Source organism: Microbacterium dextranolyticum (assembly GCF_016907295.1).
Classification (GTDB): Bacteria; Actinomycetota; Actinomycetes; order Actinomycetales; family Microbacteriaceae; genus Microbacterium; species Microbacterium dextranolyticum.
Genome location: NZ_JAFBBR010000001.1, coordinates 1030060 through 1087730 on the forward strand (window position 1 = coordinate 1030060; position 57671 = coordinate 1087730).

A 57671-nucleotide genomic window follows, 5' to 3' on the forward strand; every position below is an offset into this window, starting at 1 on the left:
GACCTGCTCATCACCGACGAGTCGGGTCCGATCGGACTCGCGGGCGTCATGGGAGGTGGCACGACCGAGATGACGGATGCCACCCGCAACGTCCTCATCGAGGCCGCGACCTTCGACCCGATCACGATCGCCCGCACCGCGCGGCGTCACAAGCTGCCCTCCGAGGCCTCGCGCCGGTTCGAGCGCGGCGTCGACCCGCTGCTGCCGTTCGTCGCCGCGCGTCGGGTCGCCGAGCTCATGGTCGCCCTGGCCGGCGGCACGCTCGACGAGGAGCTCGGTGGCGCGCTCTACGGCGAGGTGTTCCTCGCCTCGATCGAGCTTCCGCGCGGTTTCGTGTCGCAGCTCATCGGCGTCGACTACACCGATGCCGAGATCACCGGAGCGCTCGAGACGATCGGGTGCGAGGTCTCGGACGCCGAGGACGGCTGGGAGGTCATCCCGCCGTCGTGGCGCCCCGACCTCACCGACCGGTGGACGCTCGCCGAAGAGGTGGCCCGGATCCACGGCCTCGACCGGATTCCGTCGGTTCTGCCGACCCCGCCCGCCGGGAGCGGAGGCCGGGGGCTCACCGCGCTGCAGAAGGGGCGTCGCCGCGTCGCGAACGCGCTCGCCGCGGCCGGCTTCGTGGAGACGCCGTCGTTCCCGTTCTCGACCGCCGCGGCGAACGATCTGCATGGGTCGGCCTCGGGCGATCCGCTGCCGTCGGTGAAGCTCGCCAACCCGCTCGACGGCCAGACGCCGTACCTGCGACGCTCGCTCGTCCCGGGCCTGATGCAGGTGGCGCACCGGAACCTCGCGCGTGGGTTCAGCGACCTCGCGCTGTTCGAGACCGGACTCGTCTTCGCGCCGGAAGCAGGCGTCGCCTACGGCACCACGGAGGTCCCGCCCCTCGGCCTCCGTCCGAGTGACGAGACCCTCGCAGCCCTGAACGCCGCGATCCCGCCGCAGCCCCGTCGCGTCGCGGTGCTCCTCACCGGCAACCTCAGCACGAAGGCGCCGGCACGTCCGGCCGTCGCGTTCGAGCTCGCCGATGCACTCGGCGCGGTGCAGACGATCGCCGCCGCGGCCGGCGTGCGGGTCGATGTCGCCCAGGGCGAGCGCGCGGCACTCCACCCCGGCCGCACCGGCATCGTCTCCGTGCGCGGCGTCGAGGTCGGCTACGTCGGCGAGGTCCTCCCCGGTGTGTCCGCCGAGGCCGACCTTCCCGGACGCGTGTACGTCGCCGAGCTCGACCTCGACGCCGTGCTCGCCCTCGCGGGCGACCTCGACGTCGCGGCGTCGCTGTCGGGATACCCGGCGGCCACACAGGACGTGTCGCTCCTCGTGGGCGACGACGTCGTGGCCGGCGATGTCGAAGACGCGCTCGCGGCGGGCGCCGGGGAGCTTCTCGAGTCGTTGCGACTCGTCGACGACTACCGCGGCGACGGCATCCCCGCCGGTACCAGGAGCCTGACCTTCGCGCTCCGCTTCCGGGCGTCCGATCGCACCCTGACGGCGGCCGAGGCGACCGACGCGAAGCTCGCCGGCGTGGCCGTGGCATCCGAGCGCTTCGGCGCGACGATCCGCGAGTAGTCGGCGAGGTCGCGGACGGCGGTGGGGGTGCGGAGTAGGCTCGGACAGGATGAGCGAGTCACCGCACACCCCCGCCCTCCATCTCTCCGGTCTCGTCAAGCGATTCGGCGAGAAGACCGCCGTCGCCGGGATCGATCTGGTCGTCCCGTCCGGCTCTTTCTACGGGCTCGTCGGGCCCAACGGCGCCGGCAAGACGACCACCCTGTCGATGGCCACCGGCCTGTTGCGGCCCGATGCGGGCACCGCGCGGGTGCACGGTATCGACGTCTGGGCCGACCCGGCCGGCGCGAAGGCGATCATCGGCAATCTCGCGGACGGCGTGCGACTGTTCGACCGCCTGACTGGTGAACAGCTCATCACCTACACCGCGATGATGTTCTCGCTGCCGCGCACCGAGATCGCTCCGCGCGTGCACGACCTGCTCGAGCTGATGGACCTGACGGCGGCCGCGGGCACGATCGTCGCCGACTACTCCGCCGGCATGACGAAGAAGGTCGCCCTCGCGTGCGCCCTCGTCCATGCGCCACGGCTGCTGGTCCTCGACGAGCCGTTCGAATCGGTCGACCCGGTGTCGGCGGCCAACATCGAAGACGTGCTGCGCTCGTACACCTCGTCGGGAGGCTCGGTCATCGTCTCGAGCCATTCGATGGATCTCGTCCAGCGCATGTGCGACCATGTCGCCGTCATCGCCGGCGGGCGGGTGCTCGCCGCCGGGACGGTGAATGAGGTGCGGGCGGGGGAGTCGTTGCAGGACCGCTTCGTCTCGCTCGTCGGCGGGCGTCACACCTCGGAGGGGCCGCAGTGGTTGCGACAGTCCTGAGGCTGCGCTATCGGGTGCTCGGCAACACGCTCGCGCGGCGACCGTGGCAGCTGGTCGGATTCTGCTTCGGCTTCCTCTGGGCGCTGTCGATCCTGGCGATGGTGACGGCCGCGCTGATCGCGGTCGGGGTCTCCGGCGACCTCTCGGTCTCGCGGACCGTGATCACCCTCGCGGGAGCGGCGCTCGTGCTCGGCTGGGTGGTGGGTCCCCTCGTCGTGGCGGGCATCGACACGACGGTGGATGCCACGAAGCTGGCACCCTTCCCGTTGACGACCCGCCAGGTGATGACGATCCTGGCGGCGACGGGGGCGACCGGCATCCCGGGGATCGTGACCTCGATCGCGGCGCTGGTGAGCGTCGCGGTTTGGGTGGCCTGGCCCACGGCGGCGATCGCCGCCGTGCCGTCCGCCGTGATCGGGGTAGCCACCTGCGTGCTGGCGACCCGTTTCGCGGCGGCGCTGGCCGTCGGCCTCGGCAGCGGGCGGCGCGGACGCGAGGTCATCGGGACCCTCGTCCTCGTGCTCGTCATCTTCGCGGGGCCCATCACCACCGGCATCCTCGCGACGCTCTCCGGGGCGGGGTCCATCGGTGGGCAGCTCGGCCAGGCGGCGGCGGTGCTCGGATGGACGCCTCTCGGGGCGACGTGGTCGCTGCCGGGCGAGATCGCCGCAGGCGCGTGGGGCATCGCTGCGATCAAGCTGCTGATCGCGCTGGTGACCCCGGTCGCCCTGTGGTTCGGCTGGCGCTGGTCGCTCGAGCAGTCACTGGTGTCTCCGCCGCGGCAGGCCTCCCGCACGGTCAAGCCGGGCGCGCTGGGACTGTTCGGGGTCATGCCCACCGGCGGCGTCGGGGCGACGTGGGCGCGATCGCTGACCGGCTGGCTGCGCGACCCGCGGTATCTCCGACAGCTGATCATCGCCCCGCTGTTCCCCGTGCTGTTCGCATTCACGAGCGGCACCGAGGGGGTCATGTTCGCCGCCTCGCCCGTGCTCGTCGCCTTCGTCCTGTGCGTCTCGGGCTACACCGACGTGTCCTACGACGGCACCGCGTTCGCCTCGGTCCTCTCCAGCGGCATCCGCGGGAGGGCCGACCGCTGGGGTCGGATGCTCGGCGCGGCATCCATCGGTGTGCCGCTCATGCTGATGACCGCGATCGTCACCGCGGTCATCGGAGGACATCTGGATGCCCTTCCGGCGGTCCTCGGGGCCTCCTTCGGTCTGCTGCTGGGTGGCTACGGCGTGAACGCCGTGTCGTCTGCCCTCATCGTCACGCCCGTCGCCGCGCCGGGGGACAACCCGTTCAAGAGCGTCCCCGGGCAGACGTTCGTCAGCGGGCTTCTCGTCTTCGTCGTCCTCGCCGCGTGCGGCGTCGTCGCGCTGCCCGCGGTGATCGTCGCCGGCATCTCGGTCATCAGCGGCAATGCGGCACTCGGCTGGGTCGCTCTCGCGGTCGGTCTCGGCGTCGGCGCGGGCGTCGCGGCGGGCGGCGTCGCCCTCGGCGGACGCACCCTCGAGCGCACCGGCCCGGATCTGCTGCTGCAGATCAAGGCCTTCCCCACGACGTGAGCGCAGATTCCGCCCCGTCGCGCAGCCACCGCGTGGATTTGCCGCGAAGGGGCAACCCGCGCTATCGTCACGGCATGCTCTCGGCCCTGCACACCGCCTCTGCGGCGTTCCGTGCGCGCCGTCGCCCCGCCCGTCTGGGCGACCGCCGACTGTAGGCGACCTCGCGTGCTCCCCGTGGTCCGGGTCGAGCCGTGGGAGTCGCCGTCGCCGGTCCCGGCCGCCTGCTTCGTGCGGGGCGGCTTCCCTCCCAGACAATAAGGTTGAACAATGACCTACTCGGTCGCCGTCTCCGGCGCCTCCGGCTACGCCGGGGGCGAGATCCTGCGCCTGCTCGCCGCGCACCCCGACATCGAGATCCGCACCGTCACGGCGCACTCGAATGCCGGGCAGCCCCTCATCGACCACCAGCCGCATCTGCGGTCGCTGGCCCACCTCACCCTCGAGGACACGACGCCCGAGATCCTCGCCGGGCACGACATCGTGTTCCTCGCGCTGCCGCACGGGCAGTCGGCGCAGTACACGGATGCCCTCGCCGACGTGCCGCTCGTCATCGACGCCGGCGCCGATCACCGGTTGACCTCGGCGGATGCCTGGGCGCAGTTCTACGGGGGGGCGTTCAGTGAGCCGTGGTCGTACGGCGTTCCCGAACTGCCGCTCGCGGGGGGCGCGACGCAGCGGTCGGCGCTCGCCGGCGCGACGCGCATCGCCGCGCCGGGATGCAACGCCTCGACCGTGGCACTGAGCCTCGCACCCGGTGTCGCCGCAGGAGTGATCGACGCATCCGACATCGTCACCGTCCTCGCGGTCGGCCCGTCGGGCGCCGGCAAGAGCCTGAAGACGAACCTGCTGGCATCCGAGATCCTCGGCTCCGCGAACCCGTATGCCGTCGGCGGCACGCACCGGCACATCCCCGAGATCCGGCAGTCGCTCGTCGCAGCCGGGGCGGCGGGCGAGGTGAAGATCTCGTTCACGCCCGTCCTCGTGCCGATGGCGCGGGGCATCCTCGCGACCTCGACGGCGCCCCTCGCCCCGGGCGTCACCGATGCGCAGATCCGGGATGCCTGGCAGGCGGCCTACGGCGACGAGACCTTCGTACAGCTGCTTCCCGAAGGACAGTTCCCGCGGACGGCCGACGTCCTCGGGGCGAACACGGCTCTCCTCGGGCTCGCGATCGACCGTGCGGCGAACCGCGTCGTCGTGGTCGCGGCCGTCGACAACCTCGTCAAGGGCACCGCGGGTGCCGCCATCCAGTCGATGAATATCGCCCTCGGCCTTCCCGAGGCCACGGGCCTGACCGTGAACGGAGTGGCACCGTGAGCGTCACCGCACCCGAAGGATTCCTCGCCGACGGCGTGGCGGTGGGCCTGAAGTCCACCGGCAAGCCCGACGTGGCCGTCGTCGTCAACCAGGGGCCTCTCAAGGTCGGCGCCGCCGTCTTCACGAGCAACCGCGCGAAGGCGAACCCGATCCTCTGGTCGACGCAGGTCATCCAGGACGGCGTCGTCGAGGCGATCGTGCTGAACTCGGGTGGGGCGAACTGCTTCACCGGCAGCTTCGGCTTCCAGACCACGCACCAGACGGCGGAGAAAGCGGCGGAGCTGCTCGGCGTGAGCCCGGGCGATGTGCTCGTCTGCTCGACGGGGCTCATCGGCACCGGCGACGAGACCTTCCGTGCGAAGGTGCTCGAGGGCACCGAGCAGGCGATCGCCGGGGCGACGTCCGACGGCGGCGAGGACGCGGCCCGGGCCATCATGACGACCGACACGGTGCCGAAGACGAGCACGTTCCGCGGCGACGGCTGGGTGATCGGCGCCATGGCGAAGGGCGCGGGCATGCTCGCGCCGGGCCTCGCCACGATGCTCGTCGTCATCACGACCGATGCCGTGCTCACGGCGGAGGAGGCCGACGCGCACCTGCGTGCCGCCACCCGCGTGAGCTTCGACCGGCTGGATTCCGATGGGTGCATGTCCACGAACGACCAGGTCACCCTCATGGTCAGCGGGGCGAGCGGCGTGACCCCCGAGCCCGAGGCGTTCGCCGCGGCGCTCGCCGACGTCTGCCTCGACCTCGCCGGTCAGTTGCAGGCGGATGCCGAAGGCGCGAGCCACGACATCTCGATCCGCGTCGTCGGTGCCGCCAGTGAGGACGACGCCGTCGAGGTCGGCCGCTCCGTGGCCCGCAACAACCTCTTCAAGGCCGCGATCTTCGGCAACGACCCGAACTGGGGCCGGGTGCTCGCCGCGATCGGGACCACCGAGGCATCCTTCGACCCGTACGCGGTCGACGTGAGCTTCAACGGCGTGCGGCTGTGCAGCGCGGGAGCCCCCGACCGTCCGCGCGAAGAGGTCGACCTCACGCCGCGGGCCACCGACGTGCTCATCGACCTCAAAGCGGGTGCGGCTGCGGCGACGATCCTGACCAACGACCTGACGCACGATTACGTGCACGAGAACAGCGCGTACAGCTCATGACCGGCACCGACAACGTCCAGCACACGACGCCCGAGGAGGCTGCCGAGAAGGCCGCCGTCCTCATCGAGTCGCTGCCGTGGCTGCAGCGCTTCCGCGACCAGATCGTCGTCGTGAAGTACGGCGGCAACGCGATGGTCTCCGAAGAGCTGCAGGACGCCTTCGCCGAGGACATCGCCTACCTCCGCTTCGTGGGGGTCAAGCCCGTCGTCGTCCACGGCGGCGGACCGCAGATCTCGCAGATGCTCGACCGCCTCGCGATCCCGAGCGAGTTCAAGGGCGGCTACCGGGTCACCTCCACCGAGGCGATCAGCGTCGTGCGGATGGTGCTCACCGGACAGGTGAACCCGCAGCTGGTCGCGCGCATCAACGCTTTCGGGTCGCTCGCGGTCGGCGTCTCGGGCGAGGACGCGGGTCTGTTCCGCGGGCGCCGTCGCGGTGTCGTCATCGACGGCACCGAGCACGACCTCGGTGCCGTGGGCGATGTCGTCGGGGTGGACCCGCAGCCGGTGCTCGACCAGCTCGCGGCCGGGCGCATCCCCGTCGTCTCCTCGATCGCCCCCGACGGCGATCGCCCGGGTCGCTCGCTGAACGTCAACGCGGATGCCGCGGCATCCGCCCTCGCCGTCGCGCTCGGCGCCTCGAAGCTCGTCGTCCTCACCGACGTGCCGGGGCTCTACGCCGACTGGCCCCATCGCGACTCGCTCGTCTCGCATCTGACGGCCGACGAGCTGCGCGCGATGCTGCCGCGCCTGGAATCGGGGATGATCCCCAAGATGCAGGCATGCCTCGACGCGGTCGACCAGGGCGTCGACACCGCGGCGATCATCGACGGACGCCAGCCCCACTCGGTGCTGGTGGAGATCTTCACGGAACACGGAATCGGAACAGAGGTGGTGGCGAAGTGACCGCGCCAGAAGAACAGCAGACCGGCACGACGATCTGGCAGGACGACGCAGCACGCGACCTGGTGCGCAACTCCGCGGACCGTATGGCCCTGTTCGTCCGCGGCGAGGGATCGTCGCTGTGGGATGCCGACGGGCGCCGCTACCTCGACTTCCTCGGCGGCATCGCCGTCACCTCCCTCGGACACGCGCACCCCGTCTTCGTCGACGCCGTCGCGCGTCAGGCGGCGACGCTGTCGCACGTGTCGAACTTCTTCGCGACGCCGCCGCAGCTGGCCCTCGCCGCCACGCTGAAGCGTCTCGCCGGCACCGGAGACGCGGGCCGCGTCTACTTCGGCAACTCCGGCGCAGAGGCCAACGAGGCCGCCTTCAAGCTCGCGCGTCTGCACGGCGCAGCACGCGACGGCGGCGCCGGCAAGCCTCGCATCCTCGCTCTCGAGAACGCGTTCCACGGGCGCACGATGGGTACGCTCGCCCTCACCGGCAAGCCGTACATGCAGGCCCCGTTCCTGCCGATGGTGCCGGGCGTCGAGTTCATCGACTCGACCGTCGAGGCGCTCGAAGCAGCGATCGACGACCGCGTCGCCGCGTTGTTCGTCGAGCCCATCAAGGGCGAGGCGGGCGTCGTGGACCTTCCCGAGGGCTTCCTCGTCGCCGCGCGCGAGCTGACCCGCCGCCACGGTGCGCTGCTGATCATCGACGAGATCCAGACCGGCGCGGGGCGCACGGGCGAGTGGTTCGCCTTCCAGCACGAGGGCATCGTCCCCGACGCCATCACCGTGGCCAAGGGAATCGGCGGCGGCTTCCCCATCGGCGCGCTCATCACCTTCGGAGCCGCGAGCGAGCTCTTCTACCCGGGCACCCACGGCTCGACCTTCGGTGGCAACGCCCTCGCCACGGCCACCGCCGGCGCGGTGCTCGGCGAGATCGAGCAGGCCGGTCTGGTGGAGAACGCCCGCGTCCGCGGGGCGCAGCTGCGCACCGCGATCGAGGCGATCGACTCGCCGCTGGTCGCCGGATGCCGCGGTCGCGGCCTGCTGCTGGGCATCGCCCTGAGCTCCCCGGTCGCGGGCGCCGTCGTCGCCGCCGCGCAGCAGCACGGCCTGATCGTCAACGCGGCGAACGACGCGACGATCCGCATCGCCCCTGCCCTCACGATCGGCGACGTCGAGATCGACGAGTTCGCCGACCTGTTCACCCGCGCCCTGCACACCGTCCAGGACGCACTGCTGCTCGCCGAGACCCCCACGGAGGTTCCCGCATGACCCGCCATCTGCTGCGCGACGACGACCTGACCCCCGCGGAGCAGGCCGAGATCATCGACCTCGCGATCGCCCTGAAGAAGGACCGCTGGAAGCTGAAGCCGCTCGAGGGGCCCCAGACGGTCGCGGTCATCTTCGACAAGAGCTCGACCCGCACCCGAGTGTCGTTCGCTGTGGGTATCGCCGACCTCGGCGGATCGCCGCTCATCATCTCGACCGCCAACAGCCAGCTCGGCGGCAAGGAGACGCCGTCCGACACCGCGCGGGTGCTCGAGCGTCAGGTCGCCGCGATCGTGTGGCGCACGTACGCGCAGGCGGGCCTCGAGGAAATGGCGCGCGGCACGACGGTGCCCGTCGTCAACGCGCTCAGCGACGACTTCCACCCCTGCCAGCTGCTCGCCGACCTGCTGACGATCCGTGAGCACAAGGGCGAGTTGAAGGGCCTCACGCTGACCTTCTTCGGCGACGGCACCTCCAACATGGGCCACTCGTACGTGCTCGCCGGCGTCACCGCCGGGATGCATGTGCGGATCGCGTCGCCCGTCGCGTACGCGCCGCGCGCCGACGTCGTCGCCGATGCGGAGCGGATCGCCGAGAGCACCGGCGGATCGGTGACCCTGTTCACCGATCCGGACGAGGCCGCCGTCGGCTCCGACGTCGTCGTCACCGACACGTGGGTGTCGATGGGCAAGGAGGAGGAGAAGGCGCAGCGGTTGAGCGACCTCGGCCGCTACAAGGTGACGACCGAGACGATGGCGCTCGCGGCATCCGACGCGATCTTCATCCACTGCCTGCCGGCCGACCGCGGGTATGAGGTCGACGCGGACGTCATCGACGGACCGCAGAGCGTCGTGTGGGACGAGGCGGAGAACCGCCTGCACGCCCAGAAGGCCCTGCTGGTGTGGCTGCTGCGTCAGCAGTAGACCGACCCCTCTTCAGCCCTGCACGATTGCAGGGTATCGATCTCGCGCGCGGAATCGCCGTGATCGGCATGCTCGCCGCGCACCTGGTGTACCTCGCGGAGTGGGATTGGCGAGACCCCGGCACCTGGACCGACGTCGCCAATGGGCGCTCGTCGATCCTCTTCGCGACCCTCGCCGGGGTCTCGATCGCGCTCGTGACCGGGGGAGCGTCTCGCCCCGCGCCGGGGCGAGAGCTGGGCCGCGCGCGGCGCGCGCTCGCCCTGCGTGCGCTGCTGCTGTGGCTCATCGGCCTCGTGCTGATCGCGACGCAGGTGCCGGCTTTCATCATCCTGCCCACGTACGCGGTGCTGTTCCTGCTCGCCCTCCCGCTCCTGCGCCTGCGGGCACGGACGCTGTGGATCGTCGCCGCCGGTCTCGCCGCCACGATGCCCTGGATCGAGCCGCTGCTCGACGGCCTGCCCGTGTGGCGCGGAGAGCAGGGGGCGATGCTGATGCTCGTCGCGGGATGGCACTACCCGTTCCCCGTGTGGGCGGTGTTCGTCGTCGCAGGGCTCGCCGCGGGGCGCTCCGGGCTCGGGCGGCCCCGGACGGCGTGGACGCTGCTGGCGGCGGGTGCCGCGCTCGCGGCCCTAGCCTACGGAGCGGATGCCCTCCGCACGGCCCTGCACCCGGCAGGAGGGCGGTCGTATCTCGACGCGGCGCTCGCCGCCCGCCCCCACTCCGGAGGACTCCTCGAAGTGTTCGGCGGCGGAGGCCTCGCTCTGGCCGCGATCGGTCTCTGCCTGCTCCTCTGCCGGGTCCGGCCCGTCGGGGCGGTGCTGCTGCCGCTGCGCGCGGTCGGGTCGATGCCACTCACCGCGTACGTCGGCCAGATCATCGCGTGGGTTCTCGTCGCCGCTCTCGTTCTCGGAGACGTCCGTGATCTGCAGGGGATGCGCAACCTGCAGCCGTTCTGGCCCTTCGCCGGGGCGACGATCATGTTCTGCACAGCCTGGGGTCTGCGGTGGGGGAGAGGCCCTGTGGAACGCCTGCTGGCATGGGTGACCCGATGGGTGCTGCCGCGCTGAACGCGGCGGCCGCCTCGCCGCGCGGGGCGGCGAGGGCTGGGTAGGCTGGCCGGGTGACTGATCCCTCCGCACACGGCACCAACGAGGGCGCGCTGTGGGGCGCGCGCTTCGCCTCCGGCCCGTCTCCCGAACTCGCCGCCCTTAGCCGATCGACGCACTTCGACTGGGCCCTCGCCCCGTACGACCTCGCCGGATCGCACGCGCATGCCGCTGCGCTCGCCGCCGCCGGATACCTGACGGATGCCGAGGAGGAGCGGATGCACGCGGGGCTCGACGCCCTGCTGGCCGCCTGGACCGACGGCTCGCTCGTCGCCGCCGACGGCGACGAGGACGTCCACGGTGCGCTCGAGGCCGCCCTGATCGCCGAGGTCGGTGCGGAGCTCGGCGGAAAGCTGCGCGCCGGCCGCAGCCGCAACGACCAGATCGCCACGCTCGTCCGCCTCTATCTGCTCGATCACGCGCGCATCATCGCGCGCGACCTCCTGCGTGTCATCGACGCGGTCGTCGCCCAGGCCGAAGCGCACCCCGATGCGATCATGCCGGGCCGCACGCACCTGCAGCACGCTCAGCCGATCCTGCTCGCCCACCACCTGCAGGCCCACGCCTGGCCCCTCGTGCGCGACCTCGAGCGGCTGCGCGACTGGTCGGCGCGGGCATCCGTGTCGCCCTACGGCGGCGGCGCCCTCGCCGGCGCGACCCTCGGGCTCGATCCCCAGCTCGTCGCCGACCGGCTCGGCCTCGCGGGTCCCGCGGAGAACTCCATCGACGGCACCTCCTCGCGCGACGTGGTCGCCGAGTTCGCCTTCATCGCCGCGATGATCGGCGTCGACCTCTCGCGTTTCGCGGAGGACGTGATTCTCTGGAACACGCGCGAGTTCGGCTTCCTCACGCTCGATGACGGCTACTCGACGGGCTCGAGCATCATGCCGCAGAAGAAGAACCCCGACATCGCAGAGCTCGCCCGCGGCAAGGCAGGACGCCTCATCGGCAACCTGTCGGGACTGCTCGCGACGCTCAAGGCGTTGCCGTTGGCCTACAACCGCGACCTTCAAGAGGACAAGGAGCCCGTCTTCGACTCGGTCGCGACTCTCGAAGTCGTGCTGCCCGCCTTCGCCGGGATGGTCGCCACGGCGCGCTTCCACACCGACCGGATGGCGGAGCTCGCTCCCGCCGGCTTCTCGCTCGCGACGGATGTCGCGGAGTGGCTCGTGAAGCAGGGGGTGCCGTTCCGCGACGCGCATGAGATCTCCGGGTCGCTGGTGCGCGCGTGCGAGGAGCGGGGGATCGGTCTCGAGGATGCCGACGACGCCCTGCTCGCCCAGGTGTCGCCGCACCTGGTGCCCGCGGTGCGCGATGTGCTGTCGATCGAAGGTTCGGTCGCGAGCAGGACCGGCGCCGGGGGCACCGCCGGCGTTCGTGTCGCGGAGCAGCGCGCGGCACTCATCGCCCGAGCGCAGAGCGCGGCTGCCGTCCTGCTCGACTGATCTCGCGAAAAGATAAGTCAAAGACTTCTACCGACGGATATATCAGTGTTATACTGATGTGATGACCGTCGCCGTGATCGCCGACATCGTCGGTTCGCGCGACCTGCCCGACCGGCGGGCGGCTCAGCGTGATCTCGAGGCCGCTCTCGATCGCGCGGACGACGTGATGCCGGCGTCGATCGGTCGCATCGACCCGCTGCGCGCCGTCGTCGGCGACGAACTGCAGGGCACGTTCGTCGATCTGCGCAGCGCGCTCGCCGCCACCCTGCTCCAACGGCTGTCGCTCCCGAGCGGCATCGACCTGCGATTCGGTATCGGGATCGGCGACGTCGAGTCGATCCCCTCGACCGCGGGAGTGCTCTCGGAGGGGCCCGCGTGGTGGTCCGCGCGGGCCGCGATCGAGCACGTCGAGATGCTCGCCCGACGCGAGCTTCCGCATGCGCGCACCTGGGTGCAGGCGGCGACGGGCCCGTCCGAGGTGTCTGACCTCGTGCACATCGCCAACGCCGGGTCGCTGACGCGAGAGCGTCTCATGGGGCGATGGAGCGACCGCGTGCGAAGGCTCGTCTACGGTCGCCTCACCGGAGCCACGCAGGACGACCTGGCCACGCGTGAGGGCATCAGCCAGTCGGCGGTCTCGCAGAGCCTCGCCACGGCGGGTGCGGCGACGATCATGGCGGCCTACAGTGAGCTGGTGACGGCGCCCGGCGGCTGACGACCCGTCCGCGCGGCCACGACCACCTCGTGTGGCCGTGGCGCGACGTCACACGATGAGGAGTGCGACGCTTCCCGCGACGGCACTGGCCCACAGCAGGCTCGCCAACGTGCCGACGATGAAACGTTCGCGCGCCGCCGGCGTGGCGAGCTCGGTGAACCGTCCCACGCCCTTGAGTGCGACGACGACGGCGATCGCCGCCGGGAATCCGGCGATGATCGCAAGGGCCGTCGCGATCCGCTCGAGGTACCCGATCGTCGTCCCTCCGCGGAGGATCTCCTCCTGACGTGGGGCATCCGCAGGAGTCTCGCTCATGAGCTCGACGAGGATGCCGCCCCGTGGCCCGTCGGGGGTGCGTCCGCCGTCGGCGGCGCGCAGGACCCACCGCGCGATCGGGTCGCCGCCCACCGCCGCGAGGGCGACTCCGAGCAGGGCGAGAGCCGCACCCGCGAGCGGCGGGACGCGCCAGGGCAGCACCGCCGCACCGACCAGGCACACCACGATCGGCGCCGTGGCGGTGAGGATGAGCCCGGTGCGCAGGCGCCGGCGCGCCACGAGGAGGAGGACGAGCGACGTGAGCAGCGCGAGGAGCACGACACCGGCCACGACGACCGGGATGAGCATATCGGCGTCGGCGGCGTTCACATCGCCAGTCTGGCATGCGTCGCCGACACCGCAGCCGGGGGTGCTCGGGGATCGCGCTGATAGCCTGAGGGGCGTGTCTGACTCTGCCGTTCCTGCTGCCGACAGCGCCGCCGTCCGCGCGCTGAACCCCGCGAACGACCCGACGTTCGAGAACGTCTGGGACGAGATCGTCTGGCGTGGCCTCGTCCATGTCTCGACCGATCGCGATGCCCTCCGCGAGCTGCTGGCCGCAGGCCCGATCACGTACTACTGCGGTTTCGACCCGACCGCGCCGAGCCTGCACCTGGGTCATCTCGTCCAGCTCCTGATGCTGCGACGTCTCCAGCTGGCCGGTCACTCACCGCTCGGCCTCGTGGGCGGGTCGACCGGACTCATCGGCGATCCCCGTCCGACCGCCGAGCGCACCCTGAACACCCGCGAGACCGTCGCGAACTGGGTGGACCGTCTGCGCGGACAGGTGGAGCGGTACCTGAGCTTCGACGGGGCCAACGCCGCCCGCATGGTCAACAACCTCGACTGGACCGCTCCGCTCAGCGCGATCGACTTCCTCCGCGAGATCGGCAAGCACTACCGCGTCGGCACGATGCTCAAGAAGGATGCCGTGGCGGCGCGACTGAACTCCGACGCCGGCATCAGTTACACCGAGTTCAGCTACCAGCTGTTGCAGGGCCTGGACTTCCTCGAGCTCTACCGTCAGTACGGCTGCGTTCTGCAGACCGGCGGGTCCGATCAGTGGGGCAACCTCACCAGCGGCACCGACCTCATCCATCGCGTCGAGGGGGTCAGCGTCCACGCGATCGGAACGCCCCTGATCACGAACAGCGACGGCACCAAGTTCGGCAAGAGCGAGGGCAACGCGATCTGGATCGACGCCGAGCTCACCAGCCCGTTCGCCTTCTACCAGTTCTGGCTCAACACCGACGACGCGGACGTCCTCGAGCGGCTCAAGGTCTTCACCTTCCTCACCCGCGACGAGATCGCGCACTACGGCGAGCTCGTGGAATCCGAGCCGTTCCGCCGCGCGGCGCAGAAGCGACTCGCCCTCGAGGTGTGCACGCTCGTGCACGGCGCGGCGGCGACCGAGGCTGTCGTGGCGGCATCCGATGCGCTCTTCGGCCAGGGCGACCTCGCCGCCCTCGATGCGGCGACTCTGCGCAGCGCGCTGGCGGAACTGCCGCACGCGGACGTCGAGGCCGGTTCGACCGTGCTGCAGGCGCTCGTCGACACGGGACTGGTCGCAAGCCTGTCCGAGGGACGGCGGGCGATCGCGCAGGGCGGGGTATCGCTCGACGGGGCGAAGATCGACGACGAGTCCGCGACGGTCACGGGCGCACTCCCGGGCGGCGTCTCGGTGCTCCGCCGGGGCAAGAAGACCCTCGCCGGCCTGTTCGTCGCCTCGGCACGATGATCGCCTGACCCCGAGCCCCCGCGCACCGGCCGGATGCCTCGGGGCTGAGCCGACCCGGAGGCCTGCTGTGCCGTTCACTCCCTCACATGCCGTGGTCGCCCTGCCGTTCATGCGCACGCCGCTCCTTCCGGCGGCGATCGCGGTGGGGGCGATGACTCCCGACCTGCCGCTGTTCCTGCGCGGAGGGCCGATCACCTACCAGAGCACGCACACGAACGTGCTGCTCTCGACCGTGATCGCGCTCATCCTCCTCGCCTGCTGGTACGTCCTGCTGCGGCCCGCCGTCCGCGAGCTCGCACCCGCCTGGCTGGGGCGACGCCTTCCTCCGGAGTGGGATCGTGGGGGCGTCGCGGCGTGGCGTGCGATCGGAGCGCCTCGTCGCGGGGCCCGGTCGCCCGTGTGGCGTCGTCCGCTCGTCGGGGTCGCCGTGATCACGGTCTCTCTCGCGCTGGGCGTTCTTTCCCACATCGCCTGGGATGCCTTCACGCACGAGGGTCGCTGGGGGACCGCGCTCGTCCCCGCCCTCGTGGAACCGTGGGGCCCGCTGCTCGGCATCACATGGGTGCAGCACGGGTCGAGCGCCGCGGGTCTCGTCCTCCTCGCGGTGTCCGGATCCCTCTGGCTGCGTGGTCGCCGCGCGGGGGAGCTCGACCGCATCCTGCCGTCGTGGGTGCGCATCGCATGGTGGCTCTCGCTTCCGGCGTCGCTCGTGCTCGCCTGGGGCATCGGCCTGATCGCGTACGGGCCGCTCACGCCCGCCTGGACCGTGCAGCATCTGGCCTATCGCGTCCTGCCGCCTGCCTGCGGGATCTGGGGGGCCCTGACCCTCATGCTGTGTCTGATCGTCCTCGCTCGACGCCGAGCGCTGCCGGCGCCGGCGCCCGCGACCCCCTAGGATCGCACCATGGCTGAACATGAGCCCGCACCGAAGCGGCCCATCACCCAGACGCGCATCGTGATCTGGGTCGTGGCGGGTGGCGTCGGGCTCTACATGCTGGTGTCGGGCCTCGTCGGCGCGCTCTCCGGCGGCGCCTGAACGCTCCCTGGCGCCGACACGCGCGGCGGCACGTCGCTGAGGCCGAGCACGAATCGCACGATGTCGCGCTGCGGGGCGCGCAGCACGGGTCCCCGGCCGAAGCTCCACTCCGCGTCGGATGCGGCGACCGTGTTCCCGCGCAGGGCGGCGCGGCGCGCGAAGTCCGCGCGTGTCGCACCGTAGAGCGCCACCCGCCCCCAGACGGCGTCGGGGAGATCCGGTGACGTGCCGGCAGCGTCCGCCAGCACGAGCAGTGCGCGCACGGCGGCGGTGAGTTCGCGGATGCGCGGTGGTCGCGAGGAGCCGGTCTCGCCGGTGCGCGCGAGGTCGGCGGCGGATGCCGCATCGGATGCCAGGTGCGCGGCCTGCACGAACGCCCGGACGAGTGGCCCTTCGTTCGCGTTTGCTGCGGCGATGCGTGCGGCCTCGGCGATCACGAGAGCGACGGCCGCGGCGGCGTCGGGGCCGATGCCGGCCTCGTCGCGGGCCGGAGCGGCGCTCAAGGGCAGGTATCGGGCGAAGTCCACGGGGTCAGTGTAGGGCGGATGTGATCGTCGCATGCAGTACGCTCGGCGCAACCCGGCGGGTGCGCGACAGTGCGCGAGCGGTCGATGAGGAGCACCGGGCGCGGACCCGCGGCCGATGCGGAGTGACGGTGCGATGAACGACGACGGACAGACGCGTCCCGCGAGCATTCGCGACGTCGCCCGTGCGGCGGGAGTTTCGCACCAGACGGTCTCGCGTGTGCTGAACGACCATCCCAGCATCCGCCCGGAGACGCGCGACCGGGTCCGCGCCGCGATGGCCGACCTGTCCTACAGTCGCAATTGGGCCGCGCGCGCACTGGTGACCAGTCGCACGCGGACGATCGGGATCCTGGTCGCGGCCTCGCGACAGTACGGCCCGGCGTCGGCGGTCGCCGGCATCGGCGAGGCAGCGCGCGCACGGGGCTACTGGGTGTCCACGGCCACGCTCGAGTCATCCGATCCCGCGTCGATCACCGCGGCCCTCTCGCACCTGCTCGCACAGTCGATCGAAGGCCTCGTCGTCATCGCGCCGCAGGCGCGAGTGCTGCGCGTGCTCACCGAACAGGCCATCAGCGTGCCGTACATCACGCTGCACTCCACCGACGTGCAGCCGGCCCAGGTCGTCGTGGTCGACCAGAGCGGTGGCGCACGGCTGGCGACCCGGCATCTCCTCGAGCGGGGACACCGGATGATCTACCACCTGGCGGGGCCCCAGGACTGGATCGAGGCGGAGTCGCGCATGCACGGCTTCCTCGAAGAGATGCGCGCCTGGGATGCGCCCACGACGGCCCCGATCCTGGGCGACTGGACGGCGCGGTCCGGCTACGAGATCGGACGCCGCCTAGTGCGTCGCGAGCTGACGGCGGTGTTCTCGGCCAACGACCAGATGGCACTCGGCCTGCTGCACGCGATCCGCGAGGCGGGCCTGGAATGTCCGCGCGACATCAGCATCGTCGGGTTCGACGACACGCCCGAAGCAGCGCACTTCTGGCCGCCCCTGACGACGGTCCGGTAGGACTTCGCGGAGCTCGGGCGACGGGGCGTCGAGGTCTTGCTGGGCGGACTCGAGGAGCGCGCCGCCGCGCCGATCGCTCCGGAGCTGGTGGTGCGGGACTCGACCGCCGCGGTTCTCTGAGACTTCCCCCGCCGTTACCGACTCGCAACACCGCGTTGTTGACACGATGCCGTCCCGGGGTTCATAGTGGTCCCGATGTGAACGATCACATCGGGGTAGCCACCGGCCTCGGCGAACGACAGAGGAGTCACGAGTCATGAGACCAATCCGGAGTGTGAGCGGTAACGCTCCGATGCTCCGTCGCGGGCGCACGACGGCCTCGACGTCGCCGGCGCAGGGGTCGCCGCGCCGTGATCGTGCAGAGAACGTCCGGCAGCAGGGTGCCGGTCGACCAGAGGATACGTACATCGTTTCCTGACGACGATGTCACCAAGAAAGGAAACACAGTGAAAGCGAAGAAGATGCTCGTCGCGGTCGTCGCCGCGGGCGCACTGCTGCTGGCCGGGTGCTCCGGCACGTCCAACGGAGATGCCACGGGCGGGGCAAGCGGGGGAGACGGCGGCCTGATCGGCGTCGCGATGCCGACGAAGAGCTCGGAGCGGTGGATCAACGACGGCAACGCCGTCAAGGAGCAGCTCGAGAAGGCGGGCTACACCGTCGACCTGCAGTACGCGGAAGACAAGATCCCCACGCAGGTCTCGCAGATCGAGAACATGATCACCAAGGGCGCGAAGGCCCTGATCATCGCATCCATCGACGGCACCACGCTCACGAGCGTGCTGCAGGAGGCGGCCGACAACAACATTCCCGTCATCGCCTACGACCGCCTCATCCGCGACAGCCAGAACGTCAACTACTACGCGTCCTTCGACAACTACAAGGTCGGCGTCCAGCAGGCCACGTCGGTGCTGAACGGTCTCGGACTGGTCGACCTCGAGGGCAAGAAGAAGTCGGATGCCCCGAAGGGCCCCTTCAACATCGAGCTGTTCGCCGGTTCACCCGACGACAACAACGCGACCTTCTTCTGGAAGGGTGCGGTCGACACCCTCGACCCCTACATGAAGGACGGAACGCTCGTCGTGAAGTCGGGTCAGAAGGAGTTCCAGCAGGCGGCGACGCTGCGCTGGGACGGTGAGGCCGCTCAGAGCCGCATGGAGGACATCCTCACGGCGAATTACTCGGACGGCTCGAAGGTCAACGCGGTGCTCTCGCCTTACGACGGCATCTCGCGCGGCATCATCTCGGCGCTGACGGACGCGGGCTACACCGTGGGTGCCGGCTGGCCGATCATCTCCGGGCAGGACGCTGAGCTCGACTCCGTCAAGGCGATCAACCGCGGCGAGCAGTTCGCCACGATCTTCAAGGACACGCGCAAGCTGGCCGAGGTCGCCGTCGACATGGCCACGGCGATCCTCCAGGGCAAGGAGCCCGAGGTGAACAACACGACCGACTACAACAACGGCGTGAAGGTCGTGCCGTCCTACCTGCTCGAGTCGCAGATCGTCGTGAAGGACAACATCAAGGACACGCTGGTCTCCAGCGGGTACTACACCGAAGCCGAGATCACGGGCTGATGAGACGTGTGTGCCGGTCGGGCGGGGGAGACGCCCGGCCGGCACACCGATGAGTGCGCGCAGGCGGACAAGGAGGGGCGATGGCCCAGCACATCCTCGAGATGCGAGGAATCACAAAGACGTTTCCCGGCGTCAAGGCGCTGTCGAATGTGAACTTCGCCGTCGAGAACGGCGAGATCCATGCGATCTGCGGCGAGAACGGGGCAGGCAAGTCCACGCTGATGAAAGTGCTGTCGGGGGTGTATCCCCACGGCACCTACGAAGGCGAGATCGTCTACGCCGGCGATGAGGTCCAGTTCCGCAACCTCCGCGACAGCGAGGCGCGCGGCATCGTGATCATCCACCAGGAGCTGGCGCTGAGCCCGCACCTGTCGATCGCCGAGAACATCTTCCTCAACAACGAGAGGAAGGGTCCCGCGGGTCTCATCGACTGGAATCGCACCGATCACGAGGCATCCCAGCTTCTCGCGCGCGTCGGCTTGAAAGAGAACCCGCGCCGCAAGATCAATCAGATCGGCGTCGGCAAACAGCAGCTCGTCGAGATCGCCAAGGCGCTCTCCAAGGAGGTCAAGCTGCTCATCCTCGACGAGCCGACGGCTGCGCTCAACGACGAGGACTCGGACCACCTGCTCGACCTGATCCTCAGCCTCAAGGCCGAGGGGATCACGTCGATCATCATCAGCCACAAACTGAACGAGATCCGCAAGGTCGCCGACAGCGTCACGGTCATCCGCGACGGCCGCACCATCGAGACCATCTCGAAGAGCGACGTCACCGAGGACCGCATCATCAAGGACATGGTCGGCCGTGACCTCGCCAACCGGTACCCAGACCACGAGCCGAAGATCGGCGAAGAGCTGCTCCGCGTCGAGAACTGGACCGCGCACCATCCCCAGGATTCGTCGCGCGTCGTCGTCGACGACGTCTCGATCAACGTCCGCGCCGGCGAGATCGTGGGGATCGCGGGGCTCATGGGTGCGGGTCGCACCGAGTTCGCGATGAGCCTGTTCGGCCACAGCTACGGCTCGCGCATCTCGGGACGCGTGTTCATGCGCGGCAAGGAGATCAAGACGCGCACCGTCGCGGAAGCGATCGAGAACGGACTCGCGTACGCCACGGAAGACCGCAAGACGTACGGCCTCAACCTGATCGAGGACATCAAGCGCAACATCTCGATGGCGGCGCTGCGCAAGCTCGAGAAGGCCGGCCTCGTCAACGAGAACGAGGAGTTCGCGGTCGCCGAGGAATTCCGACGGAGTATGAGCATCAAGGCGCCCGGTGTCCTGGTGAAGACGGGCAAGCTCTCCGGCGGCAACCAGCAGAAGGTCGTGCTGTCGAAGTGGATCTTCTCCGACCCCGACGTGCTCATCCTCGACGAGCCCACGCGCGGCATCGACGTCGGTGCCAAGTACGAGATCTACACCATCATCAATCGCCTGGCGGCGGCGGGGAAGGGCATCATCGTGATCTCCTCCGAGCTTCCCGAGCTGCTCGGCATCTCCGACCGCGTGTACGCGCTGTCGGAAGGTCGCATCACGGGCGAACTGCCCGTCGCCGAGGCGACGCCAGAGTCCGTCCTCAAGCTCATGACCACGGAGAAGGCCCGCTGAGGCGGGTCGACACAGGAGCCCGACATGTCACAGAATCCCACCCCCGTCACCTCCGCAGGAGAGGAAGCCGTCGGCGCGGTGATCCAGCCCGCCGACAATCGCGCGACGCGATGGCTGAGCCGCGTGCTCTCCGACCTGGGAAGCAACGGCATCTTCATCGCGCTGATCGCGGTGATCGTCCTTTTCACCATCCTCACCAACGGGGTGCTCCTGCGGCCGCAGAACATCTCCAACCTGGTGGTGCAGAACGGGTACATCCTGGTTCTCGCCATCGGCATGGTGATGGTCATCATCGCCGGACACATCGACCTCTCCGTCGGCTCGGTCGCCGCCTTCATTGGCGCTGTGTCGGGAGTGTTCGCCGTCAACTGGGGCCTGCCCTGGTGGCTGGCGATCCTTCTCTCGCTCGTGATCGGCGCACTGGTCGGCGCCTGGCAGGGCTTCTGGATCGCCTTCGTCGGCATTCCCGCCTTCATCGTAACGCTGGCGGGCATGCTCATCTTCCGCGGCCTCGCCCTGGTGGTGCTCGGCAACGCGAACATCGGCTCGTTCCCCGGCGAATACCGCGCCCTCGGCAACGGATTCGTCTCCGGGGTGCTCGGCGCGACCAACCCCGACCTGTTCACACTGCTCATCGGCGCCGCCGCCGTCGTGCTGCTGGTGGTCCAGCAGGTGCGCGTGCGTGCCGGACGCCTGAAGTACGCGCAGGACGTCGACCCGCTCGCGTGGTTCGTCGTGAAGCTCGTGCTGATCGCGGCGGGCATCGGACTGTTCACGTACGCGCTGGCGTCGTACAAGGGGATCCCGGTCACCCTCATCGTGCTCGCGGTGCTCGTCCTCGTCTACGGCATCGTGATGAACCGGTCGGTCTTCGGCCGTCACATCTACGCGATCGGCGGCAACAGGCACGCCGCCGAGCTTTCCGGTATCAAGACGCGTCGGGTCGACTTCTGGCTGTTCGTCAACATGGGGCTCCTCGCCGCGCTCGCCGGCCTCATCTTCACCGCGCGCCTCAACCTCGCCGGCCCCAAGGCCGGTGACGGCTTCGAGCTCGAGGCGATCTCCGCGGCCTTCATCGGCGGCGCGGCGGTGCAGGGAGGCGTCGGCACGATCGGCGGCGCGATCATCGGTGGTCTCATCATCGGCGTCCTGAACAACGGCATGTCGATCATGGGTATCGGCATCGAGTGGCAGCAGGCGGTCAAGGGCCTCGTGCTGCTGCTGGCCGTCGCCTTCGACGTCTACAACAAGCGCCGCTCCGGCAACTGAGCGTCACGCACGAGGACCCCGGGCCGATCGGTCCGGGGTCCTCGTGCGTGCGGGGGCGGTGAGCGATACCGAAACGTGATCTTCGGGTCGCATTTGTTGTGGACAGCGGCGTATTCGAGGGATAAAGTTACGGAGCCGTCATAATTAGACGGCACGACACAGCCGGGACGAAGAAGACCCTGGGGTCGGCGACCAGAGCAGGTCGCCGGGACCTCGCCTGTCCCTGCGCTTTCAGAGAGGAACGCAGATCACCATGCTGAAGAAGATCATGACGGGAGCGGTGGTCGCCGCTGTCGCCGTCAGCCTCGTCGCGTGTTCGTCGACGAAGTCGGGTGGGGCCGGTTCGACCGATGCCGCCGCCACCGACTGCAACGTCGGCATCGCGATGCCCACCCGCAGCCTCGAGCGATGGATCAACGACGGCGAGCAGCTCCAGAAGAAGCTCACGGATGCCGGGTGCAAGGTCGACCTGCAGTACGCGGACAACAAGACCGACCAGCAGATCAGCCAGATCCAGAACCAGCTCGCCGGCGGCGCGAAGATCCTCGTGATCGCCGCGATCGACGGGTCGACGCTCGGACCGGTGCTGGACGAGGCCAAGAAGCAGAACGCCAAGGTGATCGCGTACGACCGCCTCATCAACGGCAGCGAGAACGTGGACTACTACGCCACGTTCGACAACTACAAGGTCGGTCAGCTGCAGGGCAAGTTCCTGGAGGACAAGCTGGGTCTCGCCTCGGGTAAGGGGCCGTACAACCTCGAGCCGTTCGCCGGCAGCCCCGACGACAACAACGCGAAGTTCTTCTTCTCGGGCGCGTGGGACGTGCTGAAGCCGTACATCGACAAGGGTCAGCTCGTGGTGCCCAGCGGCAAGGCTCCCGCCAGCGACGATGCGTGGGCGAGCATCGGCATCCAGGGATGGGCTTCCGACAAGGCTCAGGCCGAGATGGACAACCGTCTGTCCTCGTTCTACGGCGGCGGCAAGAAGGTCGACGCGGTTCTGTCTCCCAACGACAGCCTCGCCATCGGCATCGAAGCCTCGCTCAAGTCCGCCGGCTACACCGCCGGTGCGGGGTACCCGATCATCACCGGACAGGACGCCGACAAGGCCAACGTCAAGGCGATCCTCGACGGGCTGCAGGCGATGACGGTCTGGAAGGACACGCGCACTCTCGGCGACCGCGTCTTCACGATGATCCAGCAGATCACCAAGGGTGAGACGGTCGAGGTCAACGACGAGAAGACGTACAACAACGGCGTCAAGGTCGTGCCCGCCTACCTGCTGACCCCCGAGGTGGTCACCAAGGACGACGTGCAGACGAAGCTCATCGACTCGGGCTTCATCAAGGCATCCGACGTCGGACTCTGATCCACTCGCGATGGGTGGGCGCGCACGGCGCCCACCCATCGCTCGATCGCGTCGCCTCGGAGCGGGCGACGGGAAGAGGCAAAAATGACCGAACCGATCCTTCGGATGTCCCACATCTCGAAGTCGTTCAACGGCATCCCCGCCCTCTCCGACGTGTCGATCGACGTGCAGCCCGGTGAGGTGCACGCGATCTGCGGCGAGAACGGCGCGGGTAAGTCGACGCTGATGAAGATCCTCTCCGGCGTCTACCCGACGGGGAGCTTCTCGGGCACGATCACGCTGGAGGGGCAGCCGGTCGCGTTCCGCTCGATCAACGACAGCGAAGCGGCCGGCGTCGTGATCATCCATCAGGAGCTCGCGCTCAGTCCATACCTCTCCATCGCCGAGAACATCTTCCTCGGCAACGAGATGGCCCGGCGCGGCGTGATCGACTGGAACCGCACGAACACCGCGGCGGCGGAGCTACTCGATCGCGTCGGCCTGCACGAGAACCCCGCGACCAAGGTCTACGAGTTGGGTGTCGGCAAGCAGCAGCTCGTCGAGATCGCGAAGGCGCTCGCCAAAGAGGTGAAGCTGCTCATCCTCGACGAGCCCACGGCCGCCCTGAACGACGACGATTCCGATCACCTGCTGAACCTCATCGATCAGCTGCGGATGCAGGGCATCACGTGCATCATCATCTCGCACAAGCTCAAAGAGGTGCTGCGCATCGCGGACAGCATCACGGTGATCCGCGACGGGCGCACGATCGAGACGATGCGCGGAACCGACGCCGACACCGACGAGGGGCACATCATCCGCGCGATGGTGGGCCGCGACCTCAACAGCCTGTTCCCGCCGCGAGAGCCTGACATCGGCGGCGAGCTGTTCCGCGTCGAGGACTGGACCGTGCACCACCCGGTGGACTCCGAGCGGGTCGTCATCGCGAACGCGAGCTTCCACGTCCGCGCCGGCGAGATCGTCGGATTCGCCGGTCTCATGGGCGCCGGACGCACCGAACTGGCCATGAGCATCTTCGGGCGGATGTACGGGACGAACATCTCCGGACGCGTCTACAAGAACGGCGAGGAGATCGACGTGAAAACGGTGGATGCCGCGATCTCCCATGGCATCGCGTACGCCACCGAGGACCGCAAGCGGTACGGGCTGAACCTCATCGGCGACATCCAGGTCAACGTCTCGGCGGCGGCGTTGTCCCGGCTCGCCCGCCTGGGGGTCGTCGACCGCTTCCGCGAGTACAAGGTGGCCGATTCGTACCGCTACAAGATGAACATCAAAGCGCCCAGCGTCGCCGCGGTGACGGGGCGCCTGTCGGGCGGCAACCAGCAGAAGGTCGTCCTGTCGAAGTGGATGTTCACCGGGCCGGATGTGCTCATCCTCGACGAGCCCACGCGCGGCATCGACGTCAGGGCGAAGTACGAGATCTACGGCATCATCAACGAGCTCGCCGCTCAGGGGAAGGCCGTCATCATCATCTCCTCGGAGCTGCCCGAGGTCATCGGACTCTCCGACCGCATCTACACCATCTCCGAAGGACGCATCACCGCCGAGGTCGAGCGGGCCGATGCCACCCAGGAAACACTCATGCGGCACATGACCGCCGGAAGGAACTGACTCATGACCACCGTGTCCACCTCGACGACCGAGCCGCCGGTGAAGCGCCGCAGCATCCTGTCGCGGATCAATTTCCGGCAGTACGGCATCCTGGCCGCGCTCGTCATCATCATCGTCCTGTTCCAGGCGCTCACCGGCGGACGTCTGCTCATGCCGGGCAACGTCAACAACCTCATCCAGCAGAACGCCTATGTGCTGATCCTCGCCATCGGCATGGTGATGGTCATCATCGCCGGCCATATCGACCTGTCGGTCGGATCCGTCGTCGCGATGGTCGGAGCCATCGCCGCGATCGCCATGAAGGACTGGGGTCTGCCGTGGTGGCTGGCGGTCGTCCTGGCGCTCGTGGTCGGCGCCGTCGTGGGAGCGTGGCAGGGACTGTGGATCGCGTTCGTCGGGATCCCCGCCTTCATCGTCACGCTGGCGGGCATGCTGCTCTTCCGCGGCCTGACCCTGGTGCTCCTCACCGGCGGCACGATCAGTGCGCTGCCCGACGAGTTCACCGCGATCGGTGCCGGGTGGCTGCCGCCGGTGTTCGGCTACCTCAACGACCTGGACGCGTTCACCCTGGGACTCGGCGCGGTCGCCAGCGTGGCGCTGGTCGCCCAGCAGCTGCGTACCCGTGCCACATTGCGGCGACTCGAGCTGCCCCGCGAAGTGGCCTGGTCGTTCTGGCTGAAGAACGGCGTGGCGGTCCTCGCGATCATGGCCACCTCGGTCATCCTCGCCGCCTACAACGGCACGCCGATCGTGCTCGTCATCCTCGCGGTGCTGGTGCTCGCCTACACGTTCGTCCTCGACCGCACCGTGTTCGGCCGGCACGTCTACGCGATGGGCGGCAACCATTTTGCCGCGATCATGAGCGGCGTGAAGACGAAGTGGGTGACCTTCTTCGTGTTCGTCAACATGGGAGTGCTCGCGGGGCTCGCCGGCGTCGTCAGCACGGCGCGCGCGGGCAGCGCGGTCGCCTCGGCGGGCCAGAACTACGAGCTCGACGCGATCGCGGCCGTCTTCATCGGCGGCGCCGCGGTGCAGGGCGGCATCGGCACGGTCGTGGGCGCGGTCATCGGTGGTCTCGTCATGGGCGTGCTGAACATGGGTCTGTCGATCCTGAGCGTGGATGCCGCGTGGCAGATGGCCATCAAGGGCATCGTGCTGCTGCTTGCGGTGGCGTTCGACATCTTCAACAAGCGCCGCAGCGGCGGAATGTGAGAGTGCTCGGCGGGCGGGGCGCGTGCCTCGCCCGCCGAGTCGTCCGGCCGGGTGAGAGGATGGCGGTGAGTCCCCATGAACCCCCCTGCCTTCGAGATCGTCGCCCCGGCGCCCCCGACGGCGGGTGCCGTCGGAGGGTTGCGGACGACCAATGACGTCGTCCGGCAACAGAACCTGTCGTCGGTGCTCTCGCTTCTGCATCTGCACGGTGCGCTCTCCCGCGCGCAGCTGGGGACGGCCACCGGGCTGAACCGCTCGACCGTCACCGGACTCGTGATGGAGCTGACCGAGCTGGGGCTCGTCCGTGAGATCCCGGGCGCGGCGAGCACAGGGCGGGTGGGGCGACCCACGCTCGACCTCGAGCCCGATCAGCGCGTCGCCGCGTTGAGTGTGCGCGTCGAGCCGCACGCGGTGACGGTGGCGCTCGTCGGACTCGGCGGCGTCGTCCACGCGCGCCTGCGCCATGACACCGCCGCCCCGCCGACGCCGCGACGCTTCGTGGAGATCGCCGCGTCGTCGATCGAAGTCATGCGCGCCGATATCGACCGTCACTACCGGGTGGTGGGAGCCGGTCTCGCCGTTCCGGGGCTCGTGAACGCGAACGGGTCGGTGCTCATCGCGCCGCCTCTCAAGTGGCATCGAGACCCGGTCGCGGCACGCCTGAGCGATGAGCTCGGGCTCACCGTCACGGCAGGGAACGATGCGAGCATCGGCGCCCTCGCCGAGTCTCGGTTCGGCGTCGGACGCGGGGTGAGCAATCTGCTCTACATCGGCGGGGCGATGCGGGGGATCGGGGGAGGGGTGATCATCGACGGGACCCTGTTGCGCGGCACCTCCGGCTACGCGGGCGAACTCGGCCACACGGTGGTCGACCCGCGCGGACGGCGTTGCGCGTGCGGGCGCTCCGGCTGCCTCGAAGCCGAGGTCAGCTACGACCTGCTCGAGCCGCTGCTCGGAAGACGCAAGCTCGACGAGGACGAGCTCGACGTCGAGCTGGGCGTCGTGCGCGACGCCGCCGTGATGGCGGAGGTGGCCCGCCAGGTGGAGCTCCTCTCGATCGCACTCACGAACTTCGTCAATGCCTTCAGTCCCGAGACGATCGTCCTCTCCGGGTATCTCGGATGCCTGCTGTCGGTCAGTCGCGAGCGCCTCGCGGATGCCGTGCGCGTGCAGCCGCTCGGCGCGGAGGGACGAACGATCCGGCTGGAGCGCGCGCATCTGAGGTCGCGACTGATGCTGATCGGGCCCGCGGAACTCGCCTTCGCCGAGCTTCTCTCGAATCCGGCCGGAATCCGAGGCTGATCCTGGGCCGGACGGTCTCCGGAGCCAGGCATCGGGCGACGATGACCGAGGTTTCGACCGCTGACCAGGACAACTGCCTCCGTCCCGCGTCGACGACACGCCCGGGATGCATGCGTGATTTGCCGGCACCCCAGATCCCGCGTAAGTTATTACTTGTTCGCCCCACAGGGAAGAGCGAAGAGCCGGAAGGCCTCGCCCCCTCAAGCGGAGAACCAACCCCCATCTGAACGAACTCCGGACTGGAGTTCTCGATCTACGTGATCTAGGATGGAGGTCCCCCACTCCTCGAGATTGTTCGTGATGAGCGAAGATCGATGTGACTTTCTGTCACCACTGATCGCATCACGACACCGAGCGAGGGGGAAAGATAGTGACGTTGCCCCGTGGGCGAAGCTGAGAGGCTGAGCTGCGGGAGCATCCGATCCTTGAGAACTCAACAGCGTGCACTTGTCAAATGCCAAATAACCTCGATTCAGCTTCGGTTGAATGAGATTCCTTTGGATCAAAGTCCGGCACTTCGGTGTCGGCAATGGATAGTCAGCAATGAGTATCTCTTTGGTCAGTTCAAACTCGCTGCGTCAGTCAATTTCCGGCTGATTGTAGCAACATTTCTTTATGGAGAGTTTGATCCTGGCTCAGGATGAACGCTGGCGGCGTGCTTAACACATGCAAGTCGAACGGTGAAGCCCAGCTTGCTGGGTGGATCAGTGGCGAACGGGTGAGTAACACGTGAGCAATCTGCCCCTGACTCTGGGATAAGCGCTGGAAACGGCGTCTAATACTGGATACGAACCGTGATCGCATGTTCAACGGTTGGAAAGATTTTTTGGTCAGGGATGAGCTCGCGGCCTATCAGCTTGTTGGTGAGGTAATGGCTCACCAAGGCGTCGACGGGTAGCCGGCCTGAGAGGGTGACCGGCCACACTGGGACTGAGACACGGCCCAGACTCCTACGGGAGGCAGCAGTGGGGAATATTGCACAATGGGCGGAAGCCTGATGCAGCAACGCCGCGTGAGGGACGACGGCCTTCGGGTTGTAAACCTCTTTTAGCAGGGAAGAAGCGAAAGTGACGGTACCTGCAGAAAAAGCGCCGGCTAACTACGTGCCAGCAGCCGCGGTAATACGTAGGGCGCAAGCGTTATCCGGAATTATTGGGCGTAAAGAGCTCGTAGGCGGTTTGTCGCGTCTGCTGTGAAATCCCGAGGCTCAACCTCGGGCCTGCAGTGGGTACGGGCAGACTAGAGTGCGGTAGGGGAGATTGGAATTCCTGGTGTAGCGGTGGAATGCGCAGATATCAGGAGGAACACCGATGGCGAAGGCAGATCTCTGGGCCGTAACTGACGCTGAGGAGCGAAAGGGTGGGGAGCAAACAGGCTTAGATACCCTGGTAGTCCACCCCGTAAACGTTGGGAACTAGTTGTGGGGTCCATTCCACGGATTCCGTGACGCAGCTAACGCATTAAGTTCCCCGCCTGGGGAGTACGGCCGCAAGGCTAAAACTCAAAGGAATTGACGGGGACCCGCACAAGCGGCGGAGCATGCGGATTAATTCGATGCAACGCGAAGAACCTTACCAAGGCTTGACATACACGAGAACGCTGCAGAAATGTAGAACTCTTTGGACACTCGTGAACAGGTGGTGCATGGTTGTCGTCAGCTCGTGTCGTGAGATGTTGGGTTAAGTCCCGCAACGAGCGCAACCCTCGTTCTATGTTGCCAGCACGTAATGGTGGGAACTCATGGGATACTGCCGGGGTCAACTCGGAGGAAGGTGGGGATGACGTCAAATCATCATGCCCCTTATGTCTTGGGCTTCACGCATGCTACAATGGCCGGTACAAAGGGCTGCGATACCGTAAGGTGGAGCGAATCCCAAAAAGCCGGTCCCAGTTCGGATTGAGGTCTGCAACTCGACCTCATGAAGTCGGAGTCGCTAGTAATCGCAGATCAGCAACGCTGCGGTGAATACGTTCCCGGGTCTTGTACACACCGCCCGTCAAGTCATGAAAGTCGGTAACACCTGAAGCCGGTGGCCCAACCCTTGTGGAGGGAGCCGTCGAAGGTGGGATCGGTAATTAGGACTAAGTCGTAACAAGGTAGCCGTACCGGAAGGTGCGGCTGGATCACCTCCTTTCTAAGGAGCACTGCACTCTTCGGAGTGACAGAGCCCTGATCAGAGCGAATGTCTCTGCAGGGAGCTCATGGGTGGAACATTTGACGAGGTGTCGGGGAGTGATCTTCGAGTTAGTACGGCCTTCGGGTCTGGAAAGCTGGGGGTGAGTGATCCGGGACATGCACGCTGTTGGGTCCTGAGGGACCGGATGCCGCTTTGAGCGGTGACCAACCTCAGGGCCTTTTCTGGTGTCGGCAGTGGCTGGCAGCGGGGAGGGTACCGCCCGTACTTTGAGAACTACACAGTGGACGCGAGCATCTTCGAGATGATTTTTTCATCTCGTGAAGATGATCTTAAAGATCATTAGTCAATTTTTTGACGATTCAAACTCATGTGATTTCAAGTCTTTAAGAGCAAACGGTGGATGCCTTGGCATCTGGAGCCGAAGAAGGACGTAGCAATCTGCGATAAGCCTCGGGGAGTGGATAAGCACACTGTGATCCGAGGGTGTCCGAATGGGGAAACCCCGCTGGGCGGCGTGCCGACCTAGTGACTCCCGCCTGAATATATAGGGCGGGTAGAGGGAACGTGGGGAAGTGAAACATCTCAGTACCCACAGGAAGAGAAAGCAACCGCGATTCCGTTAGTAGTGGCGAGCGAAACCGGAACAGGCTAAACCGAGTACGTGTGATATCCGGCAGGAGTTGCGTATTCGGGGTTGTGGGACTTTTCAGACATTTCTGCCGAGATGTCGGCGTTACAAGAAGGTATAGACGAACTGGATTGAAAGCCAGGTCATAGAGGGTGCCAACCCCGTAGTCGAAATGCTTCTCTTGGCGCGAAGAGTATCCCAAGTAGCACGGGGCCCGAGAAATCCCGTGTGAATCTGTCAGGACCACCTGATAAGCCTAAATACTCCCAGATGACCGATAGCGGACAAGTACCGTGAGGGAAAGGTGAAAAGTACCCCGGGAGGGGAGTGAAATAGTACCTGAAACCGTTTGCTTACAAACCGTTGGAGCACCCCTGGTAGGTGTGACAGCGTGCCTTTTGAAGAATGAGCCTGCGAGTTAGCGATACGTGGCGAGGTTAACCCGTGTGGGGTAGCCGTAGCGAAAGCGAGTCTGAATAGGGCGATTCAGTCGCGTGTCCTAGACCCGAAGCGAAGTGATCTATCCATGGCCAGGTTGAAGCGACGGTAAGACGTCGTGGAGGACCGAACCCACTTAGGTTGAAAACTGAGGGGATGAGCTGTGGATAGGGGTGAAAGGCCAATCAAACTTCGTGATAGCTGGTTCTCTCCGAAATGCATTTAGGTGCAGCGTTGCGTGTTTCTTGCCGGAGGTAGAGCTACTGGATGGCCGATGGGCCCTACAAGGTTACTGACGTCAGCCAAACTCCGAATGCCGGTAAGTGAGAGCGCAGCAGTGAGACTGTGGGGGATAAGCTTCATAGTCGAGAGGGAAACAACCCAGACCACCAACTAAGGTCCCAAAGCGCGTGCTAAGTGGGAAAGGATGTGGAGTTGCTTTGACAACCAGGAGGTTGGCTTAGAAGCAGCCACCCTTGAAAGAGTGCGTAATAGCTCACTGGTCAAGTGATTCCGCGCCGACAATGTAACGGGGCTCAAGCACGCCACCGAAGTTGTGGCATTGACATTTTTGGTAGGCCTTCGTGGTCCAGCCGTGTTGATGGGTAGGAGAGCGTCGTGTGGCCAGCGAAGCGGCGGTGTGAACCAGCCGTGGAGGCTACACGAGTGAGAATGCAGGCATGAGTAGCGAAAGACGTGTGAGAAACACGTCCTCCGAAAGACCAAGGGTTCCAGGGTCAAGCTAATCTTCCCTGGGTAAGTCGGGACCTAAGGCGAGGCCGACAGGCGTAGTCGATGGACAACGGGTTGATATTCCCGTACCGGCGAAGAACCGCCCAAGCTAATCCAGTAGTGCTAAGTGTCTGAATCCCAGTGATGGATCCCTTCGGGGTGAAGCTCTGGGCCTAGCGCACGACCCCATTCTGGTGCGGTTAGCGTATTAACAGGTGTGACGCAGGAAGGTAGCCCAAGCCAGGCGATGGTTGTCCTGGTGCAAGTGTGTAGGCCGAGTGATAGGCAAATCCGTCACTCATGCAGGCTGAGACACGATGCGGATAAAAAGTGGGTGATCCTATGCTGCCAAGAAAAGCATCGACGCGAGGTTCTAGCTGCCCGTACCCCAAACCGACTCAGGTGGTCAGGTAGAGAATACCAAGGAGATCGAGAGAATCGTGGTTAAGGAACTCGGCAAAATGCCCCCGTAACTTCGGGAGAAGGGGGGCCTTCGGCGTATTAGGACTTGCTCCGAAAGCGTTTGGAGGCCGCAGAGACTAGTGGGTAGCGACTGTTTATTAAAAACACAGGTCCGTGCCAAGTCGCAAGACGATGTATACGGACTGACGCCTGCCCGGTGCTGGAAGGTTAAGAGGACCGGTTAGCCGCAAGGCGAAGCTGAGAATTTAAGCCCCAGTAAACGGCGGTGGTAACTATAACCATCCTAAGGTAGCGAAATTCCTTGTCGGGTAAGTTCCGACCTGCACGAATGGCGTAACGACTTCCCAACTGTCTCAACCGCGAACTCGGCGAAATTGCACTACGAGTAAAGATGCTCGTTACGCGCAGCAGGACGGAAAGACCCCGTGACCTTTACTACAGCTTGGTATTGGTGTTCGGTGTGGCTTGTGTAGGATAGGTGGGAGACTGTGAAGCAGGGACGCTAGTTCTTGTGGAGTCATTGTTGAAATACCACTCTGGTCACTCTGGATATCTAACTTCGAACCGTAATCCGGTTCAGGGACAGTGCCTGGTGGGTAGTTTAACTGGGGCGGTTGCCTCCCAAAAAGTAACGGAGGCGCCCAAAGGTTCCCTCAACCTGGTTGGCAATCAGGTGGCGAGTGTAAGTGCACAAGGGAGCTTGACTGTGAGACTGACAGGTCGAGCAGGGACGAAAGTCGGGACTAGTGATCCGGCAGTGGCTTGTGGAAGCGCTGTCGCTCAACGGATAAAAGGTACCTCGGGGATAACAGGCTGATCTTGCCCAAGAGTCCATATCGACGGCATGGTTTGGCACCTCGATGTCGGCTCGTCGCATCCTGGGGCTGGAGTAGGTCCCAAGGGTTGGGCTGTTCGCCCATTAAAGCGGTACGCGAGCTGGGTTTAGAACGTCGTGAGACAGTTCGGTCCCTATCCGCTGCGCGCGTAGGAAATTTGAGAGGATCTGACCCTAGTACGAGAGGACCGGGTTGGACGAACCTCTGGTGTGTCAGTTGTTCTGCCAAGAGCACCGCTGATTAGCTACGTTCGGGATGGATAACCGCTGAAAGCATCTAAGCGGGAAGCCGGCCTCAAGATGAGATTTCCATGCCTTCGGGCGAGAGGCTCCCAGCCAGACTACTGGGTTGATAGGCCGGATGTGGAAGCGCGGTAACGCGTGAAGCTGACCGGTACTAATAAGCCGATGACTTGATAACACACCGTTTTGGTGCTTGCGTCCACTGAGTGGTTCTCGATGTACGGTCGAGAACCACGCAACAGATCTACATGATCGTTGTGTGCATGATTGAAACATCAATAGTGTTTCGGCGGCCATAGCGTGAGGGAAACGCCCGGTTACATTCCGAACCCGGAAGCTAAGCCTCACAGCGCCGATGGTACTGCAGGGGGGACCCTGTGGGAGAGTAGGACACCGCCGGACTTCTTTCGTGAAATGGCCACCCATCGATGGGTGGCCATTTCTCGTTAACACGCGTTCTGCGCGTTCTGATCGACAAGGGTGTCGCGGCCCTCGTCGCTTTCGAGATGCGGGAGACTCGTTGGCATGATCGAGCAGATGACCCTGCGCGACCTCGGCGTGATCGCTGATGCGACGCTCCCCATGGGACCCGGTTTCACCGCGATCACGGGCGAGACGGGTGCCGGCAAGACCATGGTCGTCACCGGTCTCGGGTTGCTCATGGGTGCACGCTCCGACGCCGGGGCGGTCCGTTCCGGCGCGGCGCAAGCCGTGGTCGAAGGCGTGTGGCTCGTGCCCGAGGCGGGCACCGTCGCGGCGCGTGTGGCGGATGCCGGCGGCGGCATCGAGCCGGTGGGCGACGGCACCGCCGAGCTGTACCTGTCGCGCACGGTGACGGCCGAGGGGCGCAGCCGTGCCGGTGTCGGCGGTCGTACCGCCCCGGCCGGCGTTCTCGCAGAACTCGCCGAGCAGCTGGTCGTCGTCCACGGGCAATCCGACCAACTGCGGCTGCGGTCGGCGTCGGCGCAGCGGGACGCGCTCGACCGCTTCGGCGGCTCTGCTATTGCGAAGCCTCTGGCGGCATACCGCGAGAGGTTCGAGCAGGTGCGTGCCCTCGCCGCGCAACTGGAGGATCTGACGGCGAACCGGGCGGAGCGCGCGCGCGAGGCGACCGTGTTGCGCGCCGCGCTGGTCGAGATCGAGCAGCTCGATCCGCAGCCGGGGGAGGACGTCGAACTCGCGCAGCGTGCGGAGCGTCTCGCCAACGCGGAGGATCTCCGCGTCGCCGCGACGACGGCGCATGAGGTGCTGTCGACCGACGGCGAGATGCCGGGTGTGCTGACGCTGTTGGCCGAGGCTCGCCGCGCGCTGGAACGCGCCGCGGCGAGCGATGGAGTTCTCGCCGCACACGCGGCCGTCCTCGAGGATCTGGGCTACCGGGCATCCGACCTCGCGACGGAATTGAGCCGCTACCTGGCCGACCTCGACGAGTCGGGGCCGCACGAGCTCGCGACCGTCGAGGAGCGCCGCGCGGCGATCGCTGCGCTCGTGCGTGCGCACGGCAGCCTCGACGCTGCGCTGGCGCTGGGCGAGAGCGGCGCGCTCCGGCTGGCAGAGCTCGACGATGACGATGACCGTGTCGAGCGCCTGGCGGCAGAGCTCGCCGACGCCGAGGCGCGTCTGGACGAGTGCGCAGCCGCCGTCACCGCGGCTCGCGAGGAAGCCGCCACGCGGCTGTCGGAGGCCGTCACCGCGGAGTTGCGCCAGCTCGCTCTTCCCGATGCGCGGCTGGTCGTCACCGTCTCGCCCGGCCTTCCCGGTCTCGCCGGTCGCGACGATGTCTCGCTCCTTCTCGCGCCGCACCCGGGAGCCGAGCCGCGTCCGGTCGCCAAAAGCGCATCCGGCGGAGAACTGAGTCGTGTCATGCTCGCGATCGAGGTCGTCATCGCCGGTGCCGACAGCGTCCCCACCTTCGTCTTCGACGAGATCGACGCCGGCATCGGCGGCGCCGCCGCGATCGAGGTGGGCCGACGCCTGGCTGTGCTGGCCCGGGCGAGCCAGGTCATCGTCGTCACCCATCTGGCTCAGGTCGCCGCGTTCGCCGACACCCACCTCACCGTCGTGAAGGCGAGCGACGGCTCGGTGACGGCGTCGAGCGTGGCGGTGCTGGAAGGCGCGTCGCGCGAGGCCGAGATGGCGCGGCTGCTGTCGGGACTTCCCGACTCGCCGGCAGCGCTCGAACACGCCCGCGAGCTGCTCGATCTGGGAGCGACGTCGCGGACGTGACCCGCGGCTCCGCGTTCGCGACGCGCGGGCCGCTTCGCTGATAGGATGGAAGCCCGTGACGGATACTTTCTCAGACGCGGGCCGAACTCAGAACGACACCACCAAGCACATCTTCGTGACGGGCGGTGTCGTTTCGTCGTTGGGGAAAGGTCTGACCGCTGCGTCGTTGGGCAATCTGCTCACCGCACGGGGTCTGCGCGTCGTCATGCAGAAGCTCGACCCGTACCTGAACGTCGACCCGGGCACGATGAACCCGTTCCAGCACGGTGAGGTCTTCGTCACCGACGACGGTGCCGAGACCGACCTCGACATCGGCCACTACGAGCGCTTCCTCGACATCGAACTCAGCCAGGCGGCCAACGTCACGACCGGGCAGATCTACTCGCAGGTGATCGCCAAGGAGCGTCGGGGCGAGTACCTCGGCGATACCGTGCAGGTCATCCCGCACATCACCGACGAGATCAAGCGCCGTATGCGTCTGCAGGCGGACGAGACGCCGAAGCCCGACGTCATCATCACCGAGATCGGTGGAACGGTCGGCGACATCGAGTCGCAGCCGTTCCTCGAGTCGGCCCGCCAGATCCGCCACGAACTCGGCCGCAAGAACGTGTTCTTCGTCCACGTCTCGCTCGTGCCGTTCATGGGGGCGTCGGGGGAGCAGAAGACCAAGCCCACGCAGCATTCCGTCGCAGCTCTGCGCTCCATCGGCATCCAGCCCGATGCGCTGGTGCTGCGCAGCGACCGGCCCGTCACCGAGTCGAACAAGCGCAAGATCGCGCTCATGTGCGACGTCGATGAGGATGCCGTCGTCAACGCGATCGACGTGCCGTCGATCTACGACATCCCGACGATGCTCAACGAGCAGGGACTGGACACCTACATCGTCGACGCACTGGGACTCGCGGCGAAGGCGGACGACGTCGACTGGTCGCGCTGGAGCAAGGTGCTCGACGCGGTGCACAACCCCAAGCACGAGGTCACGATCGGTCTCGTCGGCAAGTACATCGACCTCCCGGACGCCTATCTCTCGGTGACCGAGGCGTTGAAGGCCGGTGGCTTCGCACAGGAGACGAAGGTGCAGATCACCTGGATCCCGTCCGACCTTTGCGAGAGCCCCGAAGGGGCGGCGAAGGCCCTCGCCGCCGTCGACGGCATCGTGGTGCCGGGCGGCTTCGGCATCCGCGGTATCGAGGGCAAGCTCGGGGCGCTGCGCTTCGCCCGTGAACAGGGAATCCCCACGCTCGGCATCTGCCTGGGCCTGCAGTGCATGGTGATCGAGTACGCGCGCAACGTCGCGGGCATCGCGGATGCCTCGTCGAGCGAGTTCGACCCCGACACGACCCACCCCGTCATCGCCACGATGGCCGAGCAGGTCGACATCATCGACCACGGTGACCTGGGCGGGACGATGCGGCTCGGCCTCTACGAGGCGGACCTCGCAGAAGGATCCCTCGCCGCCGAGGTCTACGGCGCGCCGAAGGCCAGCGAACGTCACCGCCACCGCTACGAGGTCAACAACCGCTACCGCGACCAGATCGCCGAGGCCGGCCTCTGGTTCTCGGGACTGTCGCCCGACCGCAATCTCGTCGAGTACGTCGAGCTGCCGCGCGACGTGCACCCGTACTACATCGCCACCCAGGCGCACCCCGAGCTGCGCTCGCGTCCGACCGAGGCCAACCCGCTCTTCCGGGGGCTCGTCGCGGCTGCCGTCCAGCGCCACCGATCGAGCGAGCTGTTCGAGGTCGACGGTGACTGAGTCCGAGGCCCTGCGCGACGATCCGACCCCGGTCGACCTGCTCGACACCCAGCGCGCGTTCCAGGGGCGGGTGTGGGACATCCGGCGCGACGAGTTCGCGTACAACGGGGCATCCATCGTGCGCGAGTACATGGACCACACCGGCGCCGTCGCCGTGCTCGCGCTCGATGACGACGGACGGGTTCTGCTGATCAAGCAGTACCGGCATCCCATCCGCACGCGCGACTGGGAGATCCCCGCCGGTCTGCTCGACATCGACGGGGAGGATCCGCTCGTCGCCGCGCAGCGCGAGCTCGCCGAGGAAGCCGACCTGACGGCGACGCAGTGGGACCTGCTGGGCGAGTTCTTCACGAGCCCCGGCGGCAGCGACGAGTCCATTCGCATCTACCTCGCCCGTGGCCTCGCCCCCACCGCCGAAGCCTTCGCGCGGGATGACGAGGAGGCCGACATCGAGGTGCGCTGGGTGAGCCTCGATGAGGTCGTCGACGCGGTCCTCGCCCGCCGGGTGCAGAACGCGGCGCTCATCGTCGCCGCCCTGTCCGCGCACGCGTCCCGTGCGCGCGGCTGGTCGACGCTGGCGCCCGCGGACGAGCCGTGGGCGCGCCGAGGGCGCGGGCAGAGCGAGAGCGAGCTGCCGGGAGCGCCGACGGCGTGAAGCTCGATCGTGCCGTCGACGCCTACCTGCGGCACATCACGATCGAGCGCGGCCTGTCCGCGCACACGGTTTCGGCGTATGCGCGCGACCTGACGGTGTACCGCACCTGGCTTGCGGAGCGCGGCATCCACGACACCGACGCCGTCGCACCGGCAACGGTGGCGGCCTTCGCCGCGGAGCGGGCCGCGGCAGATCCCCGACCCGCCGCGACCTCGCTCGCACGGCTGCAGTCGTCGGTGCGGGGGCTGCACCGTTTCCTGGTGCGCGAAGGCGTGGCCGACACCGACCCGAGCGATCGGCTGCGGCCCCCGAAGACGCCGCAACGGCTGCCGAAGGCGCTCACGATCGGTCAGATCGAGACGCTGCTGGACGCCGCCGGCCCCGCGCCGGGTGACGCGGTCGACACCGACATCCTGCGTCTGCGCGATCGTGCTCTGCTCGAGCTGCTCTATGCGACGGGGGCCCGTGTGTCCGAGGTCATGCGCCTCGACGTCGACGACCTCGCGCATGGCGAGGTGCTGCGGCTGCGCGGCAAGGGCGACAAGGAACGCATCGTGCCCATCGGGTCGTACGCGCGGGCGGCGGTCGATGCCTACCTCGCGCGCTCGCGCCCCGAGCTGTCGCGTCGTGGGCGCGCGAGCCCACGGCTCTTCCTCGGGGCACGAGGCGCTCCGATGTCGCGGCAGGGCGCCTGGCTCGTGATCCAGGAGACCGCGGATCGCGCCGGTCTCACGGCGCACGTGTCGCCGCACACCTTCCGGCACTCGTTCGCGACGCACCTGCTGCAGGGCGGCGCGGACGTGCGCGTGGTCCAGGAACTCCTCGGCCATGCGTCGGTGGCGACGACGCAGATCTACACCCACATCACGGTCGACGCGCTCCGCGACGTCTACCTCACCTCGCATCCCCGCGCGCGCTGACCCGCGCACCCCCTGACCGCCGTCTGGCTTCGCCCGCCTCCTCGCGTGGCTTCTGCCCGGCATTCGCCCCAGTCGGCGCGGGAGTCCCCGCGAGACCTCGCGTGTGTACGCTTTCGCGGCGTGTTGCGTGACATACGGGAGGTTTCGCGGCTCTTCGGAATCAAGGGTGTAGGTGGGGTCTGAATCCTCCGGCTTCGAGCAGGCTTCTGGCGATGTAGTTCGTGAGGTTCCGGAAGCCGAGTGCGGAGCCCCGGAGGTGTTCGAGCCGCCCGTTGATGGCCTCGGTGGGTCCGTTGCTGGTGCCGGGGCGGTCGAAGAACGCGAGCACGTCGACGGCGCGCTGCTTGAGGGTGCGGCCGAGACGTCGGATCTCGACGAGCGCGGCGGGGACGCCGCTGCTGACCGCGTCGATCACGGCGCGCATCAGCTGCTTCGCCTTCTTCTTGTCGGGTTCCCTGTAGGCGGCGACGATACGCTGGTAGATGCCCCAGGTCGCCTCGACCTCGACGTGCTCTTCGACCGCGAACACCGCCTCGAGACGGGCGGACTGCTTGTCGGTGAGCAGGCTCGCGCCGGTGTGCAGCGTGCGGCGTGCCTTGTAGAGCGGATCGCCGGCGCGGCCGCGATGCCCGAGCGTGTCCTGCTGCACCCGCTGCCGGCAGCGGTCCAACGCGTCGCCAGCGAGACGGACGACATGGAACGGGTCCATCACCGGGACCGCGTCGGGAAGCTCTTCCGCGGCGGCGGTCTTGAATCCGCTGAACCCGTCCATCGCGACCACCTCGATCCCGTCCCGCCACTGCTTCGGGTGGCCTGCGAGCCACTGCTTGAAGACGGCCTTGGAGCGTCCTTCGACCATGTCCAGTAGGCGCGCGGGGCCGGTCTTCTCGCGGGCGGGGGTGAGGTCGATGATCACGGTGACGTACTTGTCACCCAGCCGGGTGTGACGCCAGACGTGCTCGTCAACGCCGATCGTGGTCACCCCGTCGAACCGTGCCGTGTCGTCGATCAGCCGACGCCGGCCTTCCGTGATGATCGCGCTGTTCGCGGTATGCCAGGACACCCCGAGACCCGCCGCCACGCGGGACACGGTGAGGTGATCCACCACGATCGCTCGAAGCGCCCAGTCGAGCCCGCCGCGGGAGATCTTCGCCCGCGGTGCGGCGGCCTTCAAGGTATCTTGCCGCCACGTCGTCCCGCAGTGCGCGCACCGGTAGCGGCGCACCCGAACCTGCAGGATCGTGGGCCTGTGCCCGAACGGCTCATGCGCGAGTCGCCGCACCACCGTATCCCGCGGCACACCCTCCGCCCCGCACTTGCGACACCACGGATCATCGTCGACGACACGGCACTGGATCACCGCCCGATCCACCTCGATCAGCTGGCCGACGGCCTCGAGACCGAGCTCGTCGAGGCGGCAGAACGTGGTGAGGCAGGGCGCGGCGAAGGTAGCGTTGAACACGTCGAGGTCTTCCGGATGGTGAGTGTAGGAACTTCCATCCTCGGGGGACCTCGACGCCTACCCGGTCACCACCGCGCACACCCTCCGCTACACCCTCAACTACGAAGAGCCGGTTTCGCGGAGCCTCGACACGCGCCAGAGGGGCGCAGGGGGCAGAGGGCGGCAGGGGCGCTGCGCCGGCCGGGATTATTCACGGTGCGGGATGATCCGGGCCGAGGAGGGGGCGCGGAGGATGGTTTCATGAGCGCTGAGACCGCCCCGAGCCTGCGGCGCCCCGGCCGCGCCCTCGCGATCTGGTGGATCGTCGCGGGAGCCATCGGGTGGACGGTCGCGTTCCTGCTCTACCACGAGTACATCGGGCAGCTCACCGGCGCGAACGCACTGATCTCGTGCAGCATCAGCCCCATCGTCACGTGCGGGCCCAACCTGCTGACCCCGGGCGGCAACCTCCTGGGATTCAGCAACTCGATTCTCGGCATCGTGCTGTTCCTCGGCCCGGTCTACGCGGGCGTGAGTGCGCTGGCCACCCCGCACGGGCTACGGGTCTGGTTCTGGCGCACCTACGCCGTCTTCGTCACCGGCGCGTTCGTGTTCGTCCACGTCCTCGCCTATCGCAGCGTCTTCGAATACGGCTCGCTCTGCCCCTGGTGCATGGTGATCTGGCTCGTCACGATCCCGCTCTTCTTCACCGTCGCGGGGTGGACCCTGCGCGCCGGCGTCTGGGGGCGTGGGGTCGTACGCGTGGGCGCGGGCATCCTGTCGTGGCTGCCGCTTCTCGTCATCGTCGACTACCTGCTGATCGGGGTCACGGCGCAGCTTCGCCTCGACGTCATCGGCAGTCTCTTCTGACGCGCGACGGGGGCTTTTCCACGGCGAGCGGGCCGGCCCGCCCGCCCGCCCGCCCCGCATGCTGGGGCCATGGGACTGTTCTCGGGACGCACGCGGACGTCGGGGGATGCCTCGGCCGCCACCCCGACCGACGGGTCCGAGCGGCCCGACTTCGCCTACCTCGGCGCGGACGACATCTATCTCGACTCCGCGTGCCAGTCCCTGCGCCCGCAGCGCGTGATCGATGCGGTGACTGCTTACTACACACGGTACGGCGCCTGTGGCGGGCGCGGCCACTACGCGTGGGGCCGGCAGGTCGATGACGAGGTCGCGGCGGCGCGCGCGGCGACGCTCGCCGCGTTCGGCGTGTCACCGCGCAGTCACACCTGCGCATTCACGCTCAACACGACCCTGGGGCTCGGCCTCGTGCTGCAGCAGCTGCCGCGAGGGCGCTACGCACGCATCATCACGACACATCACGAGCACAACGCCGTCTTCGTGGGCACGATGACCGCCGCGCGGCGCCTGGGCGTTCCGCGCCTCGTCGTCGAGCGCACGCGTGCGGGCGACGTCGATCTCTCCGGCGTCGACCTCACCGATGCCGTGGTCGTGCTCTCGGCGATGGACAATGTCACCGGCACCCTCACGCGGGGTCTGACGCAGATGGCATCCGTCGTGCAGCGGCACGGTGGCATCCTCGTTCTCGATGCGGCGCAGGCCGCGCCGCACGCCCTCGTCGAACTGCGCGCCACCGGGGCGGACGCCGTCTGCTTTTCGGCCCACAAGCTCTATGCCCCCTCGCTCGGCGTGATCGTCGCCACCGACGATCTGCTGCGGAGCCTCGAGCTGTCGTTCGTCGGCGGGGGACAGGTGGACTCCGTCACCACCGACGGGTTCGAGTTGGCATCCGACCTGCACACCCGCCTCGAGCCGGGCCTGCAGGCCTGGGGCGAGATCATCGGCTACCGCGCGGCGCTCGAGTGGTTCCTCGCCCGCTCCGACAGCATCCACGCGCGGGAGGTGGCGCTGGCGACACGGCTGCACGCGGGACTGGCCGCGATGCCGCATCTGGAGCCGTTCGGCGATGCGCCGTCGGCGACGATGTCGTTCCTGCCCACCCGCGTCGACGCGCACCGGCTGGCGGTGTTCCTCTCGAAGGCGGGGATCATGGCGCGCAGCGGGCATTTCTGCGCGCACCACTGGCTGTCGGAGCTCGAGGGCCTGCCGCCGCTCGTGCGCTTCAGTCTCGGCGCGCACTCGACCGAGGCCGACGTGGATCGCACGATCGAGGTCATGGACCGTCTGATGCGGGGGCTGTGAGACATGGTCTGCATCGTCGCATTCATCGTCGTCCTCGTGCTCTCGGCCGTGTCGGCGAAGTACCGCAAGCTCCTCGGCAAGGCGTGGGGATGCTTCTCGCGGCGCGTGACCTTCCGCGCGTGCGACACGTCGTTCCGCGACGATGTCAAGACGTCGATGCTCGCCCCGCTCGCGATCCGCGCGCCCCGGCTGGTCAAGCCCGCCTCGATCGCGATCGAGGTCGTCGCTTGGATCATGGTGCTCTCGCTCATCGTGAGCCTGTACCTGCTCGGGCGCAGCGGGTTGAACCTGTTCGTCTACGGCACGTGCGACAAGCAGGACACCCAGGCGTGCTCGCTGGCCGCGCAGGCATGCTCGATCGGCGGCTCGGAGCCCGGGTTCTGGGAGTCGGTGGGCTCGGGCGACGTGATCGGCGCGTTCGGGCGCGAGTTCGCGTCGGTCGGCGACACGATCTCCACCATCCCGAGCCGGCTGCGCGAGTGGGATGCCGCCCAGTTCGCCGCATCCGACGCGACGTACCTGGGCGGGTACGTCGAGGGGCGACCGGTCGCGCTCGAGGTGCTCGACCCGGGGTGCCGCTACTGCGCCGAGCTCTTCCGCAACATGAAGGCATCCGGCTTCGACGACACGCACAACGTGACCTATCTCGCCTACCCGATCCGATCCGGCTTCGGCGACAAGTTCGCCAACTCGCAGCTCATCGCCTCGTACCTCACCGCTGTGCGTGCCTGGGAGGCGCAGCAGCACGGATCGCGCACGGGTGAGACCGGCGACTGGTACATCCTCGAGCAGCTGTTCACGACGGATGCCCCAGACGGTCGCAGCACCCAGGAATGGATGAACGCGGCATCCGCCGATGACGCGACGTCCCGCCTGCACGAGTGGCTCGCCGCCGACGGGTACACGCCCGATGCGGTCGAGCAGATCGCGGCGTCGACGACGTCGCCGCAGGTCACCGCGACGCTCGAGGCGAACCGGCGCGTGGTCGAGGATGACATCCGCACCGTCGCGATTCCGTCGCTCATCGGGGGCGGACGCCTGCATGCGGGGCTCGTCGACGTCGATGCCCTGCGCGGCATGAAGTGAGGGCGGGCTGGTCCACACACCGCGCCCGCTCGCGGCACGACGAACGCCGTGTGCGACAATCGGCAGAGGTTCCGTGACGGCAGCAGAGCGCACGGGCGCAGGGAAGGCAGGAGTGTCGGTGGCGGAGAAGGCGCGGGGGACGAACAAGGCCCCCTCCGAGGACGTCCCGATGGGTCCGACCGGTCGGCCGTACCACGGCTTCCCCACGCCGGCACCGCTGCAGACCCACGGACCGGCGCGCATCATCGCCCTGTGCAATCAGAAGGGCGGCGTCGGCAAGACGACGACGACGATCAACCTCGCGGCGTCGCTCGCGCAGTACGGGCGTAAAGTGCTCGCGGTCGACTTCGATCCGCAGGGCGCGCTCTCGGCCGGTCTGGGCATCGCCACCCACGACGTGCCGACGATCTACGATCTGCTTCTCGACACGAAGCGCGACCCGCACGAGGTGATCGTGCACACCTCGGTCGACGGGCTCGACCTGATCCCCGCGAACATCGACCTCTCGGCGGCGGAGGTGCACCTCGTCAACGAGGTCGCCCGCGAGACCATCCTCGCCCGCGTGCTGCGCAAGGTCACCGGCGAGTACGACGCGATCCTCGTCGACTGCCAACCGTCGCTGGGGCTCCTGACGGTGAACGCCCTCACCGCGAGCCACGGGGTGCTGATCCCGCTGGAATGCGAGTTCTTCGCGCTGCGCGGTGTCGCGCTGCTCATCGAGACCATCGATAAGGTACGCGACCGGCTCAACCCGTCGATCGAGCTCGACGGTGTGCTCGCGACGATGTACGACTCACGCACGCTGCACTCGCGCGAGGTGCTCGAGCGCGTCGTGGAGGCGTTCGGTGACGACGTCCTCGAGACGGTCATCGGGCGCACCGTGAAGTTCCCGGATGCCTCGGTGTCGGGCGTACCCATCACGACGTTCGCCCCGGAGCACGCGGCGGCTCAGGCCTACCTGCGCCTCGCGCGGGAGCTGGTCGCCCGTGGCGCTGTCGCCTGAGCCGCGGACTGACTCGCCGCCCGATCCCGCCACGCCTGCCACGGCTGCGCCGGAGGCGGTGACGCCCACCGAGCCCGCCGGGGGCTTCCGCGTCTCGCTGTCGGGGTTCGACGGGCCGTTCGATCTGCTGCTGACCCTCCTCGGAAAGCACGAGCTCGACATCACCGAGATCTCGCTCAGCAAGGTCACCGACGAGTTCATCTCGTATCTGAGAGGCCTCGACGACGAGGCGGAGCTGGAGCAGGCATCCGAATTCCTGGTCGTCGCCGCGACCCTCCTCGACATGAAGGTCGCGGGGCTGCTGCCGCAGGGCGAACTGGTCGATGCCGAGTCGGTCGCCCTTCTCGAGGCGCGCGATCTGCTGTTCGCCCGTCTGCTGCAGTACCGGGCGTTCAAAGAGGTCTCGGCGTGGTTCGAGCGGAGCCTGCGGCGGGAGGACCGGCGGCACGTGCGCGCCGTGCGGCTCGACGAGAAGTACCGGCGCGCCGTGCCGGAGCTGATCTGGACGTTGTCGGCCGAGGACTTCGCGGCGCTCGCACTGGTGGCCTTCGCGCCGAAGGAGATCCCGCATGTGGGACTCGACCACCTGCACGCGCCGCTCGTGTCGATCCGCGAGCAGGCCGCGGTCGTGGTCGCTCTGCTGCGCGACGCCGGAACGCTGAACTTCCGCCAGCTCGTGGCGGGCGTGGCCCAGACCGGTGTCGTCGTGGCACGTTTCCTCGCGGTGCTCGAGCTGTATCGTCATGCCGCTCTGTCGTTCGAACAGCTCGAACCTCTCGGCGAGCTGACCCTGCGCTGGACCGCCGAGCGGTGGTCCGAAGAGAATCTCGCCGCCCTGGGAGCCGACTATGACCGCTGATTCCCCGACGACCCCCGTGCCCGAAACTGCGGCGAACCCCGCCGCCGCGGCTGCCGATGCGGACGCTCCGGCGCCGTCGCAGGACCCCGCTGCCATCGCCCGCCGCATCGAAGCGATCCTGCTCGTCGTCGACGAGCCGCAGAGCATCGTCGCGCTCGCGGCCGCGATCTCCGCGCCCGTACCGGCCGTGCGGCGCGCCGTCGCGTCGCTCGTGGCCGACTACGACGGCGAGGCGGGCGGTCCGCGGCGCGGATTCGAGCTGCGCGAGGTCGGCGGAGGCTGGCGGCTGTACGTGCGCGAAGAGCACGACGACCTCGTCTCGGAGTTCGTCAACGCGCAGGCGCCCTCTCGACTGTCGCAGGCGGCGCTCGAGACGCTCGCGGTGATCGCCTACAAGCAGCCGGTCACCCGCAGTCAGGTCGCCGCCATCCGCGCCGTCAACGTCGACTCGGTCGTGCGCACCCTCGTCGCGCGCGGACTCATCACGGAACTGTTCACCGACCCCGATACCGGGGCCATCAACTACGGCACGACGGAGGCACTGCTCGTGAACCTGGGGATCAACTCGTTGGAGGAGCTGCCGCACATTTCGCCGCTCCTGGACGACGGCGCGGACGGATTCGAGGGGGAAGGCATCCGATGACCGATGAAGAAGGCGTCCGCCTGCAGAAGGTGCTCGCGAACGCGGGAGTGGCCTCACGGCGCGTGTGCGAGCAGTACATCGTCGAGGGCCGCATCCGCGTCAACGGTCGCGTGGTCACCGAGCTCGGCACGCGCATCGACCCGGCATCCGACCTCGTCGACGTCGACGGCACAGCGATCCAGCTGGATGCCACGAAGCGCTACATCATGCTGAACAAGCCCACCGGCGTCGTCTCGTCGATGAAGGACGAACACGGACGCCCGGATCTGCGTCGCTTCACGAAGGACTGGGACGAGCGGCTGTACAACGTCGGACGCCTCGACGCAGAGACCTCGGGCCTGCTGGTGCTGACGAACGACGGCGACCTCGCCCACGTGCTCGCTCACCCGTCGTTCGGTGTGACGAAGGTCTACATCGCGAAGGTCGACGGTCGCGTCACCCCGCAGACGATCGCCCGGCTCACGAAGGGGATCGAGCTGGAGGACGGACCCATCGCGGCGGACAAGGCGCGGCTGCGGGATGCCTCGGGCGACACGTCGCTCGTCGAGCTCACCCTCCACTCGGGACGCAATCGGATCGTCCGACGCATGATGGCCGCTGTCGGGCACCCGGTCATCGACCTCGTGCGGCGTCAATTCGGCCCGCTGCACCTGGGAACACTCCCGGCGGGGCGCGCGCGCGAGTTGACTACAGTGGAACGCGGCGCGCTGCTGACGGTGGCGCGTCAGGCGGCGCCCACGCCGCACATCGACTCCCGGGATCCCGGGTCCGAGACCCGGGCCTGATCCCACGACCGGCTCCGCGGCCCTTCCGTGCGGAGCGACCTTAGGCGGAAGCGTGACCGACTCGATCGTGGCCAGCACCGGCGTCCGCGCCGCGCGCACCTCGGGGACGGTGCGCGTCGTCGGCGCGGGCCTGCTCGGATCGAGCATCGGGCACGCCCTGCGCGCACTCGGCGTCGACGTCGTGCTCGCCGACGCGTCGCCGGCCCAGTTGCGCCTGGCGGTCGACTACGGGGCCGGGCGTGCCGCGGCGCCGGATGACCGCCCCGCGCTCGTCGTCGTCGCCGTGCCGCCCGACGTCGTCGCCGACGTCGTCGAGCGTGAGCTGCGAGCCTACCCGGGCGCCGTCGTCACCGATGTCGCGAGCGTCAAGCTCGAGCCCCTGCATGCGTTGCGCGCGCGGGGGGTCGACCTCACCCACTACATCGGTTCGCATCCGATGGCCGGGCGCGAACGCGGTGGGGCGATCTCGGCCCGCGCGGACATCTTCGTCGGGCGCCCGTGGGTGGTGTGCCGAGACGAGCAGACCCCGGCATCCGATCTCGCGCTCGTCGAAGGGCTCGCCCTCGATCTCGGTGCAACGCCGATCGAGATGACCCCCGAAGAGCACGACCGCGCGGTCGCGCTCGTGTCGCACGTGCCACAGCTCGTGGCATCCCTGCTCGCCGGCCGCTTCGTCGACGCACCGGGCGATTCGCTGCGCCTTGCCGGGCAGGGTGTGCGCGACACGACCCGCATCGCCGCGTCGGCGCCCGAGCTGTGGGTGCAGATACTCGGGGCGAACGCCGCGCCCGTCGTCGAGGTACTCGATGCGCTCGCCGGAGAGCTCGGCGATATCGCCGATGCCCTGCGCAGCCCCGATGCACCGGGTGCCCGACGCGCCGTGGCCGACATGATCCGCCGCGGGAACGACGGCGTCGACCGGCTGCCCGGCAAGCATGGCCAGAACCGCCGCTTCGAACAGCTCGTCATCATGGTCGACGACACGCCCGGTCAGCTCGGGCGCCTGTTCGGCGAGCTGGGCGAGCTCGGCGTCAACGTCGAGGACCTGCGGCTCGAGCACTCGCCCGGTGCGCAGTTCGGCCTCGCCGAGATCAGCGTCGCCCCGGGCGTCGTCCGTCACGCCGAAGAGGGCCTTCTCGCCCGTGGCTGGAAGATCGCGAGCATCCCGTCATGACCGTCACGATTGCGATCGATGGGCCGGCGGGCTCGGGCAAGTCCAGCGTCTCGAAAGAGGCGGCGCGCCGCCTCGGCTACGGCTACCTCGACACCGGGGCGGCCTACCGCGCGCTCGCGTGGCACGTGCTCGATCTGGGCGCCGACACGGATGACCAGGGACGTGTGCTCGATGCGGCGGAGGAGTTCCCGTACGCGATCTCGCTCGATCCGGATGCCTACTGGGTCCGCGTCGGCGACGTCGACGTGACCGAGGCGATCCGTGAGCCCCGGGTCACCGCGGCCGTCAGCGGTGTCGCGCGCGTGCCAGCGGTGCGCGAACGGGTGAACGAGCTGTTCCGGGCGCTCGTCGCCGCGTCGGGGCGCCCGGGTGTCGTCGTCGAAGGGCGCGACATCACGACGGTCGTCGCTCCCGACGCTCCCGTTCGGATCCTCCTCACCGCCGCCCCCGAGGTGCGCGCCGCGCGCCGCAGCGCCGAGCTTCACACCCACGACGCCGCGGATGTCGCGGCAGCGCTGCACCGCCGCGACGCGGCGGACAGCCAGGTCGTCGACTTCCTCACCGCCGCCCCCGGCGTGAGCGTGGTCGATTCGACCGATCTCGATTTCGCACAGACCGTGGCCGCCGTCCTCGACGTCGTCGCCGCGGGGACCCAGGAGAACCACGATGGCCGTTGAGGACGAGTACGAGGGCGGCCCGGACCGCCTCGAAGAGAAGATGGCGACCCTCGACGAGGAACTCGCCGAGCAGCGCGCCGTCGCCCTGCGCGCGTCGCTGGGCGACTACGACCTCGACGATGACGACGCCGACCTGCTCGCGGGCTTCACGGCGGGCGGCGAGATCGTCGAGATGCTGCCGGCGCTGCCGGTCGTCGCGATCGTCGGGCGGCCGAACGTCGGCAAGTCCGCGCTCGTGAACCGCATCCTCGGGCGTCGCGAGGCCGTCGTCGAAGACACCCCGGGCGTCACGCGCGACCGCGTCACCTACAAGGCCGAGTGGATGGACCGTCGATTCTCGCTCGTCGACACGGGCGGGTGGGAGCCGGATGCCAAGGGCATCGACCGCTCCGTCGCCGCCCAGGCCGAGGTCGCGATCGACCTGGCCGATGTGATCATGTTCGTCGTCGACGCGATGGTCGGTGCGACGGCGACCGACGAGGCGGTCGTGCGACTGCTGCGCACGACGAAGAAGCCCGTCTTCCTCGTCGCGAACAAGATCGACGATGCCCGCCAGGAGCCGGAGGCTGCGGCCCTGTGGAACCTCGGCCTCGGCGAGCCCCACCCCGTCTCGGCCATTCACGGCCGCGGCGTCGCGGATCTGCTCGACGAGATCATGAAGGTGCTGCCCGAAGTCTCCGCCGTCGCGAAGGCCGAGCTCGGCGGCCCGCGCCGCGTCGCGATCCTGGGTCGCCCGAACGTCGGCAAGTCGTCGCTGCTGAACAAGGCCGCAGGCGAGGAGCGCGTCGTCGTCAACGAGCTCGCCGGCACGACGCGCGACCCCGTCGACGAGGTCGTGGAGCTCGGCGGCAAGCTGTGGCGGTTCGTCGACACCGCCGGCATCCGTCGCCGCGTGCACCTGCAGCAGGGCGCCGACTTCTACGCGTCGCTGCGCACCTCGGCCGCGCTCGAGAAGGCCGAGGTCGCCGTCGTCGTCCTCGACGTTTCCGAGTCGATCAGCGTGCAGGACCTCAACATCATCGACCTCGTGCTCGAGTCGGGGCGCGCCCTCGTGCTGGCGTTCAACAAGTGGGACCGCCTGAACGACGACGACATGGAGAACGCCGATCGGAGGCGCTACCTTGAGCGCGAGATCGAGCAGGACCTCGCCCACGTCACGTGGGCGCCGCGCGTCAACATCTCGGCGCGGACCGGCCGTCACCTCGACAAGCTGGTGCCGGCGCTCGAGACGGCGCTCGCCTCGTGGGATCAGCGCATCCCCACCGGCAAGTTCAACGCGTTCCTCTCGGAGCTCGTCGCCGAGCATCCGCACCCCCTCCGCGGTGGCAAGCAGCCGCGCATTCTGTTCGGCACGCAGGCATCCACCCGGCCGCCGACATTCGTGCTGTTCACGACCGGGTTCCTCGACCCGGGGTACCGCCGATTCATCCAGCGGCGCCTGCGCGAGATCTTCGGCTTCGAGGGCACCCCGATCATCACGAACATGCGTGTGCGGGAGCGCCGCCAGCGCTGACGCCGTCGCGCGCTGTGCGCGTGCGTTGCGCGCGTGGCCGCGCATCTCGTGAGACATCACCTTCGCCCCGAGAAACCATCTCTGACGTGGTTTCTCGGGGCGAAGGTGGTTTCTCGGCGTGGAGGCACGGGGCGGCTTCGGCCGTCGGGTCGCTCGCCGTCCGCCGTTCGCCGGGGAGGAGTCGGCGAACGGCGGAGGTCAGCGGACGACGAGAGAGGCGAAGCGCTCGACGGGCAGGTCGTCGAGTGTGAGGTGGGATGCCGCGGCATCCGCCGTGACCGCGTCGACCCGGGGGAGCGGTGACCGCGCCCCCGTCTCGCGGAACCGCTGCACGGCCCAGCAGTCGACACCGGCGTCGGCGAGACGGCACCCGAGTTCGCGCAGTCCGGCGTCGTCGATCGCGGCCGGATGCACCGTGGTGCGCACCTCGAAATCGAGGGGGTGGTCGGTGCCCGCCCGCAGCAGACGGTTGCCGAGCACGAGTTCGAGCGATCGCCAGGCGTTCTCGGCGCTGCGTGGCCGGCCGGTCACGACGTCGTAGGCCTCGGGCAGGGCCTTGATGTCGAGGCCGACCCAGTCGACGTGCGGCAGCGCCTGGGCGAGCAGACCCGGGTACGCGCCTCCCGTGTGCAGCCCCACCTGGAACCCGAGCGTGCGGGCGAACTCCATCGCCGGGATCAGCGCCCGTTGCAGGGTCGGCTCACCGCCCGAGAAGACGACGGCGTCGAGGAGCCCGATCCGGTCGCACAAGAGGTCGGTGACGTCGCTCCACGTCACCCCGCCCTGCGCACGGGGATCGATGAGGGCGGGGTTGTGGCAGTAGAAGCAGTTCCACGGGCATCCCTGCAGGAACACCGTCGCTGCGAGCATGTCGGGCCAGTCGACCGTCGAGAACGGGGTGACCCCCGCGATGTTCAGCTCGTGGGCTGCAGCGATGCGCGCCATGATCCCTCCTTCGGGAGCGGAGCCGTGGAGAAGTACGTCCGCTCCTCAGCTTCGCCCTTCTTGCCGATGTTGAAGCTCTCGATCGGCCGGAAGTAACCCATGACGCGGGTCCAGACCTCGCACGCCGCGCCGCAGTCGGGGCATGCCTCGTGGTGACCGGAGCGGTAGCCGTGCGCCGGGCAGATCGAGAACGTCGGGGTCACGGTGATGTACGGCAGTCGGAACCGCGACAGCGAGCGGCGAACGAGTTCGCGGCACGACTCGGTCGTCGGCATCGCCTCGCCCATGTAGAGGTGCAGCACCGTGCCGCCGGTGTACTTGGCCTGCAGCGGCTCTTGCAACTGCATCGCGAGGAACGGGTCGTCGGTGTATCCGACCGGCAGCTGCGACGAGTTGGTGTAGTACGGGTTGTCGTCGGTGCCGGCGTGACGGGTGCCGGGGAGGCGGGCGATGTCTTCCTTGGCGAACCGGTAGGTGGTGCCCTCGGCGGGGGTCGCCTCGAGGTTGAACATGTGGCCGGTCTGCTCCTGGAACTCGACCATACGCGCACGGACGTGGTCGAGCATCCGGGTCGCGATCGCGGCGCCCGCTTCGGAGGTGATGTCGTCGCGGTCGCGCGTGAGGTTGCGCACGTACTCGTTGATGCCGTTCACGCCGATGGTCGAGAAGTGGTTGTCGAACGTGCCGAGGTAGCGCTGCGTGTAGGGGAAGAGGCCGCCCTCGAGGTGGTGGGCGATGACCGCGCGCTTGGCGACGAGGCTGTCGCGGGCGATCTCGAGCAGTTCATCGAGGCGCGCGATCGCGGCATCCTCGTCGCCCGAGTGCACGAAGCCGAGGCGCGCGCAGTTGATCGTGACGACGCCGATCGATCCGGTCTGCTCGGCCGAGCCGAAGAGGCCGTTGCCGCGTTTGAGGAGCTCGGTGAGGTCGAGCTGCAGGCGGCAGCACATGGAGCGGATCATGTGGGGATCGAGGTCGGAGTTCACGAAGTTCTGGAAGTACGGCAGCCCGTACTTGGCCGTCATCGCGAACAGGGCGTCGGTGTTCTCGCCGTGCCAGTCGAAGTCTCTCGTGATGTTGTACGTCGGGATGGGGAAGGTGAACGCGCGACCGTCCTGATCTCCGTCGGTCATGACGTCGATGAAGGCGCGGTTGATCATGGCCATCTCGGTGGCCAGCTCACCGTAGGAGAAGTCCTGCACGGCATCGCCGACGAGGGGATGCTGCTCGGCGAGGTCGTCGGGGCAGACCCAGTCGAAGGTGAGGTTCGTGAACGGGGTCTGCGTGCCCCAGCGGGAGGGGACGTTGAGGTTGAAGATGAACTCCTGCATCGCCTGCCGCACCTCGTCGTACGAGAGGGCGTCGAGGCGGACATAGGGCGCGAGGTAGGTGTCGAAGGAGCTGAACGCCTGCGCGCCGGCCCACTCGTTCTGGAGCGTCCCGAGGAAGTTGACCAGCTGGCCGAGGGCGCTGGAGAAGTGCTTCGGGGGAGCAGACGCGATCTTGCCCGAGACGCCGTTGAAGCCCTGTTCGAGCACCATGCGCAGCGACCAGCCGGCGCAGTATCCGGCGAAGACGTCGAGGTCGTGGATGTGCAGGTCGCCCTCGCGATGGGCTGTGCCGGCGTCGGGGGAGTAGACCTCGTCGAGCCAGTAGTTGGCGATGAGCTTGCCTGCCGCGTTGAGGATCATCCCGCCGAGGGAATACCCCTGGTTCGCGTTCGCGTTCACGCGCCAGTCGGCGCGGGCGAGGTACTCGTCGATCGTCTCGGCGACGGAGACGGTGCGAAGGGATGCCATGGGGTACTCGTTTCTGAGGTCGGGCGTGCCGGAGGAACCCGGCGATGCGGACGGACGTGCGTGGTATGACCACACCATATGTTGTGGTCTCGTCAAGCGGAAGGACCATATGTGGTGTGTCGCTATCGGCAGGCGTCATGGGTCGACACGCGCCCTCACGGTGCGCGGTGAGTGTGACAGGGTGAAGAGGTGACGATCGTCCCTCCCTCCCCCGGTGAACCGCGCCGCCCGCACGGTACGCGCGATCCCGGGGATGCGTGGGTGGTCGCGGACGACGGCACTCGGTACTGGGGCCGGTTCGGCGCCGCTGGGTTGCTCGCCGTCGATCCGGACCGGGGTGTGCTGCTGCAGCACCGGGTGTCGTGGAGTCACTTCGGCGACACCTGGGGCCTGCCCGGCGGGGCCCGTCATCAGGATGAGTCGGCGAGCGATGCTGCGCTGCGCGAGTCGGCCGAAGAGGCGGGGGTTCCCGCCGGTGCTGTGCGCCCGCGCCTCATCAGCGTGCTCGACCTCGAGATCTGGACTTACTCGACCCTCGTCGCCGATGTCGTCACGCCCTTCGAGCCGGTGATCAGCGATCCCGAGAGTCGTGAACTGGCGTGGGTGCCGGTCGATGCCGTTACGGATTACCCGCTGCATCCCGGATTCGCCGCGTCGTGGCCTGCCCTGCGTGCGCTGCTGCCGGTGCGGCCTGCCGTGGTCGTCGATGCCGCGAACGTCGTCGGCTCGGTGCCCGACGGATGGTGGCGCGACCGCGCCGGGGCCACCGGGCGGCTACTCGAGCGGCTCGGCGCTCTCGCTGCGGATGGCCTGAGTGCGGAGCGCCTGGGGCTGCCGGCGGACGTGTGGTTCCCCGAGTGGCGCGTCGTCGTCGAGGGGCTGGCGCGTGCGGTCGAGGAGCCGCCCGCAGCCTCGGGCGTCGCTGTCGTGCGAGCCAAGGGATCGGGCGATGATGCGATCGTCGCCGAGACGGCGCGATTGATCGAGGCGGGTCGGGTCGTCACGGTGGTGACGAGCGATCGGGAGCTGCGCGCGCGTGTGGAGGATCTCGGCGCCGTCTGTCACGGACCCTCCTGGCTCGACGGCGAGTGACCCGGTCCATGCGCGGGAGGTCGGGTCGACGTCGCCGGTGGGCCGCGGCGCTCGCCGTCGTTGTGGTGGCGACGGGGCTGGGCGTACACGCGTGGATGCCGTCGTCGGCGGCATCCGACATCGCGGGAGACGCCCTCTACGCGGTGCTCGCGTACCTGTTGGTGGTGTTCGTCGTTCCGCGGGCGCCGTCGTGGGTGGTGGCGATCGTGGCGCTGACGTGGTGCAGCGCTGTGGAAATGCTGCAGCTGACCGATCTTCCTGCGCAGTGGGGCGCGGCCTTCCCGCCCGCGCGGCTCGTGTTCGGCTCGGCCTTCGACCCACGCGACCTGGTCGTCTATGCCGTCGCGGCGCCCGCGTGCGCGGGCATCGATGGCGTGGTGCGCAGGAGGGGGAAGGATCGGGTGGCGAGCGGCGGGTCGGACGGGCAGTCCCGGCCGGGTTGAGCCCGCGCGGCCGCGCTGGGATCAGTCGGTCATGGATGGGGCGTCGGCCCGGGCATCCCACGCGCGTCGGCTCGCGGAGATGCCGGCGCGGTGGGCTTCGGCCCAGTCGGCGAGGGCGCGAAGGGGGACGGTCAGGCTTTCACCGACGGGGGTGAGTGCGTATTCGACCGCGGGCGGGCGGGTGTGCAAGACCGTGCGGTCGATGAGCCCGTCGCGTTCGAGACGCTGGAGGCTGAGAGTCAGCATCCGCTGTGAAATCCCGTCGACCCTGCGCTGCAGCGCGCGAAAGCGGTGCGGTTCGCGGGCGAGCGCGGCGAGGATGAGGATCGACCACTTGTCGCCGATGCGTTCGAGGACGTCCTTGACGGAGCACTCGCCCGCCGTGACCTGGTCGGCGGTGGTCACATCGGTGTGCGCAGGGGACATGAAAGTGCCTTCTGGTGGGGTGGAATCGCGGTTACTAGCTTCGTGATGGTGACTGATAGTAACCACATCGCCCGTGCGGGCACGGTCGGAATCGTCGGTGCGGGGCGGATCGGCCGCGCGCTGGCGCAGCTTCTGGAATCGAACGGGCGCGAGGTGCTGCTCGGGTCGCGTCGCGCCGGCGAGGGGAGCGATGTCACGGTGTCGCTGGCCGACGCGGCATCGGCCGACATCGTCGTCCTCGCGCTGCCGCACGCGGCGATCGAGGAGAACCTGGCGATGCTCGCGGCGATCGCACCCGGCACGGTGGTGATCGATGTGGCCAACGCCGTGCGGGTGGACGACGGGCGGTGCCGGTCGGCGCTCGCCGTGCCGCATGGGCGATGGCTCGCCGACCGGCTGCCGCACGTGCGCGTGGCGCGGGCATTCACGCACGTGCAGGACGAGCTGCTGGTCAGCCGTGCGACGCGTCAGCCCGGGGCGTGGGCGGTCGCGGTGGCAGCCGATGACGCGGAGGCCCAGGACGTGGCCGCGGATGTCGTGCGTTCGGCGGGGTACGTTCCGGTGGTCGTGGGGGCGCTCGACGAGTCGGCGGTGCTGGATGCCGGTGGGCCGCTGTTCCTGCGGATGCTGCTGCCGGGCGACCTGAGCGATGTGGTCGCGGACTGGCGCCGCGCGCGGCGATAGCGCCGGTTACTCGCGACCGCGGAGGCGGTCGATGTCGCGGCGTTCGCGTTTGGTGGGCCGTCCAGCTCCGCGATCGCGGACGGCGAGCTGCGCCACGGGCTCGCGCGCGGGCGTGCGGTCATCGGCCGCGAGAGCAGCGAGAGGCGCGCCGACGCGTTTGGCCAGCAGCTGACGCACGATGAGAATGCGGTCGAACCCGGCGATGCGGACGCGCACCTCGTCGCCGACCCGCACCGGCTGCGAGGCTTTGACCTTCTCGCCACCCACGCGAACGTGACCGGCGCGGCACGCGGTCGTGGCGGCCGAGCGGGTCTTGTAGACGCGCACCGCCCACAGCCAGGCGTCGAGACGGACCGATTCGCTCATCCTCCGATTCTGCCGGTTGGTGAGGTGGCGAGTGTCGTGAATGCAGAGGGTGGATGGATGCCGGGAGGGAAGCCGCGATGGGGTCTGTGCGAAGTCGCCGTGGCGGTGTTCTGCGGAACGGCCTCGACGACGTCTTCGTCGCTATGGTTCGCATCGGTCCGGCAGACCCGTTAGGATAGGGGAGTTGTCCGCGTGCGGATGACGGACCGGGATGTGGCGCAGCTTGGTAGCGCACTTGACTGGGGGATAAGTTCAATAGCCCTCGGATCAGTCCGAAACAACTAAACAACGGGATGTGGCGCAGCTTGGTAGCGCACCTGACTGGGGGTCAGGGGGTCGCAGGTTCAAATCCTGTCATCCCGACAGAAAAGCCCTGATGGGAAGCAATTTCTTGTCAGGGCTTCTTTCGTTTTCGGTGATCTGCGCTCGGTCCCGTCGCGGGTGCGGAATCGGGTCCAGCGGCGCTCTTCTGGCAGCGGGTTGACATCGGCGCGAAGGAAGTTAGTGGGCCAAAAAGTGGAAATCTAGTGGGCCAATTTCCGGGCAACACCATGCCCCGCCTCCTTGCGGAGCCGGGGTGGGCGTGCCGGGTCAGAGCTGGGGCGTGGGTCGTCGAGGAGTCTCCTTCCTGCGCGTCTGTGCCGGGCTGGCGAGGAACTGGTTTGCGAGTTTCGCAGCCTCGCTCAGATGTCGGTGATCGGGATGGAGGTAGCCCTTGGTCGTCTCGATTGAGGCATGGCCGAGGATGCGCTGCAGCACGTGCAGTGGGACGCCGGAATCGGCGAGCCAGGTTGCGCCTGTGTGCCGGAGTCCGTGGCGTTTGAGGTTCTCGAGCCCGAGCCCTGTGACGAGCTGATCCCACTTGGTCGCGTCCCGCACCGTGGCCGTGGTGAGCACTCCTCCCCGCGGCCCCCGGAGCAGCGGATCTTCCGGGCTCCTCCCAGTGGTGAGGCGGACGAGGATCGGTTCGAGCGCGTCGAGGATCGGCACGTAGCGGGTGGTGCGTCCTTTCGTCTCCTTCGTGACCAGTCCCCCTTTGCCGGGGTAGGTCTGCCGTTCGATCGTCACGATCCGACTGTTCCAATCGATGTCTCCGGCTTGGAGGCCAGCGACCTCTGAGCCGCGGGCGGAGAGCAGCGCGCAGAGCATGACGTGATCGGCGTAGCTCTGATGCACTTCCGCGCAGGCGTCTGCGAGCTGGTTCAGGGTGTCGAGGTCCGGGATCGCGAAGGCACGGAATCCGCCGGTCTGCCGCTTGTCGTCCTTGCCGTAGGTGCGACGTGCTCGGGTTCTCGCGGGGTTGGACGGGATCACTTCGTCGCGCACGGCGACATCGAGCACGCGCACCAGGGGCGCGATGCTGTTCTTCACGGTCGATGGCCCGTACTCGGTCTCCCACCGGTCGATGGTGCGGTCGATGAGGCCGGTGCTGATCCTGCTGACCTTGAGGTGCCCGAGCGCGGGCAGGACGCGGAGCCGGAGACCGGCGTCGTAGCCGTCGACAGTGGAGGTCGGGTCGAGGCCGCGCTGCCAACGGTCGCCGATGGAATCCACGTACTCCTTGAGCGTGATGAGCATGTCCGCGCCCGTCTCGGTGGACTGGCGCATCTTCTCGAAGAACGCCTCCGCCTCTTCCTGGGTGGCGACGAACTCGGACCGGCTCGGACGCTTCTTCGTATGCGGATCGGTCCACCGCACCCGTGCGAGTAGCCCGCTCCCGCGACTCTCGGTGCTCTCGGTGAGTTTCACGCCGAGCGGCGGCATCTGATGCGTGCGCGGATCAGCCATGCTCCACCTCGCGTTCAAGCACCCAGGCGCGCACAGTCGGCGGGTTGTAGCGTGCGACCGCACCGACCTGCACGAATGGTGGCCCCTCCTGCTGGCTGCGCCAGCGAGAGAGCGTGGCCGGAGAGACGTTCAGGAACTCGGCGGCTTCGCGGGAGTTCCAGAGCGGTTCGACGGCATCAGTCGTCACGGACATCATCAGCCGACCGTCGCGCACGGAGAAACTCGTCCTCGATCTCCTGACGCGCCTGCACGTCCGCCGCCACGAAGTCGATGAAGTCCTCTGCGCGATCCGTGATCGTCTCGTCTTCGATCGGCCCCTGCGGGTCTTCGCCCGGCCAGATGGTCTGCCGTGTCGGGCGGTCGCGGTCGATCCGGGTGCCGCAGGTTGCGACCCATTCGCGGAGCCGGTCGCGGGCGGCTGC

Annotated in this window: 48 protein-coding genes, 1 tRNA gene, 3 rRNA genes and 1 pseudogene (2 of these 53 only partly in view); 43 read left to right on the forward strand and 10 right to left on the reverse strand. The window is 68.1% G+C overall.

The genetic code is table 11. From position 1 onward, the window contains the following. The 11 genes from pheT to JOE64_RS04655 form a co-directional block, all read left to right on the forward strand. On the forward strand, nucleotides 1-1572 hold the 3' portion of the coding sequence (gene pheT, locus JOE64_RS04605) for a phenylalanine--tRNA ligase subunit beta (protein ID WP_204963169.1). Its footprint begins 945 nt before the window's first position; the window shows 1572 of its 2517 coding nt (coding positions 946-2517); its start codon lies off the left edge, out of view; the stop codon is at nucleotides 1570-1572. Nucleotides 1573-1621: 49 nt separating this feature from the next. After that, on the forward strand, nucleotides 1622-2392 hold the full coding sequence (locus tag JOE64_RS04610) for an ABC transporter ATP-binding protein (protein WP_204963170.1): 771 nt from the start codon (nucleotides 1622-1624) through the stop codon (nucleotides 2390-2392). Continuing rightward, nucleotides 2374-3957, forward strand: a complete 1584-nt coding sequence (locus JOE64_RS04615; protein ID WP_204963171.1) for a hypothetical protein — start codon at nucleotides 2374-2376, stop codon at nucleotides 3955-3957. The genes JOE64_RS04610 and JOE64_RS04615 overlap by 19 nt, the downstream gene beginning before the upstream one ends. 267 nt (nucleotides 3958-4224) lie before the next feature. Continuing rightward, on the forward strand, nucleotides 4225-5274 hold the full coding sequence (gene argC / locus JOE64_RS04620) for an N-acetyl-gamma-glutamyl-phosphate reductase (protein WP_204963172.1): 1050 nt from the start codon (nucleotides 4225-4227) through the stop codon (nucleotides 5272-5274). After that, nucleotides 5271-6428, forward strand: coding sequence for a bifunctional glutamate N-acetyltransferase/amino-acid acetyltransferase ArgJ (gene argJ, locus JOE64_RS04625; protein WP_204963173.1), 1158 nt, complete (start codon nucleotides 5271-5273; stop codon nucleotides 6426-6428). The genes argC and argJ overlap by 4 nt, the downstream gene beginning before the upstream one ends. Then, nucleotides 6425-7333 carry an acetylglutamate kinase gene (gene argB, locus JOE64_RS04630; RefSeq protein WP_204963174.1) on the forward strand — a complete coding sequence of 303 codons (909 nt, stop codon included), beginning with the start codon at nucleotides 6425-6427 and terminating at the stop codon, nucleotides 7331-7333. The genes argJ and argB overlap by 4 nt, the downstream gene beginning before the upstream one ends. Then, a complete protein-coding gene (locus JOE64_RS04635; RefSeq protein WP_204965116.1) occupies nucleotides 7330-8595 on the forward strand; it encodes an acetylornithine transaminase in 1266 nt (421 codons plus the stop codon). The genes argB and JOE64_RS04635 overlap by 4 nt, the downstream gene beginning before the upstream one ends. Continuing rightward, on the forward strand, nucleotides 8592-9515 hold the full coding sequence (gene argF, locus JOE64_RS04640) for an ornithine carbamoyltransferase (protein ID WP_204963175.1): 924 nt from the start codon (nucleotides 8592-8594) through the stop codon (nucleotides 9513-9515). Before JOE64_RS04635 ends, argF begins: the two co-directional genes overlap by 4 nt. A 26-nt stretch (nucleotides 9516-9541) precedes the next feature. Beyond that, nucleotides 9542-10582: a heparan-alpha-glucosaminide N-acetyltransferase domain-containing protein gene (locus JOE64_RS04645; protein WP_239531704.1), complete on the forward strand. Its 1041-nt coding sequence runs from the start codon at nucleotides 9542-9544 to the stop codon at nucleotides 10580-10582. A 53-nt stretch (nucleotides 10583-10635) separates the two neighbouring features. Next, complete coding sequence (argH, locus tag JOE64_RS04650) at nucleotides 10636-12066, forward strand: argininosuccinate lyase (protein ID WP_204963176.1); 1431 nt, start codon at nucleotides 10636-10638, stop codon at nucleotides 12064-12066. A gap of 61 nt (nucleotides 12067-12127) precedes the next feature. Further along, nucleotides 12128-12781, forward strand: a complete 654-nt coding sequence (locus JOE64_RS04655) for a SatD family protein (RefSeq protein ID WP_204963177.1) — start codon at nucleotides 12128-12130, stop codon at nucleotides 12779-12781. Between the two features lie 48 nt (nucleotides 12782-12829). On the opposite strand, the gene JOE64_RS04660 is transcribed toward JOE64_RS04655, so the two are convergent. Continuing rightward, nucleotides 12830-13426 (reverse strand): hypothetical protein, encoded by a 597-nt coding sequence (locus tag JOE64_RS04660; protein ID WP_271202601.1) that lies wholly within the window; start codon nucleotides 13424-13426, stop codon nucleotides 12830-12832. A gap of 73 nt (nucleotides 13427-13499) precedes the next feature. Between JOE64_RS04660 and tyrS the strand changes: the two genes are divergently transcribed. From tyrS to JOE64_RS14680, 3 genes are all read left to right on the forward strand, one after another. Next, entirely contained in the window at nucleotides 13500-14834 is a 1335-nt protein-coding gene (tyrS, locus tag JOE64_RS04665) for a tyrosine--tRNA ligase (RefSeq protein WP_271202600.1), read from the forward strand. Between the two features lie 67 nt (nucleotides 14835-14901). Beyond that, a complete protein-coding gene (locus tag JOE64_RS04670) occupies nucleotides 14902-15729 on the forward strand; it encodes a DUF4184 family protein (protein ID WP_204963179.1) in 828 nt (275 codons plus the stop codon). Between the two features lie 9 nt (nucleotides 15730-15738). Continuing rightward, nucleotides 15739-15870, forward strand: a complete 132-nt coding sequence (locus tag JOE64_RS14680) for a hypothetical protein (RefSeq protein WP_271202599.1) — start codon at nucleotides 15739-15741, stop codon at nucleotides 15868-15870. On the opposite strand, the gene JOE64_RS04675 is transcribed toward JOE64_RS14680, so the two are convergent. Further along, nucleotides 15822-16397 (reverse strand): hypothetical protein, encoded by a 576-nt coding sequence (locus JOE64_RS04675; protein ID WP_204963180.1) that lies wholly within the window; start codon nucleotides 16395-16397, stop codon nucleotides 15822-15824. The two genes, JOE64_RS14680 and JOE64_RS04675, sit on opposite strands and share 49 nt — an antisense overlap. Nucleotides 16398-16530: 133 nt before the next feature. On the opposite strand from JOE64_RS04675, the pseudogene JOE64_RS04680 reads away from it, so the two are divergent. The 15 genes and pseudogenes from JOE64_RS04680 to xerD all read left to right on the forward strand — a co-directional run bounded on the left by JOE64_RS04680 (nucleotide 16531) and on the right by xerD (nucleotide 38356). Beyond that, nucleotides 16531-17532 (forward strand): annotated as a pseudogene (locus JOE64_RS04680) (LacI family DNA-binding transcriptional regulator). A gap of 326 nt (nucleotides 17533-17858) precedes the next feature. Beyond that, nucleotides 17859-18986: a multiple monosaccharide ABC transporter substrate-binding protein gene (gene chvE, locus JOE64_RS04685; RefSeq protein ID WP_271202598.1), complete on the forward strand. Its 1128-nt coding sequence runs from the start codon at nucleotides 17859-17861 to the stop codon at nucleotides 18984-18986. 80 nt (nucleotides 18987-19066) lie between these two features. Beyond that, on the forward strand, nucleotides 19067-20596 hold the full coding sequence (mmsA, locus tag JOE64_RS04690; protein WP_204963181.1) for a multiple monosaccharide ABC transporter ATP-binding protein: 1530 nt from the start codon (nucleotides 19067-19069) through the stop codon (nucleotides 20594-20596). A 24-nt stretch (nucleotides 20597-20620) separates the two neighbouring features. Beyond that, nucleotides 20621-21865 (forward strand): multiple monosaccharide ABC transporter permease, encoded by a 1245-nt coding sequence (mmsB, locus tag JOE64_RS04695; protein WP_204963182.1) that lies wholly within the window; start codon nucleotides 20621-20623, stop codon nucleotides 21863-21865. Between the two features lie 253 nt (nucleotides 21866-22118). Next, complete coding sequence (gene chvE / locus JOE64_RS04700) at nucleotides 22119-23234, forward strand: multiple monosaccharide ABC transporter substrate-binding protein (protein WP_204963183.1); 1116 nt, start codon at nucleotides 22119-22121, stop codon at nucleotides 23232-23234. Between the two features lie 84 nt (nucleotides 23235-23318). Continuing rightward, nucleotides 23319-24848 (forward strand): multiple monosaccharide ABC transporter ATP-binding protein, encoded by a 1530-nt coding sequence (gene mmsA / locus JOE64_RS04705; protein WP_204963184.1) that lies wholly within the window; start codon nucleotides 23319-23321, stop codon nucleotides 24846-24848. A 3-nt stretch (nucleotides 24849-24851) separates the two neighbouring features. Then, on the forward strand, nucleotides 24852-26060 hold the full coding sequence (gene mmsB, locus JOE64_RS04710) for a multiple monosaccharide ABC transporter permease (RefSeq protein WP_204963185.1): 1209 nt from the start codon (nucleotides 24852-24854) through the stop codon (nucleotides 26058-26060). Between the two features lie 75 nt (nucleotides 26061-26135). Then, the gene (locus tag JOE64_RS04715; RefSeq protein ID WP_204963186.1) at nucleotides 26136-27362 is read left to right on the forward strand and encodes an ROK family protein; all 1227 of its coding nucleotides are present in this window, start codon (nucleotides 26136-26138) and stop codon (nucleotides 27360-27362) included. A gap of 612 nt (nucleotides 27363-27974) precedes the next feature. Further along, nucleotides 27975-29497, forward strand: a 16S ribosomal RNA gene (locus tag JOE64_RS04720). Nucleotides 29498-29873: 376 nt separating this feature from the next. After that, a 23S ribosomal RNA gene (locus JOE64_RS04725) occupies nucleotides 29874-32977 on the forward strand. A 107-nt stretch (nucleotides 32978-33084) separates the two neighbouring features. Then, a 5S ribosomal RNA gene (rrf, locus tag JOE64_RS04730) occupies nucleotides 33085-33201 on the forward strand. Together the 16S, 23S and 5S rRNA genes form the textbook arrangement of a ribosomal RNA operon. A gap of 123 nt (nucleotides 33202-33324) precedes the next feature. Then, nucleotides 33325-35025 (forward strand): DNA repair protein RecN, encoded by a 1701-nt coding sequence (gene recN, locus JOE64_RS04735; RefSeq protein WP_204963187.1) that lies wholly within the window; start codon nucleotides 33325-33327, stop codon nucleotides 35023-35025. A gap of 55 nt (nucleotides 35026-35080) precedes the next feature. Then, nucleotides 35081-36781 (forward strand): CTP synthase, encoded by a 1701-nt coding sequence (gene pyrG, locus JOE64_RS04740; protein WP_204963188.1) that lies wholly within the window; start codon nucleotides 35081-35083, stop codon nucleotides 36779-36781. Continuing rightward, the gene (locus JOE64_RS04745) at nucleotides 36774-37436 is read left to right on the forward strand and encodes an NUDIX domain-containing protein (RefSeq protein WP_204963189.1); all 663 of its coding nucleotides are present in this window, start codon (nucleotides 36774-36776) and stop codon (nucleotides 37434-37436) included. The genes pyrG and JOE64_RS04745 overlap by 8 nt, the downstream gene beginning before the upstream one ends. Then, nucleotides 37433-38356, forward strand: coding sequence for a site-specific tyrosine recombinase XerD (gene xerD / locus JOE64_RS04750; RefSeq protein WP_204963190.1), 924 nt, complete (start codon nucleotides 37433-37435; stop codon nucleotides 38354-38356). The genes JOE64_RS04745 and xerD overlap by 4 nt, the downstream gene beginning before the upstream one ends. A gap of 160 nt (nucleotides 38357-38516) precedes the next feature. Here xerD and JOE64_RS04755 read toward each other — a convergent pair whose 3' ends face one another. Continuing rightward, nucleotides 38517-39818, reverse strand: a complete 1302-nt coding sequence (locus tag JOE64_RS04755) for an ISL3 family transposase (protein ID WP_204963191.1) — start codon at nucleotides 39816-39818, stop codon at nucleotides 38517-38519. Nucleotides 39819-40058: 240 nt separating this feature from the next. On the opposite strand from JOE64_RS04755, the gene JOE64_RS04760 reads away from it, so the two are divergent. The 10 genes from JOE64_RS04760 to der all read left to right on the forward strand — a co-directional run bounded on the left by JOE64_RS04760 (nucleotide 40059) and on the right by der (nucleotide 49706). Then, a complete protein-coding gene (locus JOE64_RS04760; RefSeq protein ID WP_204963192.1) occupies nucleotides 40059-40667 on the forward strand; it encodes a vitamin K epoxide reductase family protein in 609 nt (202 codons plus the stop codon). Between the two features lie 69 nt (nucleotides 40668-40736). After that, nucleotides 40737-41966 carry an aminotransferase class V-fold PLP-dependent enzyme gene (locus JOE64_RS04765; protein ID WP_204963193.1) on the forward strand — a complete coding sequence of 410 codons (1230 nt, stop codon included), beginning with the start codon at nucleotides 40737-40739 and terminating at the stop codon, nucleotides 41964-41966. Between the two features lie 3 nt (nucleotides 41967-41969). Beyond that, entirely contained in the window at nucleotides 41970-43052 is a 1083-nt protein-coding gene (locus JOE64_RS04770) for a hypothetical protein (protein ID WP_204963194.1), read from the forward strand. Between the two features lie 169 nt (nucleotides 43053-43221). Next, nucleotides 43222-44055 (forward strand): ParA family protein, encoded by an 834-nt coding sequence (locus JOE64_RS04775; protein ID WP_204964967.1) that lies wholly within the window; start codon nucleotides 43222-43224, stop codon nucleotides 44053-44055. Then, nucleotides 44045-44914 carry a segregation and condensation protein A gene (locus JOE64_RS04780; protein ID WP_372432900.1) on the forward strand — a complete coding sequence of 290 codons (870 nt, stop codon included), beginning with the start codon at nucleotides 44045-44047 and terminating at the stop codon, nucleotides 44912-44914. Before JOE64_RS04775 ends, JOE64_RS04780 begins: the two co-directional genes overlap by 11 nt. Beyond that, complete coding sequence (gene scpB / locus JOE64_RS04785) at nucleotides 44904-45557, forward strand: SMC-Scp complex subunit ScpB (protein WP_204963196.1); 654 nt, start codon at nucleotides 44904-44906, stop codon at nucleotides 45555-45557. The genes JOE64_RS04780 and scpB overlap by 11 nt, the downstream gene beginning before the upstream one ends. Continuing rightward, the gene (locus JOE64_RS04790) at nucleotides 45554-46342 is read left to right on the forward strand and encodes a pseudouridine synthase (RefSeq protein WP_204963197.1); all 789 of its coding nucleotides are present in this window, start codon (nucleotides 45554-45556) and stop codon (nucleotides 46340-46342) included. Before scpB ends, JOE64_RS04790 begins: the two co-directional genes overlap by 4 nt. A gap of 52 nt (nucleotides 46343-46394) precedes the next feature. After that, nucleotides 46395-47516: a prephenate dehydrogenase gene (locus JOE64_RS04795; RefSeq protein WP_204963198.1), complete on the forward strand. Its 1122-nt coding sequence runs from the start codon at nucleotides 46395-46397 to the stop codon at nucleotides 47514-47516. Then, nucleotides 47513-48193: a (d)CMP kinase gene (gene cmk / locus JOE64_RS04800; RefSeq protein WP_204963199.1), complete on the forward strand. Its 681-nt coding sequence runs from the start codon at nucleotides 47513-47515 to the stop codon at nucleotides 48191-48193. Before JOE64_RS04795 ends, cmk begins: the two co-directional genes overlap by 4 nt. After that, nucleotides 48183-49706, forward strand: coding sequence for a ribosome biogenesis GTPase Der (gene der / locus JOE64_RS04805; protein WP_204963200.1), 1524 nt, complete (start codon nucleotides 48183-48185; stop codon nucleotides 49704-49706). The genes cmk and der overlap by 11 nt, the downstream gene beginning before the upstream one ends. A gap of 198 nt (nucleotides 49707-49904) precedes the next feature. Here der and JOE64_RS04810 read toward each other — a convergent pair whose 3' ends face one another. Together JOE64_RS04810 and JOE64_RS04815 are read right to left on the reverse strand one after the other, a co-directional pair. Beyond that, nucleotides 49905-50651 (reverse strand): anaerobic ribonucleoside-triphosphate reductase activating protein, encoded by a 747-nt coding sequence (locus tag JOE64_RS04810; protein WP_204963201.1) that lies wholly within the window; start codon nucleotides 50649-50651, stop codon nucleotides 49905-49907. After that, on the reverse strand, nucleotides 50621-52450 hold the full coding sequence (locus JOE64_RS04815) for a ribonucleoside triphosphate reductase (RefSeq protein ID WP_204963202.1): 1830 nt from the start codon (nucleotides 52448-52450) through the stop codon (nucleotides 50621-50623). Before JOE64_RS04815 ends, JOE64_RS04810 begins: the two co-directional genes overlap by 31 nt. Before the next feature lie 189 nt (nucleotides 52451-52639). On the opposite strand from JOE64_RS04815, the gene JOE64_RS04820 reads away from it, so the two are divergent. Further along, a complete protein-coding gene (locus tag JOE64_RS04820) occupies nucleotides 52640-53542 on the forward strand; it encodes an NUDIX domain-containing protein (RefSeq protein WP_204963203.1) in 903 nt (300 codons plus the stop codon). Nucleotides 53543-53550: 8 nt separating this feature from the next. Beyond that, nucleotides 53551-53985 carry a ribosomal maturation YjgA family protein gene (locus JOE64_RS04825; RefSeq protein ID WP_204963204.1) on the forward strand — a complete coding sequence of 145 codons (435 nt, stop codon included), beginning with the start codon at nucleotides 53551-53553 and terminating at the stop codon, nucleotides 53983-53985. A gap of 21 nt (nucleotides 53986-54006) precedes the next feature. On the opposite strand, the gene JOE64_RS04830 is transcribed toward JOE64_RS04825, so the two are convergent. Further along, nucleotides 54007-54411, reverse strand: coding sequence for a winged helix-turn-helix transcriptional regulator (locus JOE64_RS04830; protein ID WP_204963205.1), 405 nt, complete (start codon nucleotides 54409-54411; stop codon nucleotides 54007-54009). 45 nt (nucleotides 54412-54456) lie between these two features. Between JOE64_RS04830 and JOE64_RS04835 the strand changes: the two genes are divergently transcribed. Beyond that, nucleotides 54457-55095, forward strand: a complete 639-nt coding sequence (locus JOE64_RS04835) for an NADPH-dependent F420 reductase (protein ID WP_204963206.1) — start codon at nucleotides 54457-54459, stop codon at nucleotides 55093-55095. A 6-nt stretch (nucleotides 55096-55101) separates the two neighbouring features. On the opposite strand, the gene JOE64_RS04840 is transcribed toward JOE64_RS04835, so the two are convergent. Further along, on the reverse strand, nucleotides 55102-55461 hold the full coding sequence (locus tag JOE64_RS04840) for an RNA-binding S4 domain-containing protein (RefSeq protein WP_204963207.1): 360 nt from the start codon (nucleotides 55459-55461) through the stop codon (nucleotides 55102-55104). Between the two features lie 289 nt (nucleotides 55462-55750). Here JOE64_RS04840 and JOE64_RS04845 point away from each other — a divergent pair. Beyond that, a tRNA-Pro gene (locus JOE64_RS04845) sits at nucleotides 55751-55824 on the forward strand. Between the two features lie 228 nt (nucleotides 55825-56052). Here the strand turns inward: JOE64_RS04845 and JOE64_RS04850 are convergent. The 3 genes in view from JOE64_RS04850 to JOE64_RS04860 are tightly spaced (each overlapping or abutting the next) and all read right to left on the reverse strand, a layout consistent with a single transcriptional unit that may run on beyond the window. Continuing rightward, on the reverse strand, nucleotides 56053-57249 hold the full coding sequence (locus JOE64_RS04850) for a site-specific integrase (RefSeq protein ID WP_204963208.1): 1197 nt from the start codon (nucleotides 57247-57249) through the stop codon (nucleotides 56053-56055). Further along, nucleotides 57242-57442 (reverse strand): helix-turn-helix domain-containing protein, encoded by a 201-nt coding sequence (locus tag JOE64_RS04855; RefSeq protein WP_204964968.1) that lies wholly within the window; start codon nucleotides 57440-57442, stop codon nucleotides 57242-57244. The genes JOE64_RS04850 and JOE64_RS04855 overlap by 8 nt, the downstream gene beginning before the upstream one ends. Beyond that, nucleotides 57426-57671, reverse strand: the final stretch of a protein-coding gene (locus JOE64_RS04860; RefSeq protein WP_239531948.1) for a hypothetical protein. The gene runs 267 nt beyond the window's last position; only the last 246 of its 513 coding nucleotides appear in the window; its start codon lies off the right edge, out of view — the gene reads right to left on this strand; the stop codon is at nucleotides 57426-57428. Before JOE64_RS04860 ends, JOE64_RS04855 begins: the two co-directional genes overlap by 17 nt.

What these genes read in the sequence shown, in the direction of transcription:
- JOE64_RS04610 (WP_204963170.1), top strand. Translation starts at nt 1,622, where the DNA reads ATGAGCGAGTCACCGCACACCCCCGCCCTCCATCTCTCCGGTCTCGTC.
- argC (WP_204963172.1), top strand. Translation starts at nt 4,225, where the DNA reads ATGACCTACTCGGTCGCCGTCTCCGGCGCCTCCGGCTACGCCGGGGGC.
- argB (WP_204963174.1), top strand. Translation starts at nt 6,425, where the DNA reads ATGACCGGCACCGACAACGTCCAGCACACGACGCCCGAGGAGGCTGCC.
- argF (WP_204963175.1), top strand. Translation starts at nt 8,592, where the DNA reads ATGACCCGCCATCTGCTGCGCGACGACGACCTGACCCCCGCGGAGCAG.
- JOE64_RS04655 (WP_204963177.1), top strand. Translation starts at nt 12,128, where the DNA reads ATGACCGTCGCCGTGATCGCCGACATCGTCGGTTCGCGCGACCTGCCC.
- JOE64_RS14680 (WP_271202599.1), top strand. Translation starts at nt 15,739, where the DNA reads ATGGCTGAACATGAGCCCGCACCGAAGCGGCCCATCACCCAGACGCGC.
- mmsA (WP_204963181.1), top strand. Translation starts at nt 19,067, where the DNA reads ATGGCCCAGCACATCCTCGAGATGCGAGGAATCACAAAGACGTTTCCC.
- mmsB (WP_204963182.1), top strand. Translation starts at nt 20,621, where the DNA reads ATGTCACAGAATCCCACCCCCGTCACCTCCGCAGGAGAGGAAGCCGTC.
- chvE (WP_204963183.1), top strand. Translation starts at nt 22,119, where the DNA reads ATGCTGAAGAAGATCATGACGGGAGCGGTGGTCGCCGCTGTCGCCGTC.
- mmsA (WP_204963184.1), top strand. Translation starts at nt 23,319, where the DNA reads ATGACCGAACCGATCCTTCGGATGTCCCACATCTCGAAGTCGTTCAAC.
- mmsB (WP_204963185.1), top strand. Translation starts at nt 24,852, where the DNA reads ATGACCACCGTGTCCACCTCGACGACCGAGCCGCCGGTGAAGCGCCGC.
- JOE64_RS04715 (WP_204963186.1), top strand. Translation starts at nt 26,136, where the DNA reads ATGAACCCCCCTGCCTTCGAGATCGTCGCCCCGGCGCCCCCGACGGCG.
- recN (WP_204963187.1), top strand. Translation starts at nt 33,325, where the DNA reads ATGATCGAGCAGATGACCCTGCGCGACCTCGGCGTGATCGCTGATGCG.
- JOE64_RS04760 (WP_204963192.1), top strand. Translation starts at nt 40,059, where the DNA reads ATGAGCGCTGAGACCGCCCCGAGCCTGCGGCGCCCCGGCCGCGCCCTC.
- JOE64_RS04765 (WP_204963193.1), top strand. Translation starts at nt 40,737, where the DNA reads ATGGGACTGTTCTCGGGACGCACGCGGACGTCGGGGGATGCCTCGGCC.
- JOE64_RS04770 (WP_204963194.1), top strand. Translation starts at nt 41,970, where the DNA reads ATGGTCTGCATCGTCGCATTCATCGTCGTCCTCGTGCTCTCGGCCGTG.
- JOE64_RS04775 (WP_204964967.1), top strand. Translation starts at nt 43,222, where the DNA reads ATGGGTCCGACCGGTCGGCCGTACCACGGCTTCCCCACGCCGGCACCG.
- scpB (WP_204963196.1), top strand. Translation starts at nt 44,904, where the DNA reads ATGACCGCTGATTCCCCGACGACCCCCGTGCCCGAAACTGCGGCGAAC.
- JOE64_RS04790 (WP_204963197.1), top strand. Translation starts at nt 45,554, where the DNA reads ATGACCGATGAAGAAGGCGTCCGCCTGCAGAAGGTGCTCGCGAACGCG.
- cmk (WP_204963199.1), top strand. Translation starts at nt 47,513, where the DNA reads ATGACCGTCACGATTGCGATCGATGGGCCGGCGGGCTCGGGCAAGTCC.
- der (WP_204963200.1), top strand. Translation starts at nt 48,183, where the DNA reads ATGGCCGTTGAGGACGAGTACGAGGGCGGCCCGGACCGCCTCGAAGAG.
- JOE64_RS04810 (WP_204963201.1), bottom strand. Translation starts at nt 50,651, where the DNA reads ATGGCGCGCATCGCTGCAGCCCACGAGCTGAACATCGCGGGGGTCACC.
- JOE64_RS04815 (WP_204963202.1), bottom strand. Translation starts at nt 52,450, where the DNA reads ATGGCATCCCTTCGCACCGTCTCCGTCGCCGAGACGATCGACGAGTAC.
- JOE64_RS04825 (WP_204963204.1), top strand. Translation starts at nt 53,551, where the DNA reads ATGCGCGGGAGGTCGGGTCGACGTCGCCGGTGGGCCGCGGCGCTCGCC.
- JOE64_RS04830 (WP_204963205.1), bottom strand. Translation starts at nt 54,411, where the DNA reads ATGTCCCCTGCGCACACCGATGTGACCACCGCCGACCAGGTCACGGCG.
- JOE64_RS04835 (WP_204963206.1), top strand. Translation starts at nt 54,457, where the DNA reads ATGGTGACTGATAGTAACCACATCGCCCGTGCGGGCACGGTCGGAATC.
- JOE64_RS04840 (WP_204963207.1), bottom strand. Translation starts at nt 55,461, where the DNA reads ATGAGCGAATCGGTCCGTCTCGACGCCTGGCTGTGGGCGGTGCGCGTC.
- JOE64_RS04850 (WP_204963208.1), bottom strand. Translation starts at nt 57,249, where the DNA reads ATGGCTGATCCGCGCACGCATCAGATGCCGCCGCTCGGCGTGAAACTC.
- JOE64_RS04855 (WP_204964968.1), bottom strand. Translation starts at nt 57,442, where the DNA reads ATGTCCGTGACGACTGATGCCGTCGAACCGCTCTGGAACTCCCGCGAA.